General features: G+C 68.1%; 51 protein-coding genes (2 of these 51 only partly in view). 25 read left to right on the top strand and 26 right to left on the bottom strand.

Going from position 1 to position 55,873, the window contains the following annotated elements; translation table 11 throughout:
• Positions 1-2,086, bottom strand: the 5' portion of a protein-coding gene (gene hrpB, locus QP512_RS19490; protein ID WP_286070325.1) for an ATP-dependent helicase HrpB. 419 nt of this gene lie to the left of the window's left edge; only the first 2,086 of its 2,505 coding nucleotides appear in the window; its start codon is at positions 2,084-2,086; its stop codon lies beyond the left edge, outside the window.
• 67 nt (positions 2,087-2,153) lie between these two features.
• Between hrpB and QP512_RS19485 the strand changes: the two genes are divergently transcribed.
• Positions 2,154-2,951 carry a TatD family hydrolase gene (locus QP512_RS19485; RefSeq protein WP_286070324.1) on the top strand — a complete coding sequence of 266 codons (798 nt, stop codon included), beginning with the start codon at positions 2,154-2,156 and terminating at the stop codon, positions 2,949-2,951.
• A gap of 80 nt (positions 2,952-3,031) precedes the next feature.
• On the opposite strand, the gene QP512_RS19480 is transcribed toward QP512_RS19485, so the two are convergent.
• From QP512_RS19480 to QP512_RS19460, 5 genes are all read right to left on the bottom strand, one after another.
• Entirely contained in the window at positions 3,032-3,958 is a 927-nt protein-coding gene (locus QP512_RS19480) for an NAD-dependent epimerase/dehydratase family protein (RefSeq protein WP_286070323.1), read from the bottom strand.
• Positions 3,955-4,893, bottom strand: coding sequence for a 2-dehydropantoate 2-reductase (gene panE, locus QP512_RS19475; RefSeq protein ID WP_286070322.1), 939 nt, complete (start codon positions 4,891-4,893; stop codon positions 3,955-3,957). The genes QP512_RS19480 and panE overlap by 4 nt, the downstream gene beginning before the upstream one ends.
• A 196-nt stretch (positions 4,894-5,089) precedes the next feature.
• Positions 5,090-5,848, bottom strand: coding sequence for a hypothetical protein (locus tag QP512_RS19470; RefSeq protein WP_286070321.1), 759 nt, complete (start codon positions 5,846-5,848; stop codon positions 5,090-5,092).
• Positions 5,849-6,168: 320 nt separating this feature from the next.
• Positions 6,169-6,960: an ABC transporter permease gene (locus QP512_RS19465; protein WP_286070320.1), complete on the bottom strand. Its 792-nt coding sequence runs from the start codon at positions 6,958-6,960 to the stop codon at positions 6,169-6,171.
• Positions 6,957-7,925: an ABC transporter ATP-binding protein gene (locus tag QP512_RS19460; RefSeq protein ID WP_181389982.1), complete on the bottom strand. Its 969-nt coding sequence runs from the start codon at positions 7,923-7,925 to the stop codon at positions 6,957-6,959. Before QP512_RS19460 ends, QP512_RS19465 begins: the two co-directional genes overlap by 4 nt.
• An 85-nt stretch (positions 7,926-8,010) precedes the next feature.
• Between QP512_RS19460 and QP512_RS19455 the strand changes: the two genes are divergently transcribed.
• A complete protein-coding gene (locus tag QP512_RS19455; RefSeq protein WP_286070319.1) occupies positions 8,011-8,760 on the top strand; it encodes a ferredoxin--NADP reductase in 750 nt (249 codons plus the stop codon).
• A gap of 77 nt (positions 8,761-8,837) precedes the next feature.
• On the opposite strand, the gene QP512_RS19450 is transcribed toward QP512_RS19455, so the two are convergent.
• From QP512_RS19450 to QP512_RS19440, 3 genes are all read right to left on the bottom strand, one after another.
• Complete coding sequence (locus QP512_RS19450) at positions 8,838-10,001, bottom strand: lytic polysaccharide monooxygenase (RefSeq protein ID WP_286070318.1); 1,164 nt, start codon at positions 9,999-10,001, stop codon at positions 8,838-8,840.
• A 181-nt stretch (positions 10,002-10,182) separates the two neighbouring features.
• Positions 10,183-11,349: a lytic polysaccharide monooxygenase gene (locus tag QP512_RS19445; RefSeq protein WP_286070317.1), complete on the bottom strand. Its 1,167-nt coding sequence runs from the start codon at positions 11,347-11,349 to the stop codon at positions 10,183-10,185.
• A 233-nt stretch (positions 11,350-11,582) separates the two neighbouring features.
• Complete coding sequence (locus tag QP512_RS19440; RefSeq protein WP_058979107.1) at positions 11,583-12,068, bottom strand: DUF1203 domain-containing protein; 486 nt, start codon at positions 12,066-12,068, stop codon at positions 11,583-11,585.
• Positions 12,069-12,222: 154 nt separating this feature from the next.
• Between QP512_RS19440 and QP512_RS19435 the strand changes: the two genes are divergently transcribed.
• The 4 genes from QP512_RS19435 to QP512_RS19420 all read left to right on the top strand — a co-directional run bounded on the left by QP512_RS19435 (position 12,223) and on the right by QP512_RS19420 (position 16,940).
• Positions 12,223-13,374: a GGDEF domain-containing protein gene (locus QP512_RS19435; RefSeq protein ID WP_286070316.1), complete on the top strand. Its 1,152-nt coding sequence runs from the start codon at positions 12,223-12,225 to the stop codon at positions 13,372-13,374.
• A gap of 118 nt (positions 13,375-13,492) precedes the next feature.
• Positions 13,493-15,016 (top strand): alpha/beta fold hydrolase, encoded by a 1,524-nt coding sequence (locus QP512_RS19430; RefSeq protein ID WP_286070315.1) that lies wholly within the window; start codon positions 13,493-13,495, stop codon positions 15,014-15,016.
• On the top strand, positions 15,013-15,759 hold the full coding sequence (locus QP512_RS19425) for an ATP-binding cassette domain-containing protein (protein ID WP_286070314.1): 747 nt from the start codon (positions 15,013-15,015) through the stop codon (positions 15,757-15,759). Before QP512_RS19430 ends, QP512_RS19425 begins: the two co-directional genes overlap by 4 nt.
• Entirely contained in the window at positions 15,756-16,940 is a 1,185-nt protein-coding gene (locus QP512_RS19420; protein ID WP_286070313.1) for an ABC transporter permease, read from the top strand. Before QP512_RS19425 ends, QP512_RS19420 begins: the two co-directional genes overlap by 4 nt.
• Before the next feature lie 157 nt (positions 16,941-17,097).
• Here the strand turns inward: QP512_RS19420 and QP512_RS19415 are convergent, their stop codons facing one another.
• Positions 17,098-17,883 carry a helix-turn-helix transcriptional regulator gene (locus QP512_RS19415; protein WP_286072072.1) on the bottom strand — a complete coding sequence of 262 codons (786 nt, stop codon included), beginning with the start codon at positions 17,881-17,883 and terminating at the stop codon, positions 17,098-17,100.
• 77 nt (positions 17,884-17,960) lie between these two features.
• On the opposite strand from QP512_RS19415, the gene QP512_RS19410 reads away from it, so the two are divergent.
• The gene (locus tag QP512_RS19410; RefSeq protein WP_286070312.1) at positions 17,961-18,215 is read left to right on the top strand and encodes a hypothetical protein; all 255 of its coding nucleotides are present in this window, start codon (positions 17,961-17,963) and stop codon (positions 18,213-18,215) included.
• A gap of 74 nt (positions 18,216-18,289) precedes the next feature.
• Here QP512_RS19410 and QP512_RS19405 read toward each other — a convergent pair whose 3' ends face one another.
• Both QP512_RS19405 and QP512_RS19400 read right to left on the bottom strand, forming a co-directional pair.
• Positions 18,290-19,294: an energy transducer TonB gene (locus QP512_RS19405; RefSeq protein ID WP_286070311.1), complete on the bottom strand. Its 1,005-nt coding sequence runs from the start codon at positions 19,292-19,294 to the stop codon at positions 18,290-18,292.
• 200 nt (positions 19,295-19,494) lie between these two features.
• Positions 19,495-20,136 (bottom strand): TIGR00645 family protein, encoded by a 642-nt coding sequence (locus QP512_RS19400; RefSeq protein ID WP_286070310.1) that lies wholly within the window; start codon positions 20,134-20,136, stop codon positions 19,495-19,497.
• A 110-nt stretch (positions 20,137-20,246) separates the two neighbouring features.
• On the opposite strand from QP512_RS19400, the gene QP512_RS19395 reads away from it, so the two are divergent.
• From QP512_RS19395 to QP512_RS19380, 4 genes are all read left to right on the top strand, one after another.
• Positions 20,247-20,936 (top strand): glutathione binding-like protein, encoded by a 690-nt coding sequence (locus QP512_RS19395; RefSeq protein WP_286070309.1) that lies wholly within the window; start codon positions 20,247-20,249, stop codon positions 20,934-20,936.
• 162 nt (positions 20,937-21,098) lie between these two features.
• Positions 21,099-23,324: a S9 family peptidase gene (locus tag QP512_RS19390; RefSeq protein ID WP_286070308.1), complete on the top strand. Its 2,226-nt coding sequence runs from the start codon at positions 21,099-21,101 to the stop codon at positions 23,322-23,324.
• A gap of 25 nt (positions 23,325-23,349) precedes the next feature.
• Positions 23,350-23,865, top strand: coding sequence for a cytochrome c oxidase assembly factor Coa1 family protein (locus QP512_RS19385; protein ID WP_286070307.1), 516 nt, complete (start codon positions 23,350-23,352; stop codon positions 23,863-23,865).
• A gap of 224 nt (positions 23,866-24,089) precedes the next feature.
• Positions 24,090-25,886 carry a DUF885 domain-containing protein gene (locus QP512_RS19380; protein ID WP_286070306.1) on the top strand — a complete coding sequence of 599 codons (1,797 nt, stop codon included), beginning with the start codon at positions 24,090-24,092 and terminating at the stop codon, positions 25,884-25,886.
• Positions 25,887-25,982: 96 nt separating this feature from the next.
• Here the strand turns inward: QP512_RS19380 and QP512_RS19375 are convergent, their stop codons facing one another.
• Positions 25,983-26,447: a hypothetical protein gene (locus tag QP512_RS19375; RefSeq protein ID WP_286070305.1), complete on the bottom strand. Its 465-nt coding sequence runs from the start codon at positions 26,445-26,447 to the stop codon at positions 25,983-25,985.
• Positions 26,448-26,630: 183 nt separating this feature from the next.
• Here QP512_RS19375 and QP512_RS19370 point away from each other — a divergent pair, with 183 nt between their 5' ends.
• From QP512_RS19370 to QP512_RS19355, 4 genes are all read left to right on the top strand, one after another.
• Positions 26,631-26,879: a hypothetical protein gene (locus QP512_RS19370; RefSeq protein ID WP_006475755.1), complete on the top strand. Its 249-nt coding sequence runs from the start codon at positions 26,631-26,633 to the stop codon at positions 26,877-26,879.
• A gap of 122 nt (positions 26,880-27,001) precedes the next feature.
• Positions 27,002-27,919: a bestrophin family protein gene (locus QP512_RS19365; protein ID WP_286070304.1), complete on the top strand. Its 918-nt coding sequence runs from the start codon at positions 27,002-27,004 to the stop codon at positions 27,917-27,919.
• A 19-nt stretch (positions 27,920-27,938) separates the two neighbouring features.
• Positions 27,939-28,928 carry a porphobilinogen synthase gene (hemB, locus tag QP512_RS19360; RefSeq protein WP_286070303.1) on the top strand — a complete coding sequence of 330 codons (990 nt, stop codon included), beginning with the start codon at positions 27,939-27,941 and terminating at the stop codon, positions 28,926-28,928.
• Positions 28,929-28,960: 32 nt separating this feature from the next.
• The gene (locus tag QP512_RS19355; protein ID WP_010482214.1) at positions 28,961-29,230 is read left to right on the top strand and encodes a hypothetical protein; all 270 of its coding nucleotides are present in this window, start codon (positions 28,961-28,963) and stop codon (positions 29,228-29,230) included.
• A gap of 101 nt (positions 29,231-29,331) precedes the next feature.
• On the opposite strand, the gene QP512_RS19350 is transcribed toward QP512_RS19355, so the two are convergent.
• Positions 29,332-30,195: a hypothetical protein gene (locus tag QP512_RS19350; protein WP_286070302.1), complete on the bottom strand. Its 864-nt coding sequence runs from the start codon at positions 30,193-30,195 to the stop codon at positions 29,332-29,334.
• Between the two features lie 48 nt (positions 30,196-30,243).
• Between QP512_RS19350 and aroE the strand changes: the two genes are divergently transcribed.
• The 3 genes from aroE to dinG all read left to right on the top strand — a co-directional run bounded on the left by aroE (position 30,244) and on the right by dinG (position 33,716).
• Positions 30,244-31,089 carry a shikimate dehydrogenase gene (gene aroE / locus QP512_RS19345; protein WP_286070301.1) on the top strand — a complete coding sequence of 282 codons (846 nt, stop codon included), beginning with the start codon at positions 30,244-30,246 and terminating at the stop codon, positions 31,087-31,089.
• A gap of 3 nt (positions 31,090-31,092) precedes the next feature.
• Entirely contained in the window at positions 31,093-31,446 is a 354-nt protein-coding gene (locus QP512_RS19340) for a hypothetical protein (RefSeq protein ID WP_286070300.1), read from the top strand.
• Between the two features lie 167 nt (positions 31,447-31,613).
• A complete protein-coding gene (dinG, locus tag QP512_RS19335; protein ID WP_286070299.1) occupies positions 31,614-33,716 on the top strand; it encodes an ATP-dependent DNA helicase DinG in 2,103 nt (700 codons plus the stop codon).
• A gap of 57 nt (positions 33,717-33,773) precedes the next feature.
• On the opposite strand, the gene QP512_RS19330 is transcribed toward dinG, so the two are convergent.
• On the bottom strand, positions 33,774-34,385 hold the full coding sequence (locus tag QP512_RS19330) for a hypothetical protein (protein ID WP_286070298.1): 612 nt from the start codon (positions 34,383-34,385) through the stop codon (positions 33,774-33,776).
• 224 nt (positions 34,386-34,609) lie between these two features.
• Between QP512_RS19330 and QP512_RS19325 the strand changes: the two genes are divergently transcribed.
• Positions 34,610-34,900 (top strand): hypothetical protein, encoded by a 291-nt coding sequence (locus QP512_RS19325; protein WP_286070297.1) that lies wholly within the window; start codon positions 34,610-34,612, stop codon positions 34,898-34,900.
• A gap of 104 nt (positions 34,901-35,004) precedes the next feature.
• Here QP512_RS19325 and ilvD read toward each other — a convergent pair whose 3' ends face one another.
• Positions 35,005-36,843 carry a dihydroxy-acid dehydratase gene (gene ilvD, locus QP512_RS19320; RefSeq protein ID WP_286070296.1) on the bottom strand — a complete coding sequence of 613 codons (1,839 nt, stop codon included), beginning with the start codon at positions 36,841-36,843 and terminating at the stop codon, positions 35,005-35,007.
• 461 nt (positions 36,844-37,304) lie between these two features.
• On the opposite strand from ilvD, the gene QP512_RS19315 reads away from it, so the two are divergent.
• From QP512_RS19315 to QP512_RS20355, 3 genes are all read left to right on the top strand, one after another.
• A complete protein-coding gene (locus tag QP512_RS19315) occupies positions 37,305-37,877 on the top strand; it encodes a DUF1190 domain-containing protein (RefSeq protein WP_286070295.1) in 573 nt (190 codons plus the stop codon).
• Between the two features lie 7 nt (positions 37,878-37,884).
• The gene (locus QP512_RS19310; protein ID WP_286070294.1) at positions 37,885-39,063 is read left to right on the top strand and encodes a glutathionylspermidine synthase family protein; all 1,179 of its coding nucleotides are present in this window, start codon (positions 37,885-37,887) and stop codon (positions 39,061-39,063) included.
• 296 nt (positions 39,064-39,359) lie between these two features.
• A complete protein-coding gene (locus QP512_RS20355) occupies positions 39,360-39,686 on the top strand; it encodes a hypothetical protein (RefSeq protein WP_343229521.1) in 327 nt (108 codons plus the stop codon).
• 82 nt (positions 39,687-39,768) lie between these two features.
• Here the strand turns inward: QP512_RS20355 and QP512_RS19300 are convergent, their stop codons facing one another.
• The 9 genes from QP512_RS19300 to baeS all read right to left on the bottom strand — a co-directional run bounded on the left by QP512_RS19300 (position 39,769) and on the right by baeS (position 49,393).
• On the bottom strand, positions 39,769-41,067 hold the full coding sequence (locus QP512_RS19300) for a DUF58 domain-containing protein (protein WP_286070292.1): 1,299 nt from the start codon (positions 41,065-41,067) through the stop codon (positions 39,769-39,771).
• Positions 41,064-42,050 (bottom strand): MoxR family ATPase, encoded by a 987-nt coding sequence (locus QP512_RS19295; RefSeq protein WP_286070291.1) that lies wholly within the window; start codon positions 42,048-42,050, stop codon positions 41,064-41,066. Before QP512_RS19295 ends, QP512_RS19300 begins: the two co-directional genes overlap by 4 nt.
• Positions 42,047-43,231, bottom strand: coding sequence for a DUF4350 domain-containing protein (locus QP512_RS19290; protein WP_286070290.1), 1,185 nt, complete (start codon positions 43,229-43,231; stop codon positions 42,047-42,049). Before QP512_RS19290 ends, QP512_RS19295 begins: the two co-directional genes overlap by 4 nt.
• Positions 43,228-44,850, bottom strand: a complete 1,623-nt coding sequence (locus tag QP512_RS19285) for a DUF4129 domain-containing protein (protein WP_286070289.1) — start codon at positions 44,848-44,850, stop codon at positions 43,228-43,230. Before QP512_RS19285 ends, QP512_RS19290 begins: the two co-directional genes overlap by 4 nt.
• A complete protein-coding gene (locus QP512_RS19280) occupies positions 44,840-45,832 on the bottom strand; it encodes a stage II sporulation protein M (RefSeq protein WP_286070288.1) in 993 nt (330 codons plus the stop codon). The genes QP512_RS19285 and QP512_RS19280 overlap by 11 nt, the downstream gene beginning before the upstream one ends.
• The gene (locus tag QP512_RS19275; RefSeq protein WP_286070287.1) at positions 45,829-46,518 is read right to left on the bottom strand and encodes an RDD family protein; all 690 of its coding nucleotides are present in this window, start codon (positions 46,516-46,518) and stop codon (positions 45,829-45,831) included. The genes QP512_RS19280 and QP512_RS19275 overlap by 4 nt, the downstream gene beginning before the upstream one ends.
• Before the next feature lie 124 nt (positions 46,519-46,642).
• Positions 46,643-47,173 carry a gamma carbonic anhydrase family protein gene (locus QP512_RS19270; RefSeq protein WP_286070286.1) on the bottom strand — a complete coding sequence of 177 codons (531 nt, stop codon included), beginning with the start codon at positions 47,171-47,173 and terminating at the stop codon, positions 46,643-46,645.
• 130 nt (positions 47,174-47,303) lie between these two features.
• Entirely contained in the window at positions 47,304-47,993 is a 690-nt protein-coding gene (locus QP512_RS19265; RefSeq protein ID WP_019337017.1) for a response regulator, read from the bottom strand.
• Positions 47,990-49,393 (bottom strand): sensor histidine kinase efflux regulator BaeS, encoded by a 1,404-nt coding sequence (gene baeS / locus QP512_RS19260; RefSeq protein ID WP_286070285.1) that lies wholly within the window; start codon positions 49,391-49,393, stop codon positions 47,990-47,992. Before baeS ends, QP512_RS19265 begins: the two co-directional genes overlap by 4 nt.
• Before the next feature lie 118 nt (positions 49,394-49,511).
• Between baeS and smeA the strand changes: the two genes are divergently transcribed.
• From smeA to smeC, 3 genes are read left to right on the top strand one after another with little or no spacing between them, the layout of a single operon-like run.
• Positions 49,512-50,708 carry a multidrug efflux RND transporter periplasmic adaptor subunit SmeA gene (gene smeA, locus QP512_RS19255; RefSeq protein WP_286070284.1) on the top strand — a complete coding sequence of 399 codons (1,197 nt, stop codon included), beginning with the start codon at positions 49,512-49,514 and terminating at the stop codon, positions 50,706-50,708.
• 12 nt (positions 50,709-50,720) lie between these two features.
• The gene (smeB, locus tag QP512_RS19250) at positions 50,721-53,870 is read left to right on the top strand and encodes a multidrug efflux RND transporter permease subunit SmeB (RefSeq protein WP_286070283.1); all 3,150 of its coding nucleotides are present in this window, start codon (positions 50,721-50,723) and stop codon (positions 53,868-53,870) included.
• Positions 53,867-55,282, top strand: a complete 1,416-nt coding sequence (gene smeC / locus QP512_RS19245) for a multidrug efflux transporter outer membrane subunit SmeC (RefSeq protein WP_286070282.1) — start codon at positions 53,867-53,869, stop codon at positions 55,280-55,282. The genes smeB and smeC overlap by 4 nt, the downstream gene beginning before the upstream one ends.
• 189 nt (positions 55,283-55,471) lie before the next feature.
• Here smeC and mnmG read toward each other — a convergent pair whose 3' ends face one another.
• Positions 55,472-55,873, bottom strand: the 3' portion of a protein-coding gene (gene mnmG, locus QP512_RS19240; RefSeq protein WP_286070281.1) for a tRNA uridine-5-carboxymethylaminomethyl(34) synthesis enzyme MnmG. The gene runs 1,488 nt beyond the window's last position; only the last 402 of its 1,890 coding nucleotides appear in the window; its start codon lies beyond the right edge, outside the window; its stop codon occupies positions 55,472-55,474.

Here is a 55,873-nt window from a genome sequence, read left to right as displayed (position 1 = left end):
ACGCATCCAGGCGGCTCTTGCCGGCGAACGCAGGTTGCAGCCACTGCGCGCGCGTGGCCAGCAGAGCGTCGTCGCTGCAATCGGGCAGGTCCAGCTCCGGCATCCAGCGCCGCAGTGATTCCACCCGTGCCTGCCACTGGCGCAGGCCTTCGGTCCATGGCAGCGCCTGCAGGCCGAGCTCGGCCACCGCGTCAGTCAGCGCCTGCGCGGCGTGCTGCGGATCGACCCGGCCGGCCGAGCGGCTGTCCAGCACGATGCGGTCGAAACGGGTCTCGCGCAGGGCCACCAGGGCGCGGCGCTCGCTTTCCCAGCGGACCACATCTTCGGTGACGAAGCGCTCCGGCCACGCCTTGCGCAGCTGGCCTTCGTCCACCGGTGCGGCACGCAGCAGCAGCGCATCGCGTGACTCAAAGCGAAGCTCGCTGGCCACGAGCCACGGTTCGCCACGCAGGTCGCTCAGTTCGTGCAGGCGCGCGCTGCGACCATTGGCCAGCAGGTAGCGCAATGGATCGCTGGGATGCTGGAAACCGATCCGATCAGGGAATGCATGTGCGAGCAGGTCACCGAGCTGGTGTGCCTCGACGCTGGCGGGCGGCGAGGCGTCACAGCGCAGGCGTCGGCGCCACTGCTTGGCGGCGGCATCGATGGCAGCCAGCCCGCTGCGATTGGCGTCGCCGGGTGCACGCCCATTACGGAACGCCGCCAGTGCCCGCCAGCGCGCAGCCAAGGCGTCACCGCCCTGGCGCAGCGGATCGCGCGCTTCAAGGAGCGCGGCCAGATCCGCCGCCAGTGCCTGCGCGTGTGCATCCGGCGCGGCCAGCAGCATCGCCGCCATGCGCGGGTGCGTACCCAGCGCCAGCACGCGCCGGCCGAGCGCGGTGATCGCGCCCGAGTCCGACAGCGCACCCAGGCGTTGCAGCAGCTCGCGCGCCGCGCCCATCGGGCCGGTCGGCGGCGGGTCGAGGAAGCGCAGGTCGCTGCTGCCCCAGGCAGCCAGTTCCAGTGCCAGTCCGGCCAGTTCCACCTGGTCGATCTCGGCGCGGCGCTGCGGTTCCAGCCGCTGCGACTGCGGCCACAGGCGCCAGGCTACGCCTTCGGCCACGCGTCCGGCACGGCCGGCACGCTGGTCGGCCGAGGCCTGCGCGATGGCCACCACGTCCAGCCGGGTGAAGCCGCTGTTGGGGTCGTAGCGCGGTTCGCGCGCCTGGCCGCTGTCGATCACCACGCGCACGCCGGGCAGGGTCACCGAGGACTCGGCCACGTTGGTGGCCAGCACCACGCGGCGGCGGCCATCGCTGGCTGCCTGCAGCACGCGTGCCTGCTGTTCCACCGGCAGCTCACCATGCAGGGCCAGCACTTCGATGCTGCTGTCCAGCGCGTCCTGCAATCCCGCCTGCACGCGCGCGATCTCTCGTTGGCCGGGCAGGAACACCAGCAGGTCGCCGGGGTGTTCGGCCAGCGCCTGCTGCACCGCGCGGCGTACCTGCAGCTCCAGCGACTCATCGCGGCGCGCCGGGAAATGGCTGATCGCCACCGGGTAGCTGCGGCCCTCGCTGCTCAGTCGCGGCGCATCGAGGAAGCGTGCCAAGCGCTCGCCATCCAGCGTGGCGGACATCACCACCAGACGCAGGTCATCGCGCAGCTGTGCCTGCACGTCCAGCGCCAGCGCCAGGCCGAGGTCACCGCTGAGATGGCGCTCGTGGAATTCGTCGAACAGGATCGCGCCGACCTCTTCCAGCATCGGGTCGTCCTGCAGCATGCGGGTCAGGATGCCTTCGGTGACCACCTCGATCCGCGTGCGCGACGAAACCTTGTTCTCGAAACGGATGCGGTAGCCGACGGTGCCGCCCACCTCTTCGCCCAGCTGCCGCGCCATGAACAGCGCCGCGCTGCGTGCGGCCACCCGGCGCGGCTCCAGCAGGATGATCTTCCGGCCCTGCAGCCACGGTGCATCGAGCAGCGCCAGCGGCACCTGGGTGGTCTTGCCGGCGCCGGGCGGGGCTTCCAGCACCAGCCGCGGCTGCGCGGCCAGGTGCTGCTGGATCTGCGGCAGCAACGGGGAAATCGGGAAGAGCGGGGCGTTCATGTGCAAAGGATAAGGGGCCACGGCGGGCGCAGGTACAATGCGCGGGCACTTTTCCCACGCGATGACCATGCACCTGATCGATATCGGCGCCAACCTGACCCACGATTCCTTCGACCGCGACCGTGACGCCGTGCTGGACCGCGCGCGCCAGGCCGGCGTGGCGCAGATGGTCATCACCGGCGCCAGCCGCGAGCACTCGCCGCTGGCCCTGCAGCTGGCGCAGCAGCATCCGGGCTTCCTGTATGCCACCGCCGGCGTGCACCCGCATCATGCGGTGGAATACACCGACGAATGCGATGCCGAGATGCGCGCGCTGCACGCTCACCCGGAAGTGGTGGCGGTGGGTGAGTGCGGGCTGGACTACTTCCGTGATTTCTCGCCGCGCCCGGCCCAGCACCGCGCGTTCGAGCGCCAGCTGCAGCTGGCCGCGGAGAATGGAAAGCCGCTGTTCCTGCACCAGCGCGACGCACATGCCGATTTCATGGCGCAGATGAAGAACTTCGAAGGTCGTATCGGCCCCGCGGTGGTGCATTGCTTCACCGGTGAACGCGACGAACTGTTCGACTACCTGGACCAGGACTGGTACATCGGCATCACCGGCTGGCTGTGTGATGAGCGCCGTGGCGCGCACCTGCGAGAACTGGTGAAGAACATCCCCGCCGATCGACTGATGATCGAGACCGACGCGCCGTACCTGCTGCCGCGCACGCTGAAACCGATGCCGAAGGACCGCCGCAACGAACCGATGTTCCTGTCGCACATCGTGGAAGAGCTGGCACGTGATCGTGGCGAGGACGTTGCGGTGACCGCGGCCAATGCCACGGCGGCCGCGCGCACGTTCTTCCGCCTGCCCGACGTGGGTTGATCCGTAGAGCCGAGCCCATGCTCGGCTCATCGCACGCAGCGCGACGGATACCGGGAGAGCAGCCGAGCATGGGCTCGGCTCTACGAAGCGCTGTCCGGTAGCGCCGGGCCGTGCCCGGCGAGCGAAGCGGCAAGATCCGTCAGCCCTTCCCGATACGTCGGAAACCGCGGTGCCCACCCCAGTGCTTCACGCGTGCCCCGGCTGTTGATGCGCTTGTTGCTCGCGTAGAAGCGCCGCAGCGCCGGGCTCAGTGCCGGGTCATCCCAGGCCACGGCCGGTGGCATCGCAAACCCACCCAGCTGTGCGGCGAAGGCCAGCACGTGCTGCGGCGGTGCCGGCTCGTCGTCGCTGGGCAGGTACAACCCTTGCGCCGTGGGTCGCTGCAGCGCGGCGATGATGACCACGGCAAGATCCTGCACATGCAGGCGGTTGAACACCAGGCCGGGGCGAACCACATGGCGTGCGCGGCCCTGCGACAGCTGCAGCAGCGCATTGCGCCCCGGCCCATAGAGACCCGGAAGGCGGAACACCGCCGAGGCGATGCCGCGTTGCCGGGCCAGTGCACGCCACTGGGCTTCCGCGAGCAGGCGCTGCACACCGACGGCCCCGGTGGCATCTGCGGCGCTGGTTTCGTCGATCCAACCGCCAGCGCGGTCGTCATACACCGATGTGGACGACAGATAGCCGACCCAGCGCAGGGCCGGGCTGGCCAACAGCGCGGGCAGCAGCCGCCGCAAGGCAGGGTCGCCCTCGGCATCGGGCGGCACGCTGCACAGCACGGCCTCGGCGTGTGCGATCTCCTCGAGCAGATCGGGCGAAGGCGCGGTGTCGGCCTGCAACCGATACCGACGAAGACCGTCATCGGGCGCCGCTGCCGGATCGCGCACCGTCCCAGTAACCTGCACGCCGCGCGCCCGCAGCTGCGCGGCCAACACGCGGCCACTCCAGCCCAGGCCGAGGATCAGCACCCGCGCCGGCAGTGCGCCAGCCTGCAGCGCGAGGCTCACGCGACGCGCTGGGCCTGGTAGGCCTGCAGGCTGCTGTAGGCGACCTGCAGCAACAGGCCTTCCTGGTCGGCCTTGCGCGCACGCGCCAGCATGTCGCCGACGATCTGCTCGGCTTCCACCTGCTGACCGGCCTCCAGATCGCGCAGCATCGACGCCTTCAGCGCAGATCCGGCCTGGGTCAAGGTGCCGCGCGCGGTGTCCTGCGCGCTGTCAGGAATCGGTTCACCGGCCGCTTCGGCCACGGCCAGGCATTCGTCGTACAGGCCGCGCACGATGGCCTGGCCATCATCGGTGGCGACAATGGTGCCGATGTCCGCACGCAGCAGGCAGGTGGCTGCGGCCAGCGCGGTCAGGAAGGTGTACTTGATCCATTGCTCCTGGCCGATGTGCTCGCTGGCAAGGTGATCAAGATTGGCCTGTGAGCAGGCGGCAGCGAAGGCGCGCACGCGCGGGGAAATCGCGCCGCCATCGCGCTCGCCAAAGGTGAGCTTGGCCGGCTTGCCCAGGTGCAGCACGGCGCCGTCGGCGGCCTTGGTGGCGCTGATGAAGCACAGGCCGCCCATCACCGCCTCGCGGCCGAAGCGCGCATCCAGCGCGTTGTAGTGATGCAGGCCGTTGAGGATGGGCAGCACGGTGGTGTTCTCACCCACGGTCGCGGCGATCGCATCGATCGAACTGTCCAGGTCGTAGGCCTTGCAGCTGAGAATGACCAGATCGAACGGCTTCTGCGCGGCGAGCGCGGGCAGTGCCTCGGCGGTCACGTGCTGCACCGGGAAGCAGGCATCGCCGATCGGGCTGCGGATGACCAGGCCATCGCGGTCCAGCTGCGCTGCGCGGGCGGGGCGCACGAGGAAGGTCACGTCCACGCCGGCCTGGGCCAGGCGACCACCGAAGTAACCGCCGGTACCGCCGGCGCCGAGGATCAGGATGCGCATTGCACGTTCACCGTTTCTGGGGGAATCAGAACTGCGATTGTGCCGGAGATTGCAGCGGGCGGCTGAGCCCCTCGTGGTGGTTCGCGGAAAGCACTGTTCATCGGGGTTCGCCGGGCGCGGCCACCACGGGAACCGGATCAAGAGCGGAAGCAGGTCGCTCGCTGCGCTCGCTCGAGTGGAGCGGTGCTCAGGGCAGCTACTCGCTGAAGTCTTCGGTGTATCCCAATAGAAGCGTGGTTCGGGTGGCCAGCGTCGCAGCCAGTTGTGACCAGGCATTGTCCGTTCCTGCGGCATAGACGCGCTGCAGGTCCGCCACCAACGCGTTCGCCTCTGCTGGCGATGGCGAGCGGTTGCGCTGGAAGCCGAGCCACGATGCGCCGAGTCCGAACAGGCGGTAGTCGTAGCGCTTCTGCAGGTGCCGTATCAGGGCATGGTTCTGGAAGATGTCCCAGTCCGCGCTGAAGTAGCCGTTGGGCAGGGCGGCAATCAGCAGGTCGTCGCGGTCCACCGGCACCTGCTGTACGCAGACGGCTTCGTCGACGATGAGGTCGGGTGCGGCATTGGCCGTGACCAGCGCCTCGATGTCTGCGTCATTGCACAGCAAGGTACCCGGCAGGGTGGTCCATTCCAGCCGATGAGAGGAATGTTCGAGCTGCGCGACGACATGCGCCAGCAACCGCTCACGTGCCGCCAACGCATCTTCGGGGGTCGCCGGCTCTTCGTCCTCATAAAGTGCGATGCGCTCGTCGTCGGACGCGTGCATGCTGGTGTAACGGCACTGACCGACATCGTCGAGCGTGCACAGATAGCGATGGCGGGGATTGGCCACATGCAGCGACGCCAGGCAATCCAGCACCTCATCCAACGTGGGCGAATCGCCCAGCACCACATGGCTGAAGGCATCGATGGGACCGTCCGACACGGCCTTGTCCAACGGAATGGAAGTGATCTTCATCGCCACAGCCTAGCCGCAATCCCGAACGAAAAGAGCCGAGCATCGGCTTGGGACGCTTCATCCACGCGTGGCGTGGATCCATCGTGCCGGCCAAGGTCGACACCTACCGACGGAAGGAAACTATCAGGGGTGGGACGGTGTGGGGATGCAGGACCGTTGGCGCCATGGATGGCGCCATTGAGCCCCCACGGACGGGTTTACGGCGTGTCCTGCATCCCCACACCGTCCCGCCCAACTCATGCTGCTTCCGCCTTGGCTGTCGGCGGCCAGCGGCCGGCACTACTCAGCGGGTGCAGGGCCGCAGGCCCTGCACGCAAAACTCAGCTGCGCATGCCGACACCGCGGCGCAGCAGCCACAGCGCCAGCGCCGTCAGCACCACCACAAAGCCGATCATCAGGCCGTACGCCACCGGCAGCGGCACATCGCTGCTGCCCAGCAGGCCATAGCGGAACGCATTGACCATGTAGAAGATCGGGTTCGCATGCGTGGCCGCTTCGGCCCAGCCCGGCAGCAGCTTCACCGAATAGAACACGCCGCCCAGGTAGGTCAGCGGGGTCAGGATGAAGGTCGGCACGATCGCCACGTCGTCGAATTTCTTCGCATACACCGCGTTGATGAAACCGGCCAGCGAGAAGATCGTCGCGCCCAGGATCACCGTGGTCAGCATCACCAGCGGATGCGGAATGCGCACCGGGGTGAAGAACATCGCGATGATCAGCACGATCACGCCCACCATCAGGCCGCGCAGCACGGCGCCGGCCACGTAGCCCCACAGGATCACCCAGTTCGGCATCGGGCTGACCAGCAGCTCTTCCACGTGGCGGCCGAACTTGGCACCGAAGAACGAGGAACTGATGTTGCCGTAGCTGTTCTGGATCACGCTCATCATCACCAGCCCCGGTACGATGAACTGCATGTAGCTGTAGCCGCCCATGTCACCCACGCGCGACCCGATCAGGTTGCCGAAGATCAGGAAGTAAAGGGTCATGGTGATCGCCGGCGGTACCAGGGTCTGGCCCCAGATGCGCATGATGCGGGCGACTTCGCGGCGCACGATGGTCATCAGCGCGACGCGGTTGCGCTGGCCGTCGGTCAGCTCGGTGGTGCTCATGCGGAAGTCTCCAGGTTGCCGGTGAGGCGCACGAACAGCTCCTCCAGGCGGTTGCTCTTGGTACGCATCGAACGCACGCGGATGCCAGCCTCGTTCAGCGTGGCGAACACGCGGTTGAGATCCATCGCGCGCGGCATGTCGATGTCCAGCGTATGCGGGTCGGGGGCGGTCAGGGTCGCGCCTTCGATCACCGGCAGCTGCGCCGGCAGCTCACCGTCGATATCCAGCAGGAAGCCTTCCACGTCCAGCTTGGCCAGCAGGGCGCGCATCGGGCCCTGCTCGACGATCTGGCCGTGGTTGATGATCGCCAGGTGGCGGCACAGGTACTCGGCTTCTTCCAGGTAGTGCGTGGTGAGGATGATCGTGGTGCCGGCGGCATTGATCTCCTTCAGCACGCGCCACATGTCGCGGCGGATCTCGATGTCCACGCCGGCGGTCGGTTCGTCCAGGATCAGCAGGCGCGGGCGGGTCATCATCGCGCGGGCGATCATCAGCCGGCGCTTCATGCCGCCGGACAGCGTGCGGCTCATCACCTGGGCCTTTTCCCACAGGTGCGCGCGCTTGAGTTCCTCTTCGGCGCGCTGCTCGGCTTCCTCACGCGGCACGCCGTAGAAACCGGCGTAGTTCACCAGGATGTCGAAGGGCTTCTCGAACAGGTTGAAGTTGATCTCCTGCGGCACCAGCCCGATCAGGCGCATGGTGGCGCTGCGGTTGCGCACCAGGTCGCTGCCGAACACTTCCACCTGGCCCTCGCTGAGGTTGACCAGGGAGCTGATGATGCCGATCAGGGTCGACTTGCCGGCGCCGTTGGGGCCGAGCAGGGCGAAGAAGTCGCCCGGGGCCACTTCCAGGGAAACGCCCTTGAGGGCCTGGGTGCCGTTGTCGTAGGTCTTGCGCAGGTCGCGCACGCGCAGGGCGGGCGCCGTATCGTTCTGGGATGCCAAGCTCGAAGCCTTCGCGCCCATGGGCTGGCGCTGGAGAGGGGGCGGGGAGGGGCTATTATAGAAGACCCCGAGGGCTTGCCCCGGCTACACACTGTCCCGAAAAGTCGTGCCTGTTCAATTCCCCCTCAAGCTGGTCGGCTGCCGCATGCTGGCCCCGACCGTCGGCCACTACCAGTTCGTGCGTGACGATGGACAGCCGCTGGACTTCCAGCCCGGCCAGTTCATCCAGGTCCATTTCAGCTACGCCGACGGCACCGAAACCAAGCGCAGCTACTCGCTGGCGACCATCCACGACCACGCGCTGGGCCCAGGCGAGGCGGTGGACATCGCGGTCAGTTTCGTGCCCGGTGGCGCCGCCACGGCCCTGTTCGAGGCACTGGAGCAGGGCAGCCAGGTCAGCGCGTCCGGCCCGTACGGCCGATTCTGCCTGAACCCAGGCGACCACAACGCCCGCTACCTGCTGATCGCCACCGGCACCGGCGTCACCCCGTACCGCTCGATGCTGCCGCTGCTGGAAACGGCCATGGCCGAGCGCGGCGTACAGATCGTGCTGCTGCAGGGCGCGCGCAGCCCGGGAGAGCTGCTGTACAGCGGAGATTTCTACAGCTTCGCCGAAAAGCACCCGAACTTCCGTTATGTTCCATGCCTGTCGCGGGAACTGCCGGCCGATGCTCACCCGGACGTGCAGCATGGCTACGTGCAGCAGGCGTTGGCCGCCTTCACGCCGGACCCGGCCACCGACATCGCCTACCTGTGCGGCAACCCGGACATGGTCGATGCCTGCGCCGAGCTGCTCAAGGCGGCTGGCCTGGGCAACCCGCAGATCCGCCGCGAGAAGTACGTCAGCAGCAAGTAGGCCAGGGTGGTGCCGGCCGCTGGCCGGCAACCTCCTGATGAACCGGAGGCGGCCTCATGCCGCCCCCGTAGCCTGCCTCAGTATGCGATCCAGGCATCCCGCCACGCAGAACCGGTGCCCGGACGGTAGGCCTCGGCATTGATGTTGCACCAGGCGCCTTCCGGGAACGGGCGGCATGCGTACAGCTTGCCGTCGGTGCCCTTCACGACGGTCTGGCCGGGGATGTAGCTGCCGAGACCGGCCGGGTACACGAAGTCGTAGTCGCCGGGCGGCGGATCGACCGGATCCGGATCCGGCACCCGGGTATCGAGCTGGAACAGGTGGCCCGGTGTCAGGTACACGCGGTTCTCGGTAGCCGATGCCACCGGCGTGATCACGCCATTCTTCAACACACCCACGCGGGCATGCTGTGCGCTGGCGTTGACCTTGCGGGCCAGCGCCAGCGGCCACTGGTTCGCAGCGGTCTGACCTGCGGCCAAGGTGATCTCCGGGCGTTCCAAGTCGTTGCCCTGGTCGTTGAAGACGCGCAGGGTCACGGTGGTGCCCACGTCCAGCGCACCGCGAGCCGTGACCGGGCCTGCATCCTGCCACTGCGGCGGTGGGGTCACGCCACCGCCCCCCTCGAAGCGCACGTCCGCGCAGGTATAGAACGCTTCACCGGAATCCGAGCGCTGCCAGGTGTTGTAGATGACGTGTTGGCCGCTACGCTTGGGCAGCGGGCAATCCAGCTTGTAGACGTCGCCGGAAACCGGCACGTTGCCCAGCGTGCAGAACGCTTCCAGGTCGGCCCAGCGCAACGGGCTGCCCGGCTGCCAACCGTCGCGGGTGACGTAGAACTTCCACTCGCGGGTGGCATGCGGGGCCGGCGCCTTGAACTCGAAGGTGTAACGCCCATGCGAATCGGCGCGGATCGGCGAGGTCGGCCAGTCACTGCGGTTCAGATCGAGGCCGCGGTACTTGCTGTTGCCGCCGCTGCACAACTCTCCATCTGGAACCACCGCTTGATGGTTGCCGTTGGCGTTGGCCTGGTTGACGCCGGCCCAGTCATAGAACGGCTGCGCACCCCCGACGTGTTTGGCGGCGGCGCAGGCCGGATTGGTCGGGTTTTCAGGATTTCCCTGGTAGCAGGAATAGACGCGGCTGGAGGGCTTGGACAGGGTGCCGTGGGCGAACGCGCTGCCTGAAGCGGCTACGCCGGCGATCACGGACAGCGCGAGGACGGCCCGCTGGGAAAGATGCATTGAGATTTCCTTTGGGTGGTGGAACCCCGCGAAGTCTCGGCATCCCGGCTGCCGGTATCCATCGGATTACTTTGAAAAACGCGTTGCGTTGTGTGGCGTGGGAGTGACTTCACACTCGCCTGCCAGCGCATCTCACACTTTGCAGGGAACGGTGCTCTGCCACCGTTCCTTGCACCCGGTCTCAGTACGCGATCCAGGCATCCCGCCAGGTAGCGCCGGTGCCAGGACGGTAGGCCTCTGCATTGACGTTGCACCAGGCGCCTTCCGGGAAGGGACGGCAGGCGTACAGCTTGCCGTCGGTGCCCTTCACCACGGTCTGGCCGGGCGTATAGCTGCCAAGACCGGCCGGGTACACATGGTCGAAATCACCGCCCGGCGACGGCGTGCCCGGGCCCGGCACCTTGGTGTCGAGCTGGAAGCGGTTGCCGTCCTTCAGGTACACACGGTTGGCGGTGGCCGATGCGGTGGGCGTGATCACGCCGTTGCTGAGCACACCCAGCCGCGCATGCTGTGCATCGGCATTGACCTTGCGTGCCAGCACCAGCGGCCACTGTGCCGGGGCTGTCTGGCCGCTGGCCAGGGTGGCCTCCACGCGCTCGACATCGTTGCCGTTGGCGTTGAACACGCGCAGCGCCAGCGTCGTGCCGACCGGCAGCTCACCGCGCGCAGTGACCGGGCCGGCATCCTGCCATTGCGGCGCTGGCGTGGTGCCGCCGCCCTGGAAGCGCACGTCCATGCAGGTGTAGAACGCTTCGGTCGAATCCGAGCGCTGCCAGGTGTTGTAGATCACGTGCTGGCCGCTGCGCTGCGGCAACGTGCACTGCAGCTTGTAGGTGCCATCGGCCGACAGCGGCGTATTGCCCAGCGTGCAGAATTCCTGCAGGTCGGCCCAGCGCAAGGGGCTGCCCGGCTGCCAGCCTTCGCGGGTGACGAAGAAGCGCCAGTCGCGCGTGGCATGCGGCGCGGTGGCCTTGAACACGAAGGTGAATCTGCCATTGGCATCAGGCTGGATCGGCGTGGTCTGCCAGTCGCTGCGGTCCACGTCCAGGCCGCGGAAGGTCGGGTTGTTGCCGCTGCACAGCTTGCCATCGGGCACCACCGCCTGGTGGTTGCCATTGGCGTTGGCCTGGTTGATGCCATTCCAGTCGTAGAACGCCTGCGAGCCGCCGATCGCCTTGGCGGCGGCACAGGCCGGGTTGGTCGGGTTCTCGGGATTGCCCTGGAAGCAGGCATAGACACGGCTGACCGGCGTGGTCATGGTGCCGTGGGCGGCTGCAGTGCCGGCCAGGCCGAGGCCTGCTGCGGCGAACGCGGTGGTCAGCAGCAACGGTGTGGTTCGGAATGACATGGCGCATCCTTGTGGTCGTCGAAAGGGAACGGTGACCGCAGGCGTTGCGCTGCGCGGCGGACTTGCGGCGGCACCACCGCGAGTATCGAGTCGTGGTGCGGGCGGCGGAACCCTGGAAATGCCGATCCGTGACTGTGCATGTGAAGCCTTTCCCGCAGGCTTCACGCGGTGCTGAACGGATGCGCCAGCGGTCACGCGATCGGCGTGCCATCGATCACGTCATGGAGGTGGCGCTACGTGGCGTTGATGCCGACCCGATCTGCCTGGCATGAGAAGCAGCCATGCGCTGCGTTGTGCAGCTGGACGAAGGCCACCGCTGGATCGGCGAAGATCGTGTCCAGCTGGGTGGCAACCTCGGAGCCGGCGCAGACCTGCGCACTGCGCATCAGCGCTGCGCGGTCGTAGGCACGCAACGAAATCATGCGGCGCTGCACATAAGGCGGCACTTCCCCGGCGGGCAGTACGCAACGGGTCACGCCGCGCTGCACGAAGATCGGGCCGGAGGCGCGATAGGGCGAGTGCAACGGCAGGTGCACATGGGACAGCAGGAGCAGTTCGCTGCCGCAGGGAGCATCGCTCAGGCTGATCCGGCAAGGGTGTCCTCCCGAATCGCCTGCCCAGCGGCGCTGGATTCCCAGTGCCGCCAGCGCGTTGTCACTCATCTCGAACAGGGGCAGGAAGGGGCGGTGGTCGATGCCACCGAGGTACCACGCGTGCATGGGCGTCTCCTGGGTTGTGCGCGGATTCTGCGCATGCGCCGGTCGTCCTGCTCGCCGTTTTCAGACCCGGCATCCCCCTCAAGCCGGGGAACACCACGGGAATCGCGCTGCAAGGCGCTAAGATGCGCGCGCCGCCCCGGCCGACGAGCGCTGCATGTCCCTGGATTTCCGCACCATCACCGTGCTTGGCTTCCTGCTCTGCATCGGCATTGCCGTGGGGTTCTCGCTGCTGCTGGTCGTGCTGCGCGGTCAGCCGGTGCTGCGCCAGTGGACCGCCAGCCTGTGGCTGCTGACCCTGGGCGTGACCCTGCTGGCGCTGCGCCCCTATCTGCCACTGGTGCCGGCCGTGCTGGCCGGCAATGCAGCGATGGCCGGCTGCGCGCTGATGATGCTGCGCGGCGTGGCGCTGCACCTGGAGCAGCCGTTGCCGCCGTGGCGGCCGTTGTTGATGACGGCCGCGTTCATGGCCTGCATCTTCGCCTTCCTGGTGCTGTGGCCGAACCTTGGCATGCGCCTGCAGGTATTCAGCGTGTTCGCGCTGGTTGTCGATGGCTGGATTGCATGGCTGCTGCTGCGCCATGCCCCGGCCCAGCAACGCACCAGTTGCCGGCTGGCCGCGGCGGTGTTCCTGGCCGAAGCCACCCTGTATGCCGTGCGCCTGTTCCTGCCGGTGGCCCCGGATGCCGGCGAGGACATCATGCGCACCGGTTCGCCGATGTTCGCCACCTATATCGCCGGAGTGATGCTGGAACTGGCGCGCTGCTTCGCGATGGTGCTGCTGCTGGTCGAGCGGATGCTGGTCGACCTGCGGCATGCGGCGCGCACCGACGGTCTGACCGGCCTGCTCAACCGCGGTGCCGTGCTGGCCGATGGCCAGGTGCGTCTGCAGAACCTGCGTCGACAAGGGCGGCCACTGGCGCTGCTGCTGGTGGATGTCGATCACTTCAAGCAGATCAATGACCGCTGGGGCCATCTGGCCGGTGACGAGGTACTGCGCCATTTCGCAGCGGTGCTGCAGCGCTGTGCACCGGGCCACGACGCCCTGCTGGGCCGTTACGGCGGTGAGGAGTTCGTGCTGGTGCTGGCCGGCAGCAGGCAGGACGACGCAATGGCAGGGGCCGAAGCGATCCGTGCCGCTCTGCAGCGGTGCCCGGCGCGCCTGGCCACCGGACCGGTGACGGTCACCGCCAGCATCGGCCTCGCCATGGACGAAGGCCAAGGCGACCTGTCCACGCTGCTGGCGGCGGCCGATGCGGCGCTGTACCGGGCCAAGGCGGAGGCCGCGATCGCCTGGCCTGCGCCGTAGCGGCCGGGAATCCGCCTCTGCCCATCGCCGCCGACGCGCTGCCCGTGTAAGTTGGGTCACATCTTCCGCGGCAGCCCGTCGTGGTCGGCAGGAACGTCCTCCAGGGGAAACACGCACGATGCAAAGACACCACCTCGCGCTGGCCGGAATGCTGGCCAGCCTGATGCTTGCCGGTTGCAGCCAAACGTCGTCTGTCGACGCGAAGGGCAGCACCGACGCGCCCAACCGCCGCTTCGGCACGATCGGCTTCCAGCCCTGCACCTTGTCCACCGTCGGCGCCAGCGCCAACGTGGAAGCCCAGTGCGCCACCCTGCAGGTGCCGGAGGATCGCGCCCATCCCGAAGGCCGCAGCATCGGCCTGCGCATCGCCTGGCTGGAATCCGGCGACGGCAGCAGCCAGCCCGATCCGGTGTTCTTCCTGGCCGGCGGCCCCGGCCAGGCCGCCAGCGAGGTGGCCGTCATCGTCGATAGCGCCCTGCGCCAGGTGCGCAAGCAACGCGACGTGTTCCTGATCGACCAGCGCGGCACCGGCGGCTCCAACCCGCTCAGCTGCCTGGGCGCCGACGGCAAGGAATTGCAGCTGGACGAAAACGAAGCGCCCTCCGAGGCCTCGCTGCGCGACTATGCCCAGCGATGCGCGGCTTCCCTGCAGGGGCGTGCGGACGCACGTTTCTACACCACCAGCGAAGCCATTGCTGATCTGGACGCAGTCCGCCAGGCCTTGGGTGTTGACCGGATCAATCTGATCGGTGCGTCCTACGGCACCCGCGTGGCCCAGCGCTATGCGGGTACCTATCCACAGCACACCCGCAGCATTGTCATCGATGGCGTGGTGCCGAATGAGCTGGTGGTGGGCGGCGATTTCGCCAGGACGTTCGAAAACGCGATCGCCCTGCAGTCGGCGCAGTGCCGCAAGGACGCTGCATGCAGCAAGCGCTTCCCGACCGATACCCGTGCGCAGCTGCGCAGCGTGGTCGAGACCCTGCGCCGTGCACCGGTTTCGGTCGAGTATCGCGATCCCGGCACCTACGACACCCGGGAAGATGTGCTGACACCGGACAGCGTGGTGGGCCTGGCTTTTGCGTTTTCCTACGTGCCCCAGTACGCCTCATTGCTGCCGCTGGTCCTTGATGAAGCCGCGCACGGCCGCTACGCGCCGCTCGCCTCGCTGGCGCGTGGTGCGAACCGCAGCATGGACTTCCAGATCAACCGCGGCATGCATTGGTCGGTGATCTGCAGCGAGGATGCGCCGCGCTACCATGCGCCGGCCGAGGATCCCGAGCGCCTGTTCGGCAACGACGTGGCAAGTTCCTTCTTCGCCGCCTGCCCGGCATGGCCGCACCGGCCGGCACCAGCCGCCAATGCCGTGCCGCTGCGCAGTGACGTACCGGCGCTGCTGCTCTCCGGTGAACTGGACCCGGTCACCCCGCCGCGCTACGCCGAGCAGGTACTGAAGGGCCTGCCCAACGGCCGAGCGCTGGTTGCCCGCGGGCAGGGCCACGGCACGCTCAACGCCGGCTGCATGCCGCGCCTGCTCGGCCAGTTCATCGACACCACCCAGGCCAAGGCGCTCGATGCCAGCTGCCTGGACACGCTGAGCTACGTGCCGGCGTTCACCTCGTTCAACGGATGGACTCCATGATCGTCGCCGACAACCTGCACAAGGCCTTCGATACCCGCACCGGCCGCATCCAGGCCGTGGCCAACGTCGGCTTCCGCGCCGCCGATGGCCAGATCACCGGCCTGCTGGGCCCCAACGGTGCCGGCAAGACCACCACCATGCGCATGCTGTACACGCTGATGACGCCCGACCAGGGCAGCATCAGCGTCGATGGCATCGATGCGGCACGCAATCCGGTGGACGTCCGCCGCCACCTGGGGGTGCTGCCCGATGCGCGCGGCGTGTACAAGCGCCTCACCGCACGCGAGAACATCGCCTACTTCGGCGAACTGCATGGCCTCTCGGCCCAGCACATCCGCGAGCGCATCGAAGTGCTGTCGCATGCACTGGACATGGGCGACATCCTCGATCGCCAGACCGATGGCTTCTCGCAGGGCCAGCGCACCAAGACCGCCATCGCCCGTGCACTGGTGCACGACCCGCGCAACGTCATCCTCGACGAACCTACCAACGGCCTGGACGTGATGACCACCCGCGCGCTGCGCCGGTTCCTGCTGGGGCTGCGCGAAGAAGGCCGCTGCGTGATCCTGTCCAGCCACATCATGCAGGAGGTGGGGGCGCTGTGCGACCACATCGTGATCATTGCCAAGGGCACGGTGATGGCCGCCGGCAGCGCCGATGAACTGCGCGCGCAGTCCGGTGAAACCAATCTGGAGGATGCGTTCGTGAAACTGATCGGCAGCGAAGAGGGCCTGCACGCATGAGCATGATGTCGACCCTGATGACGGTGATGCGCAAGGAGTTGCGTGACCTGTCGCGCGATCGCCGCACGCTGGCCCTGACCCTGCTGTTCGGGCCGCTGCTGTACCCGCTGTTGATCCTTGGCATGGGCAAGCTGTCCGAAAGCCGCGTGCGCACGCAGATCGAGCAGCCGTTGCAGATTCCCACCATCGGTGCCGAGCACGCGCCGAACCTGGTGCGCTTCCTGGCCGCGCAGGGCCTGAATGTCGCTGCGGCGCCGAAGGATCTGGCCGAGGCCATCCGCTCGCAGGACATCGACGTGGCGCTGCGCATCAGCCCGGACTTCGGCAAGGACTGGGCCGATGGCAAGCCGGCGCTGGTAGAGGTGATCCGCGACAGCACGCGGCGTGCCGCCGAGGTACCCACCGCGCGCCTGCAGGCGGCGTTGGCCACCTACAACGGGCAGGTGGGAGCGCTGCGGCTGATGGCACGGGGCATTGATGCCCAGGTTGCGCGGCCGCTGGACGTGGCCAGCCAGGACATGGCCAGTGCCGAAGCCAAGCGTGGCCTGATGCTGTCGGCGCTGCTGCCGATCCTGCTGACCCTCACCTCGTTCCTCGGCGGCGCCTACCTGGTGATGGACACCACCGCCGGCGAGCGTGAGCGTCAGTCGCTGGAGCCGCTGCTGGCCACGCCGGGATCGCGCAGCGCCATTGTCAGCGGCAAGATCGCCGCCGCCTGCATGGTTGGCTTCGCCTCGCTGCTGTTGACCCTGGCCGCGTTCAAGGTGAGCGCGCAGATTGCACCGGGCAATATCGGCCGCCAGCTCAACATGAACATCGTCGCCATGGTGCAGATGCTGCTGGTGATGTTGCCGATGCTGCTGATCGGCACCTCGCTGCTGACGTTCCTGGCCGCAGCGGCCAAGAGCATGAAGGAAGCGCAGAGCCACATGACCTGGCTGATGCTGCTGCCGATGCTGCCGGGCTATGCGCTGATTGCCTACCCGGTGAAGAGCCAGCTGTGGCAGTACGCAGTGCCGTTCCTGTCGCAGAACCAGATGTTGCTGAAGGTGATCCGCCACGAGACCATCACCCCCTCGGTGTGGGCGATCTACCTCGGCGCCAGCCTTGGCCTGGCCGCTGTGCTGTGGTTCGCCGCCGTGCGCCGGTACCACAACGAACGCCTGGCGATCTCCGGCTGAAGGCCTGGTAGCGCCGGGCCCTACCCGGCGGATGTCGAACGAGGCCCGGTCTTCCCGGGCCTCGTTGTTTCCAGGACTGCGTTGCCTGCCAAGCGGCGCAACGCTGGGCGATCACCGGCGCCCATCGCACGTGCAGACAGCCGGAGCGTTGGACACCTCACCCCTCCCCATACCGCGCAGGCGTCACGCCCATCTCGCGCTTGAACACGGCGATGAAGGCGCTGGGCGTGTTGTACCCCATCGACAGCGCGACGCTGATCACCGGCTCGCCGGACAGCAGGCGCGGCAGCGCCAGCAGCACGCGCAGTCGTTGCCGCCATTGGCCCAGCGTCATGCCGGTTTCGGCCAGCCAGTGGCGGGCGAGGCTGCGGCTGGACAGACCGCTGCTGGCGGCCCAGTCGTCGATGCTGCGGCTGTCGCGCGGGGCGCGTGCCAGGGCGGCGGCGATCCGGCGCAGGCGTCGGTCGCGCGGCTGCGGCAGAGCGAGCGGAAGCGGCGTGCTGGCGGTGATCTCATCGGCGATCACGCCGGCCAGGCGCTCCTGCGCAGCCTCCAGCACCCGATGGGGCCATCGCAGTGCACGAGCCGTCGCGGCCTGCAGCAGCACACTGGGCTGGAAAATACGGGGCGTCGCTGGCAGTTCCACGCAGGCCGCAGTGCTGAAGTACAGGCTCCAGCCATCGAACTCCTCTGCCTCCACCAGTGCGTGGGGCATCAAGGGCGGTATCCATGCGACGTGCCCGGCAGGAAGCAGCCACTGCAGATCCCCCGCTTCGATGCGCAGCACGCCGTGGTGGGCACCCAGCAGCTGGCCGCGCACATGCCGGTGGCGTGCTGTGCGGCGCCGACCGGACGCGCGCAGTTGCGACGACAGCACCGCGGGACCATCGCCGGCGTCCGCCAGAGCGGGGTCGATCAACGCAGGAAGTGTCTTATCTGCCATATTCATTGGCAGTTATACGGCAGAAACGCCAGCTGGCGCGCGCCACACTGGGCTCCGATCCCACAGGAGCATCCTCCATGCAGCCACACGACATCCTCCCCGACCATCAGAACGACGTCCAGGTGAACGGCGTGACCGTGCGCAAGGGCAGTGTCGGGGCGTTCCTCGTCAGCGTCCGCGACTGGCAGGATCCTGCCGGCGATCCGGCCGCGCGCGCCACTGCCGAAGCGGATCTGCGTGCGCTGCTGCCGGGCCTGCATGCGCTGGGCCTGTTCCAAGTGCTGACAGCGCGCGATCCGGCACTGCAGCGGCTGATCGACGCGGCAGCCTGAAACGCACAAGGCCCGGACATGCCGGGCCTTGATCGAGCGTCGCCGGGCCAGGCCCGGCGCTACCACGGCGTGCCTCAGCCGTTGCCCGGCGCGAACACCAGGGTGCGGCGGGTGGTCACCGGCGCGCTGACGGGCTCGAAGCGCCAACGCTTCACGGCATTCAGGGCTTCACGGTCGAACACGCGGCTCGGCGTTGCGCGCAGCACGCGGGCGTTCACCACCGAGCCGTCGGTGCCAACGGTGATCTCCACCAGCACTTCACCGGAGGTGCCCGAACGCAGGGCTTCGCCCGGATAGCGCGGCGCCGGGGTGCTGACCGGACGCAGGGTGGGCGCGGCCGAAGCTGCGGCCTGGCGCGCCGCGCTGGCCTGCTGGGCGGCCGCCTGCTGCTGCTTCTGCTCGGCCTCGCGGCGGGCGGCGGCCTGGCGCTCGGCTTCCTGGCGCTCGCTGTCGCGGCGCGCGGCATCCTGCTGGGCGGCAATCTGCTTGGCGGCGTCGGCTTCCTTTGCGCGCTGCTCGGTCAGGCGTTGCTGCTCGGTCTGCTGCTTGCTGCGGTCCTCGGCGTCCTTCTTCGCCTTTTCGGCTTCAGCCTCGGTGCGCTTGGCCGCGTTCTGCACGCCCTTGGCCAGGCCGTCCTTCAGGCGCGGCAACGCTGGCGCAGAGGCGTCCACCTTCTCGATCAGTGCCACGAGGCGCTGCGCTTCGGTGTAGTCCTCGCGGCCCAGGTGCTGTTCGGCGGCGATCAGGGTATAGGGCAGCAGGTCAGTCAGCGCGCTCTTCACCGAGGCGTCGTCCGGGGTCTTGTCACGCAGGGCGAGGTAGTACTCGATGGCGTTGTCGCCGGCCGGTGCGTACATGCGGTTCTCGCGCAGCGCCTGGCTGGCCGACTCGCGCAGCTGCTCGGTGCCCATCGACTGCACCTTGGCAGCGACCACCGGTGCGGCGGGCGCCGTGGCGGCAGGCGCGGTGGCGGCAGCGGGTGCCGCGGGTTCTTCCTTGCCCGAGCAGGCGGCCAGTGCCAGTGCCAGGGCAACCGGCAGCCACCGGCGCGCGGCGGTGATCGTTGAAACGTGCGACATCCTGCTCCCCTCTAGAAGACGACGTGACGTAAATCATTGATACGCATGGCCGGGACCTGCAGTCCGGGCGCGGCAGGGTGACGTTTCCCGACGCCACCGCCGGCAACGGCGAGGGTGCAATCTAGCATCCCGGCCACCGCCGCGTACAAGGGGCGGTGGCCGGGACGGGCAACGGCGTCATGCCGCTGCTGGCAACGACATCAGTGGTCGTGCGACTTGTCGTGCGGCTTGCTGTGGCCGTTGGACATCAGCTTGTCGGTCCAGGCGATGCCGATCGCCGACAGGATGAACACGCAGTGGATGATGGTCTGCCACAGCACGCCTTCCTGGGTCATGGTCGTGCAGGTATCGACGCCAGCGTTGTAGAAACTGGTCGACGCCGACGACACTGCCGCTGCCCATTGTTCCGGCTTGCACAGTGGCAGTCCCTTCAGCGCGCTGGTGGCAATGAAGGTCTTCAACAGGTGGATCGAGGAGATGCCGATGATCGCCATCGCCAGCTTCACCTTCAGCACGCTCGCGTTGACGTGGCTCAGCCATTCCGGCTGGTCCGGGTGGCCTTCCAGGCGCAGGCGCGAGACGAAGGTCTCGTAGCCGCCGACGATCACCATCACCAGCAGGTTGGAGATCATCACCACGTCGATCAGGCCCAGCACGATCAGCATGATCTGCTGTTCGCCCATCGACACCGAATGGGACAGCAGGTGCCACAGTTCCTTGCCGAACAGGAACACGTAGACGCACTGGGCAAGGATCAAGCCCAGGTACAGCGGAAGCTGCAGCCAGCGCGAGGCGAAGATCAGCGAGGACAGCGGGGACAGGGGGCGGGGACTGTGGCTCATGCAGGACAGTGCGTTTCGGGGGAGCCGCGAGGTTACCGGCCCGCCATGACGGTGCCAACCCAACTCACGCACTAGACTTCAGGTTCCTTTCCGCACCCCGAGCCGACGCCATGATCGACCTGTATTACTGGCCTACCCCGAACGGCCACAAAGTGACCCTGCTGCTGGAGGAAACCGGCCTGGAGTACCGCATCCACCCGGTCAACATCGGTTCGGGCGACCAGTTCAAGCCGGAATTCCTCGCCATCTCGCCCAACAACAAGATGCCGGCCATTGTCGACCAGGCCCCGGCCGATGGCGGCGCCCCGCAGAGCGTGTTCGAATCCGGCGCCATCCTGCTGTACCTGGCCGAGAAGACCGGCCGGTTCCTGCCCAGTGACCCGCGCGGCCGTGTGACCACGCTGGAATGGCTGTTCTGGCAGATGGCTGGCCTGGGCCCGATGAGCGGCCAGATGGGCCACTTCAACGTGTACGCACCGGAGAAGATCCCGTACGCGATCGAGCGCTACGACAGCGAAGTGCGCCGCCTGCACGGGGTGATGGACAAGCGCCTGGCCCAGACCGCGTTCCTCGCCGGCGACGACTACACCATCGCCGACATGGCCAGCTACCCGTGGATCGGCGCCTACGACAAGCTGCCGGTGGATTTCACCGCGTTCCCGAACCTCAAGCGCTGGCATGAAGCGATTGCCGCACGCCCGGCCACGCAGCGCGCCTATGCCCTGCGCCAGCAGGTGAACCCGAATGCCGGCAAGCCGCTGAGCGACGAAGAGCGCAAGCACCTGTTCGGGAACCGCTGACCGCCCGGGGGTCGGATCCCTTTGCAGCGCAAAGGGCTCTGACCCCAGTACCCGGGCATGGGCAAAAGGTCATGCTGCCTTCCCGCACGGGCTTGGTTAGGATGGGGCACGACCGCCCCGCATCCAGCGCGGGGGCGGACCTGCCGTTTGCCGGGATCCTCCATGCGCCACCTGTTCGCCTCGCTCGCCCTCATGCTCGCCACCAGTACCGCCGCCCACGCTGAAAAGCTGACCCTGGAAGCCATCACCGGCCCGCTGCCGTTGTCCGGCCCGACCCTGATGAAGCCGAAGGTGGCGCCGGACGGTTCGCAGGTCAGTTTCCTGCGCGGCAAGGACAGCGACCGCAACCAGCTGGACCTGTGGACCTACGACATCGGCAGCGGCCAGACCCGGCTGCTGGTCGATTCCAAGGTGGTGCTGCCCGGCACCGAGACTCTCAGCGACGAAGAGAAAGCCCGCCGCGAACGCCAGCGCATCGCCGCGATGACCGGCATCGTCGATTACCAGTGGTCGCCGGACGCGCAGCGCCTGCTGTTCCCGCTGGGTGGCGAGCTGTACCTGTACGACCTCAAGCAGCAGGGCCAGGCCGCGGTGCGCCAGCTGACCCACGGTGAAGGCTTCGCCACCGACGCCAAGCTGTCGCCCAAGGGCGGCTTCGTCAGCTTCATCCGCGGCCGCAACCTGTGGGTGATCGATCTGGCCAGCGGCAAGCAGCTGCAGCTGACCCGCGACGGCAGCACCACCATCGGCAACGGCGTGGCCGAATTCGTCGCTGACGAGGAAATGGACCGCCACACCGGTTACTGGTGGGCACCGGATGATTCGGCCATTGCCTTTGCCCGCATCGACGAATCGCCGGTGCCGGTACAGAAGCGCTACGAGGTCTATGCCGACCGCACCGACGTGATCGAGCAGCGTTACCCGGCCGCCGGTGATGCCAACGTGCGCGTGCAGCTGGGCGTGATCGCACCGGCCGCCGATGCGCAGCCGCGCTGGGTCGACCTCGGCAAGGAACAGGATATCTACCTGGCGCGCGTCGATTGGCGCGATGCGCAGCACCTGAGTTTCCAGCGCCAGTCGCGTGACCAGAAACAGCTGGACCTGGTGGAAGTGGCGCTCGACTCCAACCGCCAGCGCGTGCTCGCCCATGAGACCAGCCCGACCTGGGTGCCGCTGCACAACAGCCTGCGCTTCCTGGAAGACGGCAGCGTGTTGTGGTCGTCCGAGCGTACCGGCTTCCAGCACCTGTACCGCATCGACAGCAAGGGCAAGGCCACTGCACTGACCCACGGCAACTGGCCGGTGGACGAACTGCTGGCGGTCGATGAGAAGGCCGGCAAGGCCTACTTCCGCGCTGGCATCGAAACCTCGCGCGAAAGCCAGATCTACGCGGTGTCGCTGCAGGGCGGCGAGCCCCAGCGCCTGTCGAAGGCGCCGGGCATGCACAGCGCCAGCTTCGCACGCAACGCCAGCGTCTATGTCGACAGCTGGTCCAACAGCAGCACCCCGCCGCAGATCGAACTGTTCCGCGCCAATGGCGAAAAGATCGCCACCCTGCTGGAGAACGATCTGGCCGATCCCAAGCATCCGTATGCGCGTTACCGCGACGCGCAGCGTCCGATCGAGTTCGGCACGCTCACCGCTGCTGACGGCAAGACCGCGCTGAACTACAGCATCATCAAGCCGGCCGGCTTTGATCCGTCCAAGCGCTACCCGGTGGCGGTGTATGTCTACGGCGGGCCGGCCAGCCAGACCGTCACCGACAGTTGGCCCGGCCGTGGCGACCACCTGTTCAACCAGTACCTGGCCCAGCAGGGCTACGTGGTGTTCTCGCTGGACAACCGCGGCACCCCGCGTCGTGGCCGCGACTTCGGCGGCGCGCTGTACGGCAGGCAGGGTACGGTGGAAGTGACCGACCAGCTGCGTGGCGTGGCGTGGCTGAAGCAGCAGCCGTGGGTGGATCCGGCGCGCATCGGCGTGCAGGGCTGGTCGAACGGCGGCTACATGACCCTGATGCTGCTGGCCAAGGCCTCCGACAGCTATGCCTGTGGCGTGGCCGGTGCACCGGTGACCGACTGGGGCCTGTACGACAGCCACTACACCGAGCGCTACATGGACCTGCCGGTGCGCAATGAAACCGGGTACCGCGAAGCGCGCGTGCTGACCCATATCGACGGCCTGCGCTCGCCGCTGCTGCTGATCCATGGCATGGCCGACGACAACGTGCTGTTCACCAATTCGACCAGCCTGATGAGCGCGCTGCAGAAGCGCGGACAGCCGTTCGAACTGATGACCTACCCGGGTGCCAAGCATGGCCTGTCCGGCGCCGATGCCCTGCATCGCTACCGCGTGGCCGAAGCCTTCCTGGGACGCTGCCTGAAGCCCTGATCCTCTGCCGGGAAGGAGCCCGCCGATGACCCTGCCACCGCCGATCCCCAGCCACGATCCGCCGTCCACCGGTTGGTGGCGCCGCCACTGGCGCTGGGCGATGCCGCTGACAGTGGTGCTGGTGCTGGGTGGGGCAGGGGGCGTGGTGGCCTGGAGCGTGCTGCGCTGGAGCGAGGCGGCGCGCGAGAGCCCGCCGATGCGTGAAGCACTGCGCCGCGCCGGCTGCAGCATCGAACTGGTGGAAGCGTTCGGCGAACCACTGCATGCCGAATCGATGCCGCTGGGCAGCATGCAGACCGCGATCAACGGCCAGCGCGACGTCGGCCTGACCGTGGCGCTGGAGGGCCCGCATGCACGCGGCCGCTTGTTCGTGAAGGGCACCCGCAGTGACGACGTCTGGGATTACCCGGTGATGTACGTGCTGGCCGAGGACAAGCAGACTTTCGACCTGACCGCGCTGGATGACGATGAGGCTGCGCACGAATGCGCGCTGCAGGCGTGCCGCGATCGCGGCGAATGCCCGCTGGCCGCCGCGTTGTGACCTCCGAGGGCAAGGCGACGGGGTAGAGTCGACTGTTAGTCGACTGCTCTTCGATCAGATAGCAGAAATCCCGCGCTGCGCGCGATGGTCGACTGACAGTCGACTCCACACCCCCCAGGTTTTCGCGGAGCCCGTCCGCACTACCCGGTCGCCATGACTTCCCGCCGATTGTCGCCATCGCTGTGAGCGCGTAGGGTGCGGTCAACCCTGTCCTGGAGTGCACCATGAAGCCGATTGCGTTGGCCGTTGCCCTGGCGCTGAGCGCCGCCCCGCTGCTGTCCGCACCGCCGGCGCTGGCCGCACCCGCCGCCAAGGCCGTCACCCCGGCCAGCCCGGCCTGGGTCGCCCGCAGCAATGCGCTGGCGCAGATCCTGCTCGATGCCCAGGGCCCGTTCCAGCCGGAAGAAACCGGCTTCTTCGGCGTGCCCGGCTACGACGACAAGGTGGCCGATCTCGGCCCGGACAACGGCAAGCGCTACCGCGCGGCGATGGCCAAGGCCCGCGACGAACTGAAGGCGAAGCTGGCGACCGAGAAGGATCCCAACGTCCGCCAGGACCTGGAGATCATGATCCACGCCGCCAACCAGAACATTGAAGGCAGCGAGCTCAACGAGAAGTACCTGCTGCCGTGGAGCGACGCGCCGCAGACCGTATTCAGTGGCCTGAACCTGCTGCTATCCGACCAGGTGCCGGCCGAGCGCCGCGCCAAGGCGATCGATCGCCTCAAGGCCTATGCCGGCCTGCAGCCGGGCGGCACCGCCTTCACCACGCTGGCCCGCCAGCGCTACGAAGAGCGGCTCAAGGACAGCAGCCTGCTGCAGCCGACGAAGATCGAAGTGCAGCAGTCGCTGGACAACGTCGAGACCTACATCACCGGCATCGAGTCGCTGCTGAAGAAGTACCAGATCGCCGGCGCCGATGAGGCGATGAAGACGCTGGCCGGGCAGATGAAGGACTACGCCGCCTGGACGCGCACGACCGTGCTGCCGAAGGCACGTGCCGATGCACGCCTTCCGGCGCCGCTGTACGCCTACCAGCTCAAGCAGGTCGGTATCGACATCGACCCGAAGCTGCTGATGCAGCGCGCGCAGCTGGAGTTCATGGAAACCCGCTCGGCGATGCAACAGCTGGCGCCGCTGGTGGTGAAGGACAAGGGCCTGAAGGTGGCCGACCCGAGCGACCCGGTGGCGGTGATCCGCGCGCTGAAGGCCGACAAGATCGCCGACGACCAGCTGGAAGGCCACTACCGCAAGGTGATCGATGCGATCGATCCGCTGATCCGCGAGCACGCCATCGTCGACGTGCCCAAGCGCGCCATGCAGATGCGCCTGGGCTCGGCGGCCGAGAGCGCGGCCAGCCCGGCCCCGCACTTCCTGCCGGCGCCGCTGGTCAACAACACCGGGCAGCAGGGCACCTTCGTGCTGCCGCTGGGCAACCCGGCCGCCGGCCCGGGCGCGCAGTACGACGATTTCAACTTCGGCGCGGCGGCGTGGACGCTGAGCGCGCATGAAGGCCGCCCCGGCCACGAGCTGCAGTTCACCGCCATGGTCGAGCGCGGCGTGTCGCTGGCGCGCACCATGTTCGCGTTCAATTCGGTGAACGTGGAAGGCTGGGCGCTGTATGCCGAAGCCGAGATGGTGCCGTACGAGCCGCTGGACGGGCAGATGATCGCGCTGCAGTTCCGCCTGCTGCGAGCCGCGCGCGCCATGCTCGACCCGATGCTCAACCTCGGCCTGACCGACCGTGCCAACGGCGAGCGCGTGCTGATGGAGCAGGTCGGCCTGTCCAAGGCGATGGCCACCCAGGAGCTGGACCGCTACATGGTGCGCATGCCGGGTCAGGCGGGCAGCTACTTCTACGGCTACACCCGTATCCTGGAACTGCGCATGCAGACCGAGCTGGCGCTGGGCGCGAAGTTCGACCGCCTGGCGTTCAACAACTTCCTGCTCGACCAGGGCCTGCTGCCGCCGGACCAGCTGGCCGACGCGGTGAACAAGGTGTTCGTGCCGAAGTACAAGTGATGCCTGCGCCGGGGTCGGATTCCTTTCCGCGGGAAAGGGCTCTGACCCCAGCGGGTACCGGCAACGCCCATCCACGCATGGCGTGGATCTACCGGGTCAGCGTTGCGGCTGCGGCGTGATCACCTGCGTCGGCAGCCGTGCCGGCGGTTCCGAGTTCGGCACCCAGATTGCCACGCCGGCGGCGCGCTTCTGCGTGGTCGGAATGCCGATGCCGACGCCACCGCCGACATGCGAGCCGAAGCTGCCGGCACCGACCGACATGCCGACCGGCGAACCGCTGCTGCCCACGCCCACCAGCACCACGCCGTTGGCACCCAGTGCCGCGGCTTCACGCTTCAGGCGCGCCACCGCAGCATCGGTCTGGCCCTGGGTACCGAAACCCACCGCAGAGGCCGATTCCAGCTGGGCGATTTCCTGGGAGCCGGCCGGCGGCGTCGAGTAGATCTGCACCAGCGCCGGATCGATCGGCGCGCGGGCGCGGCCCAGCATCACCTTGGAGGTGCTGGCACAACCGGCTGCGGCCAGCAGCATTGCCGCCAATGCGGCCCAACGAACGTTCATGGCATCACCCCTGCAGGACTGGTTGCGATGATCGGCGGGCCACTCTGAATCGGCGCCAACACCCGGGCCAAGGCACGCACGGCAGCACGCTAGCACGGGTCGGGTGACAGTCCTGCAATGGCAGTAGGCGGCGGCAGCGGGAACGACTATGGTGGGGACAGGAACCAAAGGCAGGAGAACGGCATGGGCGTGATCAGTCTGTTGTGGGGCGTACTGGCGCTGTTGTGGATGATCCTGGCGCTGATTCCGCTGCTGGGCTGGGGCAACTGGTTCCTGATCCCGTTCGCTGCGGTCGGTGCGGTCATCGCCGCGCTGGGCATCCTGTTCACCCACCCGAGCAAGCGCGGCCGGGCCTGGGCCGGGCTGGTCCTGAACGGCATCGTGGTGGTGGTCGGCATCCTGCGTCTTGGCCTGGGCGGCGGCGTGATCTGAACCCTGGCCCAGGTGCGACAGGGCGTCGCAGGCGCGCGGCCGGTGGCCGGGCAGGGGCGTACAATGAATGGCTGCGCGAGCCTCCCGCGTGCCTGTGAATCCGCGCCCCGCGCGGCTGCCCCATGATCATCCGACCCCGTCCCCACGGCTGGCAACTGCTGTACATCCTGCGCGGCTCGATCGTCAAAGCGATCGCGCCGAAGGTGCTGGCCATCCTGATCCTGTCCATCGCCGTGGCTGCGGTGGTGGAACTGGCGCCACCGACCGGCATCGAACGCGTCTCGGTCACGCCGTTCACCCTGCTGGGCCTGGTGCTGTCGATCTTCCTCAGCTTCCGCAACAGCGCCTGCTACGACCGCTGGTGGGAAGGCCGCAAGCTGTGGGGCCAGCTGGTCTACGAATCGCGTTCCCTGGCGCGCCAGGTGAACCTGCTGCTGGCCGATGACGCCGGCCGCCGCCGCCGCATCGCCTACCTCACCACTGCCTTCGCCCATGCGCTGGCTGCGCGCCTGCGTGGCCGCATCGTGGCCCTGGCGGCACTGCCGTGGCTGGACAAGCGCCAACGCGAGCAGCTGGGCCAGCGCGAGAACGTGCCCGATGCACTCCTGGCGATGATCGCGGCCGAACTGGCGCAGGCGCTGCGTAGCGGCGAGCTGGAGCCGATCCTCTATGCCCAGCTTGAAGAGCGCCTGCACGCGATGTCGTCGATCCAGGCCGGCTGCGAGCGCATCCTCAGTACGCCGTTGCCCTTCGCCTACACCCTGCTGCTGCACCGCTGCGCGTGGATGTTCTGCGTGCTGCTGCCGTTCGGCCTGGCCAGTTCGCTGGGCTGGGGCACGCCGGTGCTGTCGGCGGTGCTGGCCTACGCCTTCTTCGGCCTGGACCAGCTGGGTGAAGAAATGGAAGACCCGTTCGGCCTGGAGCCGAACGACCTGCCGCTGGACGCGCTGGTGCGCACGATCGAGATCGACCAGCTCGACGCGCTCGGCGAACGCCCCCTGCCCGAACCCCTGCTGCCGCAGGGCTACCTGTTGCAATAGCCACTCCTCGGAGCCTGCCATGTCCCATCCGCTGTACCGCCCCCGCCGCATGCGCCACGACGAGTTTTCGCGCCGCCTGATGCGCGAGAACACGCTGACCACCGACGACCTGATCTACCCGGTGTTCGTGCACGAACAGGCCGGCCGCACCGCGGTGCCGTCGATGCCGGGCGTGGAGCGGCTGTCGATCGAAGAGCTGCTGAAGGTGGCCGAAGAGGCGCTGGAACTGGGCATTCCGGTGATCGACCTGTTCCCGGTGATCGACCCGTCGCTGAAGTCGCTGGACGCATCGGCGGCGTGGGCCGAGGACGGCCTGGCACAGCGCGCGATCCGCGCGCTGAAGTCGCGCTTCCCGGAACTGGGGGTGATGACCGACGTGGCGCTGGACCCGTACACCACCCACGGCCAGGACGGCATCATCGACGACAAGGGCTACGTGCTGAACGACATCACGGTCGAAGCGCTGGTCAAGCAGTCGGTGTCGCACGCCGAGGCCGGCGCGGACATCGTCTCGCCGTCGGACATGATGGACGGCCGCATCGGTGCGATCCGCCGCGCGCTGGATGCCGACCACCACCTCAACGTGCGCATCATGGCCTACTCGGCCAAGTACGCCTCGGCCTTCTACGGCCCGTTCCGTGATGCAGTGGGCAGTGCCGCCAGCCTCGGCAAGGCCGACAAGAAGACCTACCAGATGGATCCGGCCAACGGCGACGAGGCCCTGCGCGAGATCGCGCTGGACCTGGAAGAAGGCGCCGACATGGTGATGGTCAAGCCGGGCATGCCCTACCTGGACCTGGTGCGCCGGGTGAAGGAGACCTTCGGCGTGCCGACCTTCGCCTACCAGGTGAGTGGCGAGTACGCGATGATGAAGGCCGCCTTCGCCAATGGCTGGCTGGACGAGCGCGCCTGCGTGATGGAGTCGCTGCTGGGCTTCAAGCGCGCCGGCGCCGATGGCGTGCTGACCTATTTCGCGCCGCAGGTGGCGCGTTGGCTGCGCGAGCGCTGACAATAGCGCCTCGATAGACGGAGGAATGCGCGATGGGACCCGAACTGGGATGGATGCAATGGCTGATCTGGGGCATCGGTACGCTGGTGTTCGGTGCCATCATCGTCGGCGTCTTCATCGCTGCCTGGCGGGCCGGCAAGCGCCCGCCGGAGCAGCTCTCCGCCGCCCGCCACGTGGCCCGTGAGCAGGCCCTGCCGGAGAGCGTGCAGGCCGAGCTGGCCGCGCTGAACCAGCGCAAGGACAATGGCCAGCTGAGCGAGGTCGAGTACGAGCAGCAGCGCGCGAAGGTGTTGTCGCGCTGACCCTGCCGCTTCTACGCGGGTGGGTGCCAACCTTGGTTGGCACTTTCCTGCATGCCAACCAAGGTTGGCACCTACCACGGCCATCCACGCACGGCGTGGATCTACCGCACGCACCCGGCCACCGCCGCCACCTTCGGCACCGCCAACCGGTACACATCCACGCCACCGGCACGCGGTGCCCTGGCCGCGTTGCTGGCGACCAGCATCTCGCCCGGCTTGGCATTGTCGATCAACGGCGCGCCGGTCCAGCCACTGGCCTGGTTGAACGACAGCCCCAACGGTTGCAGCGCCGCGCCACTCCACGCGCAGCCGGTGCTCCACACCTGCTCGGTCGCGCCGCTGCCGCGGCTGAACACCACCGCGCCGTCGTTGCCCAGCCAGTCGCCGTCGGTCTCGTCGTCGGCGCTGTTCAACGCGGCCAGTGCGGTGGCCGGGCCACGCATGCCCTGCGCGTCCAGTGACGCCACGAACAGGTCCCAGCCCGCGCCGCGACCCTGCTGGCGGGAAAACAACAGCCGCTGGCCGTCCGCACTCACGGCCGGCCCGCGCTCATCCCGGCGTCCACCGTCGCCCGCCAAGGGCTGCGCCTTGCCGAGCTGGCCGTCGGCTTCCACCGTGGCCCGGTACAGCGCCAGCGCGCCCTCGCGGCCGGCCGCGAACAGCAGCCAGCGGCCATCACGGCTGAAGTAGGGATCGCGGGCCTCGCCGACCACGCCCACCGGCAGCGCCTGCGCCTGCTGCCAGCGGCCCTCGACCACGCGTGCCTGCCACAGGCCCCAGCCCGCCTCGCCGCGGCGTGCGAACACGATGCGCTGGCCGTCGGCGCTGATCGTGGCGCGGCCCTCGTCGGCACGGGTCGAGACCACGCCCATGCCTTCGATGCCGTACTCGTTCAACGCCATCGCCACAGGGGCAGAGAGTAGACTGGCGGCAAGCACCAGCAGGGGCGGGGTGATGCGCATCATCCGGGTCCGTGCACGAAAGAGCACCAGTCTAGCCAGCTTGAGGATTCCATGACCGACCGTTACGCCGTCTTCGGACACCCCGTTGCCCACTCGAAGTCGCCGCAGATCCACGCGACGTTCGGTCGCCAGGAAGGCATCGCGGTGGATTACCGCGCGATCGACCTGGCTCCGGATGCGTTCCTGGGCGGCCTGGAAGCCTTCGCCGCCGAGGGCGGTGTCGGCGCCAACGTCACCTCGCCGCACAAGGAAGCCGCGTTCTCGGTGTGCACCACGCTGACCGCACGTGCGCGCCGCGCCGGCTCGGTCAACACGCTGCTGCGCAAGGGCGACCGTTGGCACGGTGACACCACCGACGGCATCGGCCTGGTGCGTGACCTGACCGATCGCCACGGCCTGGACCTGCGTGGCCGCCGCATGCTGCTGATCGGCGCTGGCGGCTCGGCGCGCAGCGTCGCCCCAGCCTTCCTCGATGCCGGCATCACCGAGCTGGTGGTGGTCAACCGCACGCCGGAACGCGCCGATGAGCTGATCGACGCGATGGGTGAACCCGGCCGCGCGATCAGCCGCTACTGGGAAGACCTGCGCGAGCTGGGCGACTTCGAACTGATCGTCAATGCCACTTCGGCCGGCCGCGACCGTGACGTCGAGTTCAAGCTGCCGCTGTCGCTGGTCAATTCGATGACCACCGCCGTCGACCTGAACTACGGCGAGGCGGCCATCGCCTTCCTGGCCTGGGCGCGCGCAGCGAACTGCCGCAACACCGTCGATGGCCTGGGCATGCTGGTCGAACAGGCCGCCGAGAGCTTCCTGCAGTGGCACGGCGTGCGCCCGCAGACCGATGAGGTCTACCAGTCGCTGCGCGAGGGTGCGGCGGTACTGGCCGGCGAGGATTGAGCGATGGACAACGCAACCCTGCTGGTGACCGTGCTGAGCATGGTGGGCGTGCGCCTGCCGGTGCTGATCGCGCTGTGCGTCGGGCTGGTCTGGGTGGTGGGCGCACCGCGCGATGCCACCCGCACCGGCGCTCTGGTCGGCCTGCTGCTGTTGCTGCTGGCCAGCCTTGGTGGCATGGCGGCGGGCATCCTGCCAATGTGGATGGTGCGCAGCGGTGATTTCAGTGCCGTGTCCAGCCTGAGCGCCATCCTCGGCGTGCTGCATTTCGCGCTGGCGATGGTCGAGGCCATCGGCGTGGTGCTGGTGGTGTGGGCGCTGGTGCGCCTGCTGCGTACCCGTACGCTCCCGGGCGCCTGAACGGTCGCGCCGGGTCAGGCCCGGCGTATCTGCCCCTGGGACGGTCCCGCCATTGGACCGTGACCGTCGCCAGGCGTCGTCGCTGGCCCGTTCAGGGTGCCAGCGGCGGGGAACGTGGCCGGCCATGCGACAATGACCGGCCTGATCCAGCCACGGTAAATCCCGGCGTGACCGAAACCGTTGCCGCTCCGCGCACGCTCGATGACACCTTGAAGGATGCGATCCGCAAGGCGTACACGACGCTGCAGGCCAATACACCCGGCTTTTCCACCCGCCGTTCGCAGAGCCAGATGATCGGCGTGGTGTCGCGCGCGCTGTCGAAAAGCGGCGGCGTCGGCGTGGTCGAGGCGCCCACCGGCGTCGGCAAGAGCCTGGGCTACCTCACCGCGGGCGTGCCGATCGCGCTGGCGAGCAAGAAGAAGCTGGTGATCAGCACCGGCACCGTGGCGCTGCAGTCGCAGCTGGTCGAGCGCGATATCCCGAATTTCCTCAAGGCCACCGGCCTGGAAGCGACCGTTGCGCTGGCCAAGGGCCGTACCCGCTACCTGTGCACGCGCAACGCCGCCGAGGCGCAGGGCGAGGGCGCGCAGGGCGGCATGTTCGAGGATGATGCGCCGCTGTTCGACCGGCCGCTGGCGCCGATCGAGATGGACATCGCCAAGCGCCTGACCGATGCCTTCACCGGCGGCAGCTGGGATGGCGACATCGACAACGCCCCGGAAACCATCAGTCCCGGCCTGCGCAGCCGCATCACCACGCCGGCCTCGGGCTGCGCCGGGCGCCGTTGCGCCTACTCGGCGCAATGTGCGGTGCTGCGGTCGCGCAATACTGTGCGTGATGCGCAGATCGTGGTCACCAACCACGCGCTGCTGCTGTCGGCACTGTCGATCGGCGACAGCGACAATGGCCAGCCGCTGATCGCACCGCCGTCGGACATGCTGCTGGTGCTGGACGAAGGCCACCACATTGGCAACGTGGCGATCGACCAGGGCGCGGCAAGCCTGGCGCTGGATGAAATGGCCAAGCGCACCGGCCGCCTGCAGATCCTGATCGCCGGTGCTTACCGCGCGGTCGACAAGGACCGCCTTGGCAACCTGCTGCCGAACGAAGCGATCGAAGTGGCCAGCAACGTGGCCAAGCAGCTGCGCGCGTTCCGTGACCACATCGAGCGGGTGTGGATGCCGGCACCGGCCGACGAGGAGCCGATGTGGCGCGCCGCCAACGGCCGCCTGCCCGAGGCCTGGCGCGAGCCGATCGAAGCGCTGGCCGACGATACCCGCAGCCTCTACAACTGGGCGCATGCCGCTACCGCGCAGGTGGCCAAGGGCAAGCCGGACGACGCCGCGCGCGAGCGCCTGCAGCGCAACCTGGGCATGGCGCTGGAGATGATCGAACAGCAGTACAACCTGTGGCAGGCCTGGCGGCGCGAGGACAAGGACGGCGCGCCGCCGATGGCGCGCTGGGTCACCGCCACCCGCGACGGCGACCTGGTGCTGCACGGCTCGCCGGTATCGGCCGCGCACGTGCTGCGCAAGCTGCTGTGGGATGAAGTGGATTCGGTGGTGATGACCTCGGCCACCCTCACCGGCGGCGGCGACTTCCAGTCGCTGGCGATCGACAACGGCATCCCCGAAGAGGCCGAGATGGTCTCGCTGTCCTCGCCGTTCGACCTGCCCAACCAGGCCGAACTGATCGTGCCCAGGTTCCCGGTCACCCCGGACGACCGCGAAGGGCATCCGCGCGAAGTGGCGCGTTACCTGGACACCGAACTGGATTGGGCCAAGGGCTCGATGGTGCTGTTCACTTCACGCTGGAAGATGGAGAAGGTGGCCGGCCTGATGTCGGCCGCGCGCCGCAAGCAGGTGCTGGTGCAGGGCGAGATGTCCAAGACCCGGCTGATCGACGAACATCTGCGCCGTGTCGCGGCGGGTGAGGGCTCGGTGCTGTTCGGCCTGAACTCGTTCGGCGAAGGCCTCGACCTGCCCGGCGAAGCCTGCACCACGGTGGTGATCACCCAGGTGCCGTTCGCGGTGCCGACCGATCCGCAGACCGCCACGCTCAGCGAATGGTTCGAGGGGCGCGGGCTCAATGCGTTCAACCTGATCGCCATTCCGCACGCGCTGCGCACGCTGACCCAGTTCGCCGGTCGCCTGATCCGCACCTCCACCGACACCGGCCGCGTGGTCATCCTCGATTCGCGGTTGCTGACCCGCCGCTACGGCAAGCGCATCATCGACGCCCTGCCGCCGTTCAAGCGCGTGATCGGCTGAGGCGGGGTCGGATCCCTTCCGCAGGAAGGGCTCTGACTCCAGCACGCGCGCTGGCGCTCAACCGCCCTCCGGCTTCCGGCAGCCTGGCCCATAGGCCTCCACGTAGGGTTTGCCGAAGCAGCGCAGCAGTCCATCAAGCACGTCCAGGTTCGGCGGCCACGGCATCTGCACCTGCTGCCCGCCCTCGGTGGTGAAGTGGTAGCGACCGTCCTTGATGTTCTCCGCCATCGCGTTGGGCGTCGGTATCGCGACCAGCCTCGCACGAGCCATCTCCAGGGCGCTGCGGTCTTGGCGCAGGAACGCGACCATGCCGTCCACGTAGGCATTCCAGTAACCCGGGTCGCCCCCGCCTACCGGCTTGTGGCTGCGTTCCATAAGCGCAATCGCCTGCGCGGTCTGCCCCAGCTCCGCGCGCAGCTGGCCCTCGTGCCACGTGATGATGACATTGCCTTCTGCCTTGGGCAGCGCGCCGTAGGCGGACAGCAGATCTGCAGCTTCGCGGGTACAACCACGGTCGGCCAACGGGCGCCAGCCACCTGCCAGGTCCTGATCGAACCGGCCAGGTTCCATCGCCAGCATTGCTGCACGGTCGTAGCTGCAGTCGGGTGCTTTGGGTGGTTCTGCCGAAGTGCCCATGGCAGCGGCCAGGGCAAGCGAAAGCAACGTCATCACAACCTCCGTGTTGGTGTTTCGTCCTACCTTACCGCTATTGGCTGGAATCGGGGTCAGAGCCCTTCCGCAGGAAGGGCACTGACCCCAGCGGCAAGTGGCGCCAGGCTAATATGCCCAGCTAGGCAAGGAGCAGGCACATGAAGATCGAGCTGATTGCCGAGGACGACGACGGCATGAGCTTGCCACACGCGGCCCCTACAGCCACAAGCGAGTGAGGTCACATGCACGACTGGACAATCATCGCGATCCACGGTGACTGGATCGCGGCCACCTTCGAGCTCGTCTTACGCGATCCGGACCAGGCAGAGCGCCGCTTGCAGTTCGAAGCGGCCGAGCACGTGATGCTGGATAGAAGCGAACCGTGGGGTGCGAGTGCGTCGATCAACGAGGTGATGGCGCATGACGATCGCGCCGGAGGCGTTGCGCGCGTGGCGTTCGAACTGCAGTCCGGTGGCGCCGTCCACATTACTGCGGGCGCGGTTCACCTGGATGGCGAGCCCTTCGTGTTCTGAGGCTTGGCCTGGGGTCAGAGCCCTTTCTGCGAAAGGAATCCGACCCCCTGCCGCGATCCGGGGTCAAAGCCCTTCCGCAGGAGGGGCTCTGACCCCAAGGCTTCTCAATCGCCGAGCAGGGCGGTGTTGCGCACCGCGCCCTTGTCGGCGCTGGTGGCGAGCAGGGCGTAGGCCTTCAGTGCGCTGGTGACCTTGCGCGGGCGCGGTGCACGCGGTTTCCAGCCGCGTGCATCGGCCTCGCTGCGGCGCTGCGCCAGGATGGCCTCGTCCAGCAGCAGGTCGAGGCGGCGTGCCGGAATGTCGATGCGGATGCGATCGCCGTCTTCCACCAGGCCGATCGTGCCGCCGCTGGCGGCTTCCGGCGATACGTGGCCGATCGACAGGCCCGAGGTGCCACCGGAGAAGCGGCCGTCGGTGAGCAGCGCGCACTGCTTGCCCAGTCCCTTCGACTTCAGGTAGCTGGTCGGGTACAGCATCTCCTGCATGCCCGGGCCACCCTTCGGGCCTTCGTAGCGGATCACCACCACCTCGCCCGGTTTCACTTCGTCGGCGAGGATGCCGGCGACGGCGGCGTCCTGGCTTTCGTAGACGCGTGCGGGGCCTTCGAACACGTGGATCGACTCGTCCACGCCGGCGGTCTTGACCACGCAGCCATCCACGGCAAGGTTGCCGCGCAACACGGCGAGGCCGCCTTCCAGTGAGTACGCATGCTGCAGCGAACGGATGCAGCCTTCTGCCCGGTCGATGTCCAGCGTCGGCCAGCGCGTGGCCTGGCTGAAGGCTTCCTGGGTGGGGATACCGGCCGGGCCGGCCTTGAAGAAGGTATGCAGGGTGTCGTTGTCACTGCGCACCACGTCCCAGCGTTCCAGCGCGTCGGCCAGGCTGGCGCTGTGCACGGTCGGTACCGAGGTATCGAGCAGGCCGGCGCGGTCCAGCTCACCCAGGATGCCGAACACGCCGCCAGCGCGGTGCACGTCCTCGACGTGGTACTTCGGTGTGTTCGGCGCCACCTTGCACAGCTGCGGCACGCGCCGCGACAGTGCGTCGATGTGGGTCAGGTCGAAGTCCACCTCTGCCTCCTGCGCCGCGGCCAGCAGATGCAGGATGGTGTTGGTGGAACCGCCCATGGCGATATCCAGGGCCATCGCGTTGGCGAACGCCGCCTGGGTGGCGATGCCGCGCGGCAGCGCGCTCGGGTCTTCGCCGCCATACCAGCGATGGCAGAGTTCGACGATCAGGCGGCCGGCGCGACGGAACAGCGCTTCGCGATCGGCATGGGTCGCCAGCGTGGTGCCGTTGCCGGGCAGCGACAGGCCCAGTGCTTCGGTCAGGCAGTTCATCGAGTTGGCGGTGAACATGCCCGAGCAGGAGCCGCAGGTGGGGCAGGCGCTGCGCTCGAACGCCGCGACCTTCTCGTCGGAGGCGCTGTCATCGGCAGCCACCACCATCGCATCGACCAGGTCCAGCTTGTGCTCGGACAGTTTGGTCTTGCCCGCTTCCATCGGCCCGCCAGAGACGAACACCACCGGGATGTTGAGGCGCAGCGCGGCCATCAGCATGCCGGGCGTGATCTTGTCGCAGTTGCTGATGCACACCAGTGCGTCGGCGCAGTGCGCGTTGACCATGTATTCGACCGAGTCGGCGATGATCTCGCGGCTGGGCAGCGAGTACAGCATGCCGTCGTGGCCCATCGCGATGCCGTCGTCCACGGCGATGGTGTTGAATTCCTTGGCGACGCCGCCGACCTGCTCGATCTCGCGCGCGACCAGCTGGCCGAGGTCCTTCAGGTGTACGTGGCCGGGCACGAACTGGGTGAAGGAGTTGGCGATGGCGATGATCGGCTTGTGGAAGTCACCATCCTTCATGCCGGTGGCACGCCACAGGGCGCGGGCGCCGGCCATGTTGCGGCCGGCGGTGGAGGTGCGGGAACGGTATTCGGGCATGGCTGGCGGAACGGGCGGGCCGTACGACGTGAGGGTCGCCCGATCATGGACAATTTTTTCGGTTGCTGCTGCAACCACCGGAGATGGTCCGGCCGGGTTGCGCCCGGCACCTGCCGAAGCAACAGCCGAAGCAACAGCGGGCTTCCTGCGGGAGGCGGGGTGGGTCCGTTGGCGGGGGACGCCGTAAACCCGTGCTTGGGGTCTTGGCTGCGGCATCCATGCCGCGGACACCCCCGCCAGCGGACCCACCCCGCCTTCGACAGTTTCCTGCGATGTGTCGGGGCCGGCGATCCGCTCTTGGTAGGTGTCGACCTTGGTCGACACGATGGATCCATGCCATGCGTGGATGATGGGGAACGACGAAAATGAAAGGCCGTTCATCTTTCCCACTTTGCCGATTCCGGTTGCTGGCCCGGATTTGGCATCATTGGGGCATTGATCCGTAGACAGGGCATGAGGCCATGAAACGTTCCCGCACCACCGCGCTGCTGCTGATGAGCGCTGCGCCGCTGCTGTTCACCGCCTGCCAGAAGGAGCCGGAGGTGAAGGTGCAGGAAGGCCTGTACACCTCGGTCGAGGCCTGCACCGAGGCGACCGGTGATCCGTCGTCGTGCCGCAATGCCTTTGCCGAAGCGCAGAAGCAGGCCGCCGATGCGGCGCCGAAGTACGCCAGCAAGGAAGCCTGCGAGAAGGACTACAAGCCGGAACAGTGCGTGCAGCAGCACACGTCGGCGGGTACCTCTTTCATCGGCCCGATGATGATGGGCTTCTTCATGTCGCAGATGCTGAGCAACCGCGGCGGCCTGGCCCCGCAGGCGCCGGCGTCGGCCCCGGCCTACCAGGACAAGAACGCTGGTTGGGCGCGCCCGGCCCCGGGCGGCACCGGCGGCATGAACACCGCCAGCGGCATCGGCGCGGGCAAGGCCGGGCTGGCACCGGTCACCAGCGAACCGAACCGTGCGGTCACTGCCAGCCGTGGTGGCTTCGGCAACACCAGCGCGCGCCGCAGCACCAGCGGCAGCTACGGCGGCTGATCGACCCATGCAGCGCATCCGGATTGCCGAGCGTGCCCAGTGGCGGGCACGCGCGGAAGAGGCGGGTTTCCGCTTCCACACCATCGACGGGCAGCCGTACTGGGATGAAAGCGCGTACTACGCCTTCACCCTGCGCCAGATCGAACAGGACATCGAAGACCCCAGCGCCGAGCTGCACCAGATGGCGCTGGACCTGGTGGGCGATGTCATCGCCAGTGAACGGTTGATGGACCAGCTGGCGATTCCGTCGCACTACCGCGACTGGATCGCCGACAGCTGGCGCCAGCGCCAGCCGCATCTCTATGGCCGCCTGGACCTGGCCTATGATGGCACCGGTCCGGCCAAGCTGTACGAGTTGAACTACGACACGCCGACCTCGCTGTTCGAGGCCAGTTTCTTCCAGTGGCAGTGGCTGGAGGACCAGCGCAACGCCGGCCGCCTGCCGCAGCACGCCGACCAGTTCAACGCGATCCACGAAGCGCTCGTCGAGCGCTTCGGCGAACTGGCCACGCAGCTGCCGCCGCCGCTGTACTTCAGCGCGGTGGGCAGTTCCGAAGAAGACCGTGGCACCGTCGATTACCTGCGCGACTGCGCTTCGCAGGCCGGCCTGCATGGCCAGGCCATCGCCGTCGAGGACATCGGTCTGTCCGAGGACGGCCGCTTCACCGCGCTGGACGATTCGGTGATCGGCACGCTGTTCAAGCTGTACCCGCTGGAAGACCTGATGGCCGAGGAATTCGGTCGCGCGCTTCCCGGTTCGGGCATGCAGCTGCTGGAACCGGCGTGGAAGGCGGTGCTGAGCAACAAGGGCATCCTGCCGCTGCTGTGGCAGCGCAACGTGGGCCATCCGAACCTGCTGGAAGCGCACTTCGATGACGGCAGCACGCTGGCCTCGGGCTGGGTGCGCAAGCCGCTGTTCTCACGCGAGGGCGCCAACATCGAGATGCACCTCACCGATGGCAGCACCCAGCGCAGCGACGGCCCCTACGATGGCCCCGCGATCATCCAGCGCGCGCATCCGCTGACCCGCTTCGAAGGCGGCTATCCGCTGATCGGCAGCTGGGTGATCGGTGACCATGCCTGCGGCATCGGCATCCGCGAGGACGACAGCGCGATCACCCGTGACAGTGCGCGCTTCGTGCCGCACGCGATCGTTGATGAGGCGCCGACGCGGATCTACGTCTGATGGTGGCAGGGCGCCACCGGGACGACGGTCACTCCCTGCGGCGCTATGCAGACCGGGTGGCGGTGCGTTGCAATCGATGTGACACGCCGGGTTGGGTGACAGGTACGCCTGATTCACGCCGCTTCCGGTGCCTGGGTTGCAGCCAGGCATTGAACGGCGGCTGCGGTTGCAGCCGCTGTGGCTCCGGAGACTGGGTGGGGCCGGTGCGCTACTGCGGCTACCGTCCTTGCGGCTACTGCGGCCACAAATGGATAAGCGCTGAAGTTCGCCGCGCTCGAGAGACATCTGCGCTGCGGGTGCTGTCCGCGGACTGCAGCCAATGTGGGCGCAGCAGCGATGTCGAGGTCACCCGGTCGCGGTGGCGTGGCAACGAGGCCATCGACCCGGACTTCGGCCTGCCTTTGAGGTTGCTGGAAAAGACCTCGGCTGGCCTGCTGTGGGCGTATAACGCCGAGCACCTGCAGGCATTGCACGACTACGCCACGGCCAGACTGCGCGAAGGCAGCGGCCATCATCGTTCGATGTTCTCGCGCCTGCCGCAGTGGATGAAACTGGCCCGCAACCGGGTGCTGCTGCAGCGTGCGGTGGAGCGTTTGCAACAGCGGTTGCAGGGCGAACGCTGACACTGCAGCTGAGCATGGGCTCGGCTCTGCGGAACAACACGTGTAGAGCCGAGCCCATGCTCGGCTCCGGTCAAGCGCAGGGCTACAACAACCCTTCGCGCTTCACTGCCAGATACCGTTCCACCAGCGCGCCGGGCAGGGCATCGGCGGTCACGTCCAGCACCATCACCTTCTCGCTGCGCAGCGCGTCGTGCGCCTTCGCGCGCTGCTGCAGGTACAGTGCGGCGGCACCGGCCCGGGTGGCATCCTCCAGCGTCTGCACGTCGCCCTCCAGTGCGCCGTCCAGCTCGCGTTCGCGCAGGCTGGCCACGCACACCAGGTGGCGTTTCTGCAGCAGGCGCACCGCCGCCAGCAGATCCTCGATGTCCTCGTCGCGCACGTTGCTGACCAGCATCACCAACGCACGCCGGCGCTGGCGCAGCGATACCTCGGTGGCAGCGGCCAGGTAGTCGGTGGCCACTGCGCGCGGCTGCAGGTCGTAGCTGGCACGCAACAGGTGCTCGACCGTGCCCATGCCACGCTGCGGCGCCACCCAGCGGCGCTCGCCACCGGCAGCAAACAGGCCGGCGGCGTCGCCCTGGCGCAGCGCCAGGTACGCCACCACCAGCGAAGCGTTCAAGGCGTGGTCGAAATGCGAGAGCCCGCCTTCGCTGGCCAGCATGCGCCGACCACTGTCGAGCATCAGCAGCAGCTGCTGGTTCTTCTCGTCCTGGTACTCACGCGAGACCAGTTTGCGTGCCCGTGCGGTGGCCTTCCAGTCGAGCTGGCGCAGGCTGTCGCCCACGCGGTACTCGCGCATCTGGTGGAAGTCGGTGCCTTCACCACGGCGGCGCTTCACGTGCGCACCCACCAGACGTGAGGCCTGGTCCGCACTGAACAGCGCGAAGCGGGTGAGCGGCACGAAGTTCGGGTAGACGCGCACGTCCAGCGCCGGTGGCAGGGTGCGTTGCTGCCACCACAGCCGCCACGGCGAGCGCATGCGCAGATGCACGCCTTCGAAGTGGAAGTGCCCACGCTGCAGCGGCTGCAGGTGGTAGTGCAGGGTGGAAGCGCTGCCGGGCTGCAGGCGCACGCGCTGCGGCAGCGATTCCAGCGGCCAGCCGCCGGGGACCAGATCGAACACCTGCACCGTCATCGCCGCGTCCGCCTGCAGGCGCAGCGCGGCCTCGCGGCGCACGCCCAATGCCAGCGCTTCGGGCAGCTCACGCTGGATCTGCGGCGAGGGACGCCGTGACTGCCGCCACAGATCCATCAACGCTGGCACGGCAATCGCCACCGCGGCCAGCGCCCAGCTCCAGCGCGGCAGCAGGCCGCCCAGCACCAGACCACCCAGGGTGGCCCAGGCCAGCAGCAGCGCCAGCAGCAGCGGGGCAGGCCTCATCGGCGCGGTGCTTCCACCTTGGCCAGCAGTGCGCCCAGCACGTCGTCGGCATCCTGGCCCTCGATCTGCAGCTCCGGGGCCAGCGCGATACGGTGGCGCAGCGCGGGGCGGGCGATGTCGCGCACGTCGTCGGGGGTGACGAAGTCGCGACCGGCCAGCACCGCCTGCGCACGCGCGGCGCGTACCAGCGCGATGCTGCCGCGCGGGCCGGCACCGACCGCGATGCCTGGCCACTGCCGGGTAGCGGCCACGATCCGTACCGCGTAGTCGATCACTTCGTCATCAACGGTGATCGCCGCGGTGGCGCGCTGCAGCTCCAGCAGCTCTCCGGCACCGAGTACGCGCGGTACCTGGCTCAGGTCGAAATCGCTGGCGGAGCGGCCGCTGGTGATCGCGGTCACCATGCGCTTCTCGTCCTCCAGCTGCGGGTAGTCGATCAGCACTTTCAGCAGGAAACGGTCCAGCTGCGCTTCCGGCAGCGGGTAGGTGCCTTCCTGTTCCAGCGGGTTCTGCGTGGCCAGCGCCATGAACGGCGGCGCCAGGGTGAAGGCCTTGCCTTCAATGGTCACCTGGCCTTCCTGCATCACTTCCAGCAGCGCGGACTGGGTCTTGGCCGGTGCGCGGTTGATCTCGTCGGCCAGCAGCAGGTTGGTGAACACCGGGCCGCGGCGGATCTTGAAGCTCTCGCTTTTCGGGTCGTACACCGCGTGGCCGCTGACGTCACTGGGCATCAGGTCGGGGGTGAACTGCACGCGCCCATAGTCCAGCTCCAGCGCCTGCGCCAGTGCGCGTACCAGCAGGGTCTTGCCCAGCCCGGGCACGCCCTCGATCAGCACGTGGCCACCGGCCAGCAGGGCCACCAGGATCTGGTCCAGCACATCGGCCTGGCCGATGAAGGCGTGGCCGACGGCCTCGCGGATGGCATCGACGCGTTCGATCAGGCGGGCATTGGCGGCCGCCGGCAGCTCGGGGATTTCGGTCATAGCAGGGATCTCATCTGGAGCAGCAAGCGGATGCGCTCGCGCAGGGCGGAGGAATCGTGCGGCGGAGGCGGTGTGAGCGCGCTGGCGACGCGGCTTTGCGGCCATTGCAGCAGCGCGGCGATGGCCTGCTCACGCGGTGCGCCATCGAGCGCGGCGGCAACCGGCGCACGCAGTCGCAGGCGGTGCAGGAACAGGGCGAGCACGGCGTCGTACAGGCGTGCGCCATGGCCGAAGCGCAGCAGCAGTTCGCCACTGGCGCGCACGTGCTCCAGCAGCGAGCGGCGTTCCAGCACCGGCGACGGCTGCAGGCTGCCGAAGCGCTGCGAGCGGTGCCACAGCCAGCCCAGCAGGGCCAGCAGCAGCGGCACCCACAGCGGCCACCCCTGGTAGAACATGCGCGCCCACAGCGACGGCGGACGGCTGGCGTAGACCAGCCAGACCGCACCCTTGCCATAGTTCGGGTCGAGCAGATAGCGGGTCAGGTCGCGGTGGGCGTTGTCGTGCAGGCCATCGCTGGCGTCGCCGGCGGCCGCGGCCAGGCGCGCGGCAGGCGAGTCGACATCACCGCGCATGAACTCCATGTCCGCCAGCACGCTCACCTTGCCCTGGCCATGACGCAGGCGCGCGAACACCAGGTCACGGTCACTGCCCCAGCGACGCTCGGCCTGCGCGCGCGCGGCAAAGCCCAGCGTAAAGCGGCGGCCGCCGCAGAATTCGCTGTGACCGGTGTCGTCGTCGATGTGGAAAGGTTGGCAGTCGCTGCGCTGGAACAGGCTGTCCACGCCCAGCTCATCAAGCAAGGGCCCCTGCGTGCTGCCGGCATCGTCCTCGGCCGGTGGCGGCGTCCGCACCAGCAGGTGGCCGCCCCGGTCCACCCAGTCCAGCAACTGTCTTGCGGCCGGTGCCGGCAGTTCGCTGCTGTCCTGCAGCAGCACCACCGTGTCGTGCGGCCCCAGCGTCATCTGCTGCAGTTCCAGCCGTGGTCGCGAATGCACGTCGATGCCGTCGGCGCGCAGGGCCTGGCCGAGCACGTACAGCGGGTTGTAACCGGCCTCGCCCTGCGGCGGCAGCCGGATGGTTTCGGTCACGCGTTCATGCGTGCGCAGGTAGAGGATGGTCAGCGGCACGCCGAACAGCACCAGCACGCCCAGCAGCAACGACCAGAACAGGCGCGGGCTCATGCCTGCCACCCGTATTGCTGGCGCAGCGTTGCGGCCAATGCGTCGAAATCACTGCGGCTGGGCAGGCGGCCACCGTAGGCGGCGTACTGCCACATGCGAACGATGCGTGCGAACAGGTCACGGTCGATGGCGTCAGGCATGCGGCGCGATGCGCGCAGGCACTGTGCTTCGGTGGCGCCGGGGGGCAGCGCGATGCCGCTGCGCTCGCCCACGGTAACCACGCTGGCACGGTAGAGCAGGGCCAGCGCCTGGCGGGGCCGGCCCTGGTCCCAGAGCAGGCCGGCCTGGGTGGCCACGTCCGGCGGCAGCGCCACGGGCAGTTCAACCTGTTCCTCCATCACCTGCGGTGCTGCATCGGCCTTGCGCCGGCCGCTGCCGCGCAGCCAGGGCAACCACATCCGCGCGGTCAGCAGCAGGACCAGCAGCAGGATGCCCAGCAGGCCCCACAGGCCCCACTCGGCCAGCCGTGCCAGCCAAGCGATACCGTCCTTGCGTGCCTTGCGCTCGCCCTGGTTGCTGCTGTCACTCTGCAGCGTCTTGTCTTCCTTCTTCTTTTCCTCGGCCTGCTCGATCGGCTTCCAGTGCGTGACCTGGCGGGTCGGGCGTTGAAGCGGATCCTCGTAGGCGCGATTCACCGCCTGGCGGAAGCCGGCGGTATCCACGGGCGTGTTGCCGAAGATGCTGGCCGGGGTGTTGGCGGGGTCGATGACCGGCTCTTCGTCGTCGTCTTCGGCGGTGATGCCGCTGTCGCTGGGCTTGCCCATCGCGCGTTCGGGCTCGGCATCCGCATCCTGCGCGCGCACTGGTGCGGGGACCAGCGGCAGTGCCAGGCACAGCAGCAGGGCCAGCGTCGACGCCGCCGGGAGCAGGCGGTCGCGCAGGCGGCGCAGTGCGATCTCCACATCCCAGGCTTCCATCTGCGTGCGCCGGTTCAAGTACAGCCCAAAACCCGCACCGACGAAGAACGGGCCGATCAGCACCGAGGCCAGCCAGCACGCCAGGTTGAAGCCCAGCCGTGCCCACGCCGGCGTGTCCTTGCCGATCATGTCCCACGCCGCGCGCCAGGATTCGGACATCAGGTCCAGCGGCATGAACATGAACACTGCACCGATGGCACCGGACACCAGCACCGCTTCGAACGCCATGCAGGTCAGGGTCAGGACGAGTGCCGAGCCTGCGGCGCCGGCCGCCACCGCGCGGCGGCGCGGTCCGCGCTGGCCGGGTGCATTGCCTTCCAGCAGGTTCACCGGCAGGCACAGGCTGCGCAGCACGCTGAAGCGGCGCCAGCCCAGGTAGCCCCAGGAACCGGTGTTGCCCCAGCGGCGCTGCGCCCGCAGCGCCGCCCATGCGCCCACCGGCTCGCCGAAGATGCCCCGCGACAGCACATACAGCGGCGCACGCTCGAACAGTGGCTTGCACCACCACATCGCCAGCCAAGCCCAGCCAAAGGCATCCAGCCACCAGCCCAGTGCATTGACGATCACGAACAGTGGTGCGCTCGCCAGCAGCCAGCTGCCCCATACCGCACGCGCATGGCGGCGGGTGAGGGCGTTGCCCAGCTCCATCGCTTCCCAGCCACTGCGTGCGCGCAGTACCACGTCCAGGCGGTCAATGCGCATCGCCGCCTCCACGCCCGCCACGCCACAGCCACAGCAGCACGCCGGCCCAGAGCACCCCGGCGACGCTGAACTTGATCCATGCGGGGACCTCGGCGATCGATGACCAGAACGCTTCGATGAAGGCCGCGACCAGGAGCATGAACGCCACGCCCAGGCACAGCCGGGCACCGATGCGTCCACCGTCGACCAACGCATCCAGGCGGCTGCGCCGGCCCGGTGCCAGCAGCTTCATGCCCAGCTGCTGGCCGGCACCGCCGGCGATCACGATCGCGGTCAGCTCGAAGGCACCATGGCCGACCACGAAGCGCCAGAACGGTCCACCGTGGCCGATGTGCTGCAGGTGGCCGGCCACCGCCCCGATGGTGACGCCGTTGAACAGCAGCACCAGCAGCGTGCCGAGCCCGGCCAGCAGGCCGCTGGCGAACGTGCGCAGGGCAATGCTGATGTTGTTCATGATGTAGTGGCCGAACATCATCCAGTCGGTGCCGCTGTCGCGGCCCAGCCGTTCAGCGGCAGGGTCGTACATGCGCTCCATCGCGGCGATCTGGCGGTTGTCCATCAGCATGTGGATCAGGTCCGGGTAGACCTGCGCCAGCACGAAGCAGGCGATGGCCGGTAGCGCGAACATCGCCAGCGCTACCCACATGCTGCGTGCCTGGCTGCGCACGAGCAGCGGGAAGTCGGCCACCAGGAATTCCAACGAGGCGCGCCAGCGCGTCGGTCGTGTGCGGTACAGCACGCTGTGGCCCTGCTGCATCAGCTGCTGCAGGCGCTGGATCAGTTGGGGGCTGTAGCCGCGCTCGCGGGCCAGCGCCAATTGCTGGCACAGGCGACGGTAGCGTTGTGGGAAGGCGGGATCGTCCAGTGCCAGGCCGCTGGCCTTGCGGCGCGCGCGGCGCGAGGCACCGGCACGCAGCAGCAGCCAATGCTCCAGGTCCTGCCACTCCTGCTGGTAGCGGGCGACGAACTGTTCCTGTCTCATCGCCGCCCCAGCAACCAGTTGGCCATTGCATACAGGCGCAGCACGCCGATCTGGCCCTGGCTGCCGGTCAGCGGTTCGGCAATGCCGGCCAGCTCCTGCTGGCGGGGCGCGGACAAACGCGGTGCACGCTCGGCGAAGGCCATCAAAGCGGCCTGTTCCTCCGGGCGCAGCGGCTGCGGCGGCGCCAGCACGCTGTCGATGGTGGGCGGCGGAGGCAGGTACAGCGCGGGTGCATGCACCACCACGGTGCCGGCCACCAGGTCGCCAAGGCGCCGTCCATACGGATCGAACAGGCTGCTGACCAGCCCCAGCGCATAGCCGAACGGCAGCATGTCCACGGTGCGCAGCAGGTTGCGGGTGATCGCTGCCATCCAGCCCACCGGTGCGCCATCGCGCGACAGCACGCGCAGGCCCAGCGCACGCTTGCCCAGGGTGCGGCCCCACAGCGCCTCGCAGACGATCGGGTAGATCCAGTAGACCAGGAACATCAGCACCAAGTAGAGGCCGGAGCCGAACGTGTCCAGCAGTGCCAGCGGGATCGACATCAGCACCAGCACCGCGATGCGCACACCGAGGTCCACCAGCCAGGCCATCGCCCGCGGCAGCGGGCCAGCCGCCGGCAACTGCAGCAGCACGCCCTCCGGCGTCACCACCTCGCGGTAGGTATCGAGCATCGGTGCGGCCATCAGCGCGATGGCCTTCGTTGTGGGCGCCGGAGTCCTCTCCGGCAGGCAGCCACAGGCATGGGGGGTCTCGACAGGTCCTGGTCGGGCCCAGACTTTAGCAGAGCCGTCGGGCGGTGTTGGCCGTTCAGCCCAGGTACTCGCCCTTCAGCCGTACGTAGTGGTCGGCCGAGTAATGCAGCGACTCGATCTCCTTGTCGCTCAGCGTGCGCGCCGGCCGGGCCGGATTGCCGACCCACAGCTCGCCTTCGCCCACCACCTTGCCCGGGCCGACCACCGCGCCGGCACCGACAAAGCCGTGACGTTCAACGCGGGCACCGTCGAGGATGCAGGCGCCCATGCCGATCAGGCTGTAATCACCAATGGTGCAGGCGTGGATGATGCAGCCGTGGCCGACGGTCACGCCCTCGCCGATCAGGGTCGGGCAGCCGGCCTTGTTGTACGGGCTGTGGTGGCTGACATGGATGATGGTGCCGTCCTGCACGTTGGTGCGCGCACCGATGCGCACGTAATTGACGTCGCCGCGGATGACCGTGCCCGGCCACACCGACACGTCGTCGCCCAGTTCCACATCACCGATGACGGTGCAGGCCGGGTCGATGTACACGCGCTCGCCGAGGACCGGCATCTTGTCGCGGAAGGGGCGCAACGGGTTCATCGGTGTCTCCGCAAATCAGGGCATTCGCGACGATGATACCTGCGTGGTGTGTTGTAGAGCCGAGCCCACGCTCGGCTTGCCGACCATTCGGGCAGAAGCAGCCGAGCGTGGGCTCGGCTCTACGGTTGTTTCAAGGCTCGTAGCTGTAGCCCATGCCATACACCGAGCGGATCGGCTCGCCTTCCATGCCGGCGTCGGCCAGCTTGCGGCGCAGGTTGCGCACATGGCTGTCGACGGTGCGGTCGACCACCACGCGATGGTCCAGATAGAGGCGGTCGAGCAGTTCGTCGCGTGCCCAGATCCGCCCTGGCGTGGCCAGCAGCGTGCGCAGCAGGCGGTACTCCACCGGAGTCAGGTCCAGGCCCTTGCCGTTCCAGGTGGCGCGTGCGGCCGGCTCGTCGATGTGCAGGCCGCCGTTGGCGCGCGCACCGGGGTCCGGGCGGTAGCGGCGCAGCACCGCCATTACCCGCGCGACCACTTCGCGCGGACTGAATGGCTTGCAGATGTAGTCGTCGGCGCCGATCTCCAGGCCCAGCAGGCGGTCGATCTCTTCCACCCGTGCGGTGACCATGATGACCGGCACATCGCTGCTGGCGCGCAGTTCACGGCACAGGTCCACGCCATCGCGCTGGGGCAGCATCAGGTCCAGCAGCACCAGGTCGGGCTGGTAGCGCGCGAAGGCGTCGATCACCTGGCCACCGTCGTCCACCCACTCGCTGGCCATGCCGGCGGCGGCCAGGTAGTCGCGCAGCACCGAGGCCAAGCGTGGCTCGTCCTCGACGATCAGGATCTTCGCGGACGTAGCGGGCGACGTGCTCATGCAGGCTCCGGCAGGGTGATGACCACGCGCAGCCCGCCCAGTGGCGAGGGCTCGGCGTGGATGTGGCCGTGGTGGGCGAGGATGATGTTGTGGCTGATGGCCAGTCCCAGACCACTGCCGCCGCTGGCGCGGTTGCGCGAACTTTCCACCCGGTAGAAGCGTTCGAACAGCAGCCCGCATTTGTCGGCCGGCACGCCCGGCGCGGTGTCTTCCACGATCAGCTGCACGCCGGCGGGCACGCGCGCGGCCTGCACGTGCACGCGGCCCCCGCCGTGGGTATAGCGCAGCGCGTTTTCCAGCAGGTTGGCCAGTACCTGTTGCAGGCGTCGTTCGTCACCGGACACCTGCAACGGTGTGGCTGGCAGGTCTTCTTCCAGCGCCAGGCCTGCATTGGAGAAGCGCACGCGCATGCCGTTGAGCTCGCTGCGCAGCAGCGCCACCAGGTCCAGCGGCGCGAAGCGGTAGGCCAGGCCACCGGACTGGGTCATCGACAGGTCGTGCAGGTCGTCGATCAGCTTGCCCAACTGGCGGATCTCGCCCTGCAGGCCCACCAGGTTGGCGCGGTCCAGCGGACGGATGCCGTCTTCGATCGCCTCCAGCTCGGCGCGCACCACCGCCAGGGGCGTGCGCAGCTCGTGCGAGATGTCGGCGATGAAGGCGCGGCGGTTGCGCTCGGTATCGTCCAGCGCCTGCGCCATCCGGTTGAAGTCATTGACCAGTGCGTCCAGCTCATCGTCGCTGGTGCGCTCGATGCGGGTGGCGTAGTCACCGGCGGCCAAGCGGTGGGTGGCCGCGGCCAGCTTGGCCAGGCGCTGGCGCAGCGCCCGCGATACCAGCCAGGCCAGCAGCACCGTCACCAGCAGCAGCGCGATGCCGATCACCCACCACGCGCGCACTTGGGTGTTGTAGAAGTTCAGGTCGTTGGTGGCGATGACGGTCTGGAACGGCACCATGCCCAGCCAGCCGACGGTCTGCCCGTCCACCTGCACCGCATGCGGTTCGTCGTCGCTGGTGGCGTCGGGATTGCCGGCCACCCACCGGTGCCGTGCATCGAACAGGCCCAGGCGCGATGGTACGCCGGTCTGGTCGGACAGCGGCGGCACCGGTCCTTCATGGCCGTGGGCCAGCTCCGGGCGCAGCAGCCGCGCCCAGCGGTCGCTGTCACCGTGCAGATGTTCCCAACCGCCATGTTCGCGGTACTCGCGTTGCAGGTGCGGCATCAGCCGCTGCATGCGCAGGTCGCCCTGGTCGTTGAGGTAGTCCAGGAAGCCGGTCTGGAAGGCGACGCGGCTGGCAATACCATTCACTGCCAGCACCAGCAGGCAGGCGGTGAAGATCGCGAGGAAGGTCTTCGCGGTCAGGCCGAATTTGAGTCGAATCTTCGCCATCGCGGGGGCCATTAGCGGCGCATGCGGCGCCGAAAGCAAGCGCCAGCTGAGCCGGTCGCACAATCTCCATATTCTCTGCACAGTTCCACGGCAGCGTGCACGGGTCAACGCAAGGCCCCCACGCCCCCCCATGTCCCTCCTGCGCCCGCTGTCCCGTACCCCCCGTCCGCTGTTGTTGCCCCTGCTGCTGGCCCTGGCGGCCTGTTCGGCGGGCAGGACTGAAGCCCCGGCCATGCCCGAAGTGGGCATCATCAACGCCAGCGCGCAGCCGCTGGCGCTGCAGCAGACCCTGCCGGGTCGCGCGGTGCCGTTCGAGATCTCCGAGGTGCGGCCGCAGATCGGCGGCCTGATCCGCCAGCGGTTGTTCACCGAAGGCCAGCAGGTCAAGGCCGGCCAGCTGCTGTACCAGGTCGACCCGGCGCCGTACCAGGCGGCTTTCGATACCGCCCGTGGCCAGCTGGCGCAGGCTGAGGCCACCGTGCTGTCGGCGCAGCCGAAGGCCGAGCGCACCCGCGCGCTGGTGAGCATGGATGCAGCCAGCAAGCAGGACGCCGACGATGCCACCTCGGCATTGAAGCAGGCGCAGGCCAACGTGATTGCCGCACGCGCGGCATTGCAGGCCGCTCGCATCAACCTCGACTACACCCGCGTGACCGCTCCCATCGACGGTCGCATCGGCACCTCCAGCGTCACCGCTGGCGCGCTGGTCGCGGCCGGGCAGGACGCCGCGCTGACCACCATCCAGCGGTTGGACCCGGTCTACCTGGATGTCACCCAGTCCAGCACGCAGATGCTGGCGCTGCGCAAACAGCTCGATGCCGGCCTGGTGAAGGCCATCGATGGCAAGGCGCAGGTGAAGGTGCTGCTGGAAGACGGCAGCACTTACGCGCATGAAGGCACCCTGGAGTTCGTCGGCAGTGCGGTGGATCCGGGCACCGGCAACGTGGTGCTGCGCGCGGTCATCCCGAATCCGGACGGACTGCTGCTGCCGGGCATGTACCTGAAGGCAGTGCTGCCGATGGCCACCGACGCGCGCGCGCTGCTGGTGCCGCAGAAGGCGGTGCTGCGCAACGAACGCGGCGAGCCGCTGCTGCGCCTGCTCGACGCCAGGGATCATGTGATCGAGCGCCGGGTCAGCACCGGCCAGGTGGTCGGCAACCAGTGGCAGATCACCGACGGCCTCAAGGCCGGCGAACGGGTGATCGTCAGCAACGGTAGTGCGGTTTCGCTCGGCCAGCAGGTGAAGGCGGTGCAGGCCACGACGGCGCAGCTGGCGACGATGCCGGCGATCGACCCGAACGGCAACACCGACGAAAAGTCGCACTGAGGCCTGCCGCACATGGTTCGTTTCTTCATCGACCGGCCGATCTTCGCCTGGGTGATCGCCATCGCGGTCAGCCTGCTCGGCCTGCTTGCGATCCTGATCCTGCCGGTGGACCGCTATCCGCAGATCGCGCCACCGACCATCACCATCCGCGCCACCTACACCGGTGCGTCGTCGCAGACCGTGGAAAACGCGGTCACCCAGGTCATCGAGCAGTCGCAGCAGAGCCTTGATCACCTGATGTACATGACCTCGACCAGTGCCTCCGACGGCTCGGCGCAGGTCAACCTGGTGTTCGCCACCGGCACCAACCCGGATACCGCGCAGGTGCAGGTGCAGAACCAGCTGCAGGCGGCCATGGCCACGCTGCCGCAGGCGGTGCAGCAGAACGGCCTGACCATCACCAAGTCCAGTGGTTCGATCTTCGAGGTGCTGTCGTTCACCAGCGAAGACGGCAGCATGGACAACTTCGATGTCGCCAACTTCATGGAAGCGCGCATCGACGACCAGATCAGCCGCGTCAGCGGTGTCGGCAACATCCAGCCGATCGGCCAGGAGTACGCCATGCGTATCTGGCTGGACCCGGAGAAGATGCGCCAGTACGCGTTGATGCCCTCGGACATCGAGAGCGCGCTGCAGGCGCAGAACACCGATGTCTCGGCCGGTGAACTCGGCGGCCAGCCGGCGCTGAAGGGCCAGCAGCTCGACGCCACGGTGACCGCGCGCAGCCGCCTGCACACCCCCGAGCAGTTCGCGCAGGTGGTGCTCAAGGCCGATGCCAACGGCAGCGTGGTGCATCTGGGCGACGTGGCGACGATCGGCCTGGGCCCTGAGAGCTACGACAGCATCAGTACTTTCAACGGCAAGCCGTCGGCGTCACTGGGCATCGAACTCAATGCCGGTGCCAACGCCATCGCCGTGTCCAAGGCCATCGATGCACGGCTTCAGCAGCTGCAGAAGTACTGGCCGCATGGCTACACCGCCCACGTGGCGTTCACCACCACGCCGTTCGTGACCATCTCGCTGAAGGAAGTGGTGATCACCCTGATCGAGGCGATCATCCTGGTGGTGCTGGTGATGTACCTGTTCCTGCAGAACTGGCGCGCCACCCTGATCCCGACCATTGCGGTGCCGGTGGTGCTGCTCGGCACGTTCGGCGTGCTGGCCGCATTCGGGTATTCGATCAACACCTTGACCATGTTCGCGCTGGTGCTGGCCATCGGCCTGCTGGTGGACGATGCCATCGTGGTGGTGGAGAACGTAGAGCGGGTAATGACCTTCGAAGGGCTGGCGCCGAAGCCGGCCACGCTGAAGGCGATGGGCCAGATCACCGGCGCGCTGGTCGGCATCGTGCTGGTGCTGACCGCAGTGTTCCTGCCGATGGCGTTCTTCAGCGGCGTCACCGGCGTGATCTACCGCCAGTTCTCGGTGACGATCGCCGCTGCCATGATCCTGTCGGTGCTGGTGGCGATGACCATCACTCCCGCACTGTGCGGCAGCATCCTGCACCCGATTCCCAAGGGCGGCAATCCGCACGGCGACCACGGCGGCGAACCGGGCCTGCTGGGCAAGTTCTTCATCTGGTTCAACCACCGCTTCGAGCGCACCTCCAACGGCCTGCGCCATCGCGTGGATGGTTTCCTTGGCCGGCGCACGCTGGGCGTGCTGTTCTACCTGGTGCTGAGCGTGGCCACCGGCCTGCTGCTGTGGCACCTGCCGGGTGCATTCCTGCCTGATGAGGATCAGGGCATGCTCAACGCACTGGTCAAGCTACCGGCCGGCGCCACGCTGGAGCAGACCCGCGCGGTGATGGATCGCCTCAGTGCGGTGGCGGTGAAGGACGACGGCGTGCTGTCGATCCAGGCCACCGCCGGTTTCAGCGTGACCGGCAGCGGCCAGAATGTCGGCCAGGCCTTCATCCGCCTGAAGGACTGGGATGACCGCAAGGACGACGCCGATACCATCGCCGCGCGGTTGACCAAAGCCATGGCCAGCGTGCCCGATGCGCAGGTGTTCATCACCTCGCCACCGGCCATCCTCGGTCTCGGCGATGCGGGCGGTTTCACCCTGGAGTTGCAGGACGAAGGCGGTGCCGGCCATGCGGCCGCTGTGGCTGCGCGCAACACATTGCTGAAGGAGGCCGCAAGGGATCCAAAGCTGGTCAACGTGCGCTATGCCAGCCTGGAGGACGCGCCGGTATACGCAGTGAAGGTGGATGACGCCAAGGCGCAGGCGATGGGCGTGAATCCGCAGGACATCAACGACACCTTGAATGCCGCGCTGGGCGGCGACTTCGTCAACAACTTCATCTACAAGGGCCGCATCAAGAAGGTCTTCATCCAGGGCACCGCCGAAGCGCGCATGCAGCCGCAGGACATCGAGCGCTGGAGCGTGCGCAACCAGGCCGGTCAGATGGTGCCGCTCTCATCGCTGGTCAGCGCGCATTGGTCCAGCGCACCGGCCGCGCTGCAGCGCTACAACGGCATCTCGGCGATGGAGATCACCGGCCAGCCGGCGCCCGGCGTCAGCTCCGGCGAGGCGATGGCCGAGATCGCGCGCCTGGCCGACACGCTGCCGGAAGGCTTCAGCCACGCCTGGTCGGACATGGCCTACCAGGAACAGCTGTCGGGCAACCAGGCACCGATGCTGTACGCCATCTCGCTGCTGTTCGTGTTCCTGTGCCTGGCCGCGCTGTATGAAAGCTGGGCGGTGCCGTTCGCGGTGATGCTGGCCGTGCCGGTGGGCGTGTTCGGCGCCGTGCTGATGATGAACCTGCGCGGCCTCAACAATGACGTGTACTTCCAGGTCGGCCTGTTGACCACGATTGGCCTGGCGGCGAAGAACGGCATCCTGATCGTCGAGTTCGCGCGCATCCTGGAACAGCAGGGCAAGCCCACCCGCGAGGCGATCCTGCAGGCGGTCTACCTGCGGCTGCGGCCGATCGTGATGACGTCGCTGGCGTTCCTGATGGGCGTGCTGCCGCTGGTGTTCGCCACCGGCGCCGGTTCTGCCGCGCGCCGTTCGCTGGGTACCGGCGTAGCCGGCGGCACGATTGCCTCGATGGTGCTGGGCATGTTCTTCGTGCCGTTGTTCTACCTGCTGGTGCGCCGGATGTTCCCGGGCCGCGCGCCGGCCGAAGCCGCTGCCCCGGAGGCACGCCCATGAAGCCGATGCTGCTGCGCGCCCTGGCGGCCGCAACGATGACGACCGTGCTGGGCGGCTGCGTGAGCATGGCGCCGCATTACCAGCGCCCCGAGGCGCCGGTGCCGGCACAGTTCGGCAATGCCGCCACTGGCGAGGCCGATTCCGCGCTGGCGATGCCGGCCTGGCGCGACGTGTTCCTGGAACCACGCCTGCAGCAGGTCATCGCGCTGGCGCTGCAGAACAACCGCGACCTGCGCGTGGCGGTGCTGCAGGTGGAAAAGGAACGCGCGCAGTACCGCATCCAGCGCGCAGCACTGCTGCCGTCGGTGGATGCCAGCGGCAGTGTCACCCGGTCGCGGGTGAGCGATGCCAACAGCGAGACCGGCGTCACCCAGGTGACCGGATCCGATGCCGTGCAGGTCGGCATCAGCAGCTGGGAGCTGGACCTGTTCGGGCGCATCCGCAGCCTGAAGAACGAGGCCCTGCAGAACTGGCTGGCCAGCGCCGAGAACCAGCGTGCGGCGCGCACCAGCCTGATCGCCGAAGTGGCGACGGCGTGGCTGGCGCTGGCGGCCGATGGGCAGTCGTTGGCATTCACGCAACAGACCCTGGACAGCCAGCAGCAGACCCTGCAGCGCATCGAAGCGCGTCATGCGCAGGGGCTGGCCTCGGGGCTGGACCTGTCGCAGGTGCAGACCAGCGTGGAGGCCGCGCGCGGCGCGCTTGCCAAGCTGCAGACCCAGCAGGCGCAGGATCGCGATGCGTTGCAGTTGCTGGTGGGGGAGCCACTGGATCCAGCCCTGCTGCCGACCACGCAGGCGCTGGATGGCAGCGTGGCACTGGCGCCGTTGGCGGCCAACCTGCCGTCCAGCGTGCTGCTGCAGCGCCCGGATGTACTGTCCGCTGAGCATGCGTTGCAGGCCGCCAATGCCGATATCGGTGCCGCGCGCGCTGCATTCTTCCCGACGCTGACATTGACCGCCAACTACGGCCATAGCTCCGCCGCGTTGTCGACGCTGTTCTCGGCCGGCACCCGCGGCTGGTCGTTTGCGCCGAGCATCACCGCGCCGATCTTCCACGCCGGCGCACTGAAGGCGTCGCTGGATGCCTCGAAGATCGGCAGGGACATCGGCATCGCGCAGTATGAGAAAGCGATCCAGCAGGCCTTCAGTGAAGTGGCCGATGCGCTGGCCACGCGCGATCACCTGACCGTGCAGATGGACGCGCAACGCGCGCTGGTCGCTACCAGCCAGCGCAGCTACATGCTGGCCGACGCGCGTTACCGCACCGGGCTGGACGGCTACCTGCAGTCGCTGGATGCGCAGCGCAGCCTGTATGCCGCGCAGCAGGACCTGATCGCACTCCAGCAGCAGGAAGCGGGCAACCGGGTGACGTTGTTCAAGGTCTTGGGCGGCGGCGCCGACGCACAGTAGCGCGTGCGTTCCGGTGGGTGCCGACCTTGGTCGGCACAGATGCCATGCGGCATCGCGATCGGATGATTCGTGCCGACCAAGGTCGGTACCCACCAGAGCAGAGTCATGTCCCGACCAAGGTCGGTACCCACCAGAGCAGAGTCATGTCCCGACCAAGGTCGGTACCCACCAGAAGCGGACGGTCCTGCGTTACGCCACGCGCCCGCGGCGCGCGCGCTCCAGATGCACCAGCAGCAGCGAGATCGCCGCCGGGGTCATGCCGGGAATCCGCTGCGCCTGGCCGATGGTCTGCGGTCGCACGCGCTCCAGTTTCTGCAGCGCCTCGGCCGACAGCCCGCGAACGGTCGCATAGTCGAACGCCTCGGCGATCGGCGTGGCCTCATGCCGCTGCTGGCGCTCGATTTCCTCGCGCTGGCGGTCCAGGTAGCCGGCGTACTTCACGCCGATCTCCACCTGTTCTGCCACCTTGCCGTCGGCTACCGCCGGGCCCAGCGACGGCACCTGCATCAGCTGCGCGTAGTCCAGCTCCGGGCGCTTGATCAGGTCCAGCACGTTGGTTTCGCGGCTGACCGCCACGCCCAGCGTGTCCTG

Source organism: Stenotrophomonas sp. 57, assembly GCF_030291075.1.
Lineage (GTDB): Bacteria > Pseudomonadota > Gammaproteobacteria > Xanthomonadales > Xanthomonadaceae > Stenotrophomonas.
This window is presented reverse-complemented; position numbering and strand designations above follow the sequence as displayed.

Excerpts from the sequence above, each read along its gene's own strand:
- QP512_RS19295 (WP_286070291.1), bottom strand. The coding sequence starts at position 42,050 with ATGACCGAAATCCCCGAGCTGCCGGCGGCCGCCAATGCCCGCCTGATC.
- QP512_RS19355 (WP_010482214.1), top strand. The coding sequence starts at position 28,961 with ATGGGACCCGAACTGGGATGGATGCAATGGCTGATCTGGGGCATCGGT.
- QP512_RS19470 (WP_286070321.1), bottom strand. The coding sequence starts at position 5,848 with ATGAAGATCACTTCCATTCCGTTGGACAAGGCCGTGTCGGACGGTCCC.
- QP512_RS19370 (WP_006475755.1), top strand. The coding sequence starts at position 26,631 with ATGGGCGTGATCAGTCTGTTGTGGGGCGTACTGGCGCTGTTGTGGATG.
- QP512_RS19445 (WP_286070317.1), bottom strand. The coding sequence starts at position 11,349 with ATGTCATTCCGAACCACACCGTTGCTGCTGACCACCGCGTTCGCCGCA.
- hemB (WP_286070303.1), top strand. The coding sequence starts at position 27,939 with ATGTCCCATCCGCTGTACCGCCCCCGCCGCATGCGCCACGACGAGTTT.
- QP512_RS19300 (WP_286070292.1), bottom strand. The coding sequence starts at position 41,067 with ATGAGGCCTGCCCCGCTGCTGCTGGCGCTGCTGCTGGCCTGGGCCACC.
- QP512_RS19315 (WP_286070295.1), top strand. The coding sequence starts at position 37,305 with ATGAAACGTTCCCGCACCACCGCGCTGCTGCTGATGAGCGCTGCGCCG.
- QP512_RS19285 (WP_286070289.1), bottom strand. The coding sequence starts at position 44,850 with ATGCGCATTGACCGCCTGGACGTGGTACTGCGCGCACGCAGTGGCTGG.
- QP512_RS19395 (WP_286070309.1), top strand. The coding sequence starts at position 20,247 with ATGATCGACCTGTATTACTGGCCTACCCCGAACGGCCACAAAGTGACC.
- aroE (WP_286070301.1), top strand. The coding sequence starts at position 30,244 with ATGACCGACCGTTACGCCGTCTTCGGACACCCCGTTGCCCACTCGAAG.
- QP512_RS19410 (WP_286070312.1), top strand. The coding sequence starts at position 17,961 with ATGCAGCCACACGACATCCTCCCCGACCATCAGAACGACGTCCAGGTG.
- QP512_RS19325 (WP_286070297.1), top strand. The coding sequence starts at position 34,610 with ATGCACGACTGGACAATCATCGCGATCCACGGTGACTGGATCGCGGCC.
- QP512_RS19440 (WP_058979107.1), bottom strand. The coding sequence starts at position 12,068 with ATGCACGCGTGGTACCTCGGTGGCATCGACCACCGCCCCTTCCTGCCC.
- QP512_RS19420 (WP_286070313.1), top strand. The coding sequence starts at position 15,756 with ATGAGCATGATGTCGACCCTGATGACGGTGATGCGCAAGGAGTTGCGT.
- QP512_RS19415 (WP_286072072.1), bottom strand. The coding sequence starts at position 17,883 with ATGGCAGATAAGACACTTCCTGCGTTGATCGACCCCGCTCTGGCGGAC.
- smeB (WP_286070283.1), top strand. The coding sequence starts at position 50,721 with ATGGTTCGTTTCTTCATCGACCGGCCGATCTTCGCCTGGGTGATCGCC.
- QP512_RS19405 (WP_286070311.1), bottom strand. The coding sequence starts at position 19,294 with ATGTCGCACGTTTCAACGATCACCGCCGCGCGCCGGTGGCTGCCGGTT.
- QP512_RS19365 (WP_286070304.1), top strand. The coding sequence starts at position 27,002 with ATGATCATCCGACCCCGTCCCCACGGCTGGCAACTGCTGTACATCCTG.
- QP512_RS19330 (WP_286070298.1), bottom strand. The coding sequence starts at position 34,385 with ATGACGTTGCTTTCGCTTGCCCTGGCCGCTGCCATGGGCACTTCGGCA.
- QP512_RS19280 (WP_286070288.1), bottom strand. The coding sequence starts at position 45,832 with ATGAGACAGGAACAGTTCGTCGCCCGCTACCAGCAGGAGTGGCAGGAC.
- QP512_RS19400 (WP_286070310.1), bottom strand. The coding sequence starts at position 20,136 with ATGAGCCACAGTCCCCGCCCCCTGTCCCCGCTGTCCTCGCTGATCTTC.
- QP512_RS19380 (WP_286070306.1), top strand. The coding sequence starts at position 24,090 with ATGAAGCCGATTGCGTTGGCCGTTGCCCTGGCGCTGAGCGCCGCCCCG.
- QP512_RS19435 (WP_286070316.1), top strand. The coding sequence starts at position 12,223 with ATGTCCCTGGATTTCCGCACCATCACCGTGCTTGGCTTCCTGCTCTGC.
- QP512_RS19430 (WP_286070315.1), top strand. The coding sequence starts at position 13,493 with ATGCAAAGACACCACCTCGCGCTGGCCGGAATGCTGGCCAGCCTGATG.
- QP512_RS19425 (WP_286070314.1), top strand. The coding sequence starts at position 15,013 with ATGATCGTCGCCGACAACCTGCACAAGGCCTTCGATACCCGCACCGGC.
- smeA (WP_286070284.1), top strand. The coding sequence starts at position 49,512 with ATGTCCCTCCTGCGCCCGCTGTCCCGTACCCCCCGTCCGCTGTTGTTG.
- QP512_RS19375 (WP_286070305.1), bottom strand. The coding sequence starts at position 26,447 with ATGAACGTTCGTTGGGCCGCATTGGCGGCAATGCTGCTGGCCGCAGCC.
- QP512_RS19390 (WP_286070308.1), top strand. The coding sequence starts at position 21,099 with ATGCGCCACCTGTTCGCCTCGCTCGCCCTCATGCTCGCCACCAGTACC.
- QP512_RS19275 (WP_286070287.1), bottom strand. The coding sequence starts at position 46,518 with ATGGCCGCACCGATGCTCGATACCTACCGCGAGGTGGTGACGCCGGAG.
- ilvD (WP_286070296.1), bottom strand. The coding sequence starts at position 36,843 with ATGCCCGAATACCGTTCCCGCACCTCCACCGCCGGCCGCAACATGGCC.
- smeC (WP_286070282.1), top strand. The coding sequence starts at position 53,867 with ATGAAGCCGATGCTGCTGCGCGCCCTGGCGGCCGCAACGATGACGACC.
- QP512_RS19385 (WP_286070307.1), top strand. The coding sequence starts at position 23,350 with ATGACCCTGCCACCGCCGATCCCCAGCCACGATCCGCCGTCCACCGGT.
- QP512_RS19340 (WP_286070300.1), top strand. The coding sequence starts at position 31,093 with ATGGACAACGCAACCCTGCTGGTGACCGTGCTGAGCATGGTGGGCGTG.
- QP512_RS19460 (WP_181389982.1), bottom strand. The coding sequence starts at position 7,925 with ATGGGCGCGAAGGCTTCGAGCTTGGCATCCCAGAACGATACGGCGCCC.
- panE (WP_286070322.1), bottom strand. The coding sequence starts at position 4,893 with ATGCGCATCCTGATCCTCGGCGCCGGCGGTACCGGCGGTTACTTCGGT.
- QP512_RS19270 (WP_286070286.1), bottom strand. The coding sequence starts at position 47,173 with ATGAACCCGTTGCGCCCCTTCCGCGACAAGATGCCGGTCCTCGGCGAG.
- QP512_RS19485 (WP_286070324.1), top strand. The coding sequence starts at position 2,154 with ATGCACCTGATCGATATCGGCGCCAACCTGACCCACGATTCCTTCGAC.
- QP512_RS19310 (WP_286070294.1), top strand. The coding sequence starts at position 37,885 with ATGCAGCGCATCCGGATTGCCGAGCGTGCCCAGTGGCGGGCACGCGCG.
- QP512_RS19450 (WP_286070318.1), bottom strand. The coding sequence starts at position 10,001 with ATGCATCTTTCCCAGCGGGCCGTCCTCGCGCTGTCCGTGATCGCCGGC.
- QP512_RS19265 (WP_019337017.1), bottom strand. The coding sequence starts at position 47,993 with ATGAGCACGTCGCCCGCTACGTCCGCGAAGATCCTGATCGTCGAGGAC.
- QP512_RS19350 (WP_286070302.1), bottom strand. The coding sequence starts at position 30,195 with ATGATGCGCATCACCCCGCCCCTGCTGGTGCTTGCCGCCAGTCTACTC.
- baeS (WP_286070285.1), bottom strand. The coding sequence starts at position 49,393 with ATGGCCCCCGCGATGGCGAAGATTCGACTCAAATTCGGCCTGACCGCG.
- QP512_RS19290 (WP_286070290.1), bottom strand. The coding sequence starts at position 43,231 with ATGAGCCCGCGCCTGTTCTGGTCGTTGCTGCTGGGCGTGCTGGTGCTG.
- QP512_RS19465 (WP_286070320.1), bottom strand. The coding sequence starts at position 6,960 with ATGAGCACCACCGAGCTGACCGACGGCCAGCGCAACCGCGTCGCGCTG.